Origin of the sequence: Desulfosediminicola ganghwensis (assembly GCF_005116675.2) — a bacterium.
Classification (GTDB): domain Bacteria; phylum Desulfobacterota; class Desulfobulbia; order Desulfobulbales; family Desulfocapsaceae; genus Desulfopila; species Desulfopila ganghwensis.
Window position 1 is genome coordinate 5,027,059 of the sequence record NZ_CP050699.1, and the last position, 56,699, is coordinate 5,083,757.

Annotated in this window: 65 protein-coding genes and 1 tRNA gene (1 of these 66 running past the window's edge); 6 read left to right on the forward strand and 60 right to left on the reverse strand. The window is 47.8% G+C overall.

From position 1 onward, the window contains the following. Positions 1 to 597 precede the first annotated feature (597 nt). The gene (locus tag FCL45_RS21630) at positions 598 to 852 is read right to left on the reverse strand and encodes a helix-turn-helix transcriptional regulator (protein ID WP_136798036.1); all 255 of its coding nucleotides are present in this window, start codon (positions 850 to 852) and stop codon (positions 598 to 600) included. Between the two features lie 148 nt (positions 853 to 1,000). Between FCL45_RS21630 and FCL45_RS21635 the strand changes: the two genes are divergently transcribed. The 3 genes from FCL45_RS21635 to FCL45_RS21645 are packed head-to-tail and all read left to right on the forward strand — an operon-like array spanning position 1,001 to position 3,080. Beyond that, complete coding sequence (locus tag FCL45_RS21635; RefSeq protein ID WP_136798037.1) at positions 1,001 to 1,657, forward strand: hypothetical protein; 657 nt, start codon at positions 1,001 to 1,003, stop codon at positions 1,655 to 1,657. An 11-nt stretch (positions 1,658 to 1,668) separates the two neighbouring features. Further along, positions 1,669 to 2,811: a tyrosine-type recombinase/integrase gene (locus FCL45_RS21640; protein ID WP_136798038.1), complete on the forward strand. Its 1,143-nt coding sequence runs from the start codon at positions 1,669 to 1,671 to the stop codon at positions 2,809 to 2,811. Positions 2,812 to 2,822: 11 nt separating this feature from the next. Then, the gene (locus tag FCL45_RS21645; protein ID WP_136798039.1) at positions 2,823 to 3,080 is read left to right on the forward strand and encodes a hypothetical protein; all 258 of its coding nucleotides are present in this window, start codon (positions 2,823 to 2,825) and stop codon (positions 3,078 to 3,080) included. Positions 3,081 to 3,169: 89 nt separating this feature from the next. Here the strand turns inward: FCL45_RS21645 and FCL45_RS21650 are convergent. From FCL45_RS21650 to FCL45_RS21665, 4 genes are all read right to left on the reverse strand, one after another. Beyond that, positions 3,170 to 3,245 (reverse strand) — tRNA-Arg (locus FCL45_RS21650). 229 nt (positions 3,246 to 3,474) lie between these two features. Next, positions 3,475 to 4,800: a glucose-1-phosphate adenylyltransferase family protein gene (locus tag FCL45_RS21655; RefSeq protein ID WP_228721394.1), complete on the reverse strand. Its 1,326-nt coding sequence runs from the start codon at positions 4,798 to 4,800 to the stop codon at positions 3,475 to 3,477. Beyond that, positions 4,758 to 6,005 (reverse strand): glucose-1-phosphate adenylyltransferase family protein, encoded by a 1,248-nt coding sequence (locus tag FCL45_RS21660; RefSeq protein WP_136798040.1) that lies wholly within the window; start codon positions 6,003 to 6,005, stop codon positions 4,758 to 4,760. The genes FCL45_RS21655 and FCL45_RS21660 overlap by 43 nt, the downstream gene beginning before the upstream one ends. 87 nt (positions 6,006 to 6,092) lie before the next feature. Continuing rightward, positions 6,093 to 7,112, reverse strand: coding sequence for a DHH family phosphoesterase (locus tag FCL45_RS21665; RefSeq protein WP_136798041.1), 1,020 nt, complete (start codon positions 7,110 to 7,112; stop codon positions 6,093 to 6,095). Between the two features lie 560 nt (positions 7,113 to 7,672). Here FCL45_RS21665 and crcB point away from each other — a divergent pair. The 3 genes from crcB to FCL45_RS21680 all read left to right on the forward strand — a co-directional run bounded on the left by crcB (position 7,673) and on the right by FCL45_RS21680 (position 10,365). Beyond that, a complete protein-coding gene (crcB, locus tag FCL45_RS21670; protein WP_136798042.1) occupies positions 7,673 to 8,050 on the forward strand; it encodes a fluoride efflux transporter CrcB in 378 nt (125 codons plus the stop codon). Between the two features lie 342 nt (positions 8,051 to 8,392). Next, entirely contained in the window at positions 8,393 to 9,481 is a 1,089-nt protein-coding gene (locus FCL45_RS21675; protein WP_136798043.1) for an LptF/LptG family permease, read from the forward strand. A gap of 38 nt (positions 9,482 to 9,519) precedes the next feature. Next, on the forward strand, positions 9,520 to 10,365 hold the full coding sequence (locus FCL45_RS21680) for a DUF362 domain-containing protein (protein ID WP_136798044.1): 846 nt from the start codon (positions 9,520 to 9,522) through the stop codon (positions 10,363 to 10,365). 198 nt (positions 10,366 to 10,563) lie between these two features. On the opposite strand, the gene FCL45_RS21685 is transcribed toward FCL45_RS21680, so the two are convergent. From FCL45_RS21685 to rplK, 55 genes are all read right to left on the reverse strand, one after another. Then, entirely contained in the window at positions 10,564 to 11,319 is a 756-nt protein-coding gene (locus tag FCL45_RS21685) for an FKBP-type peptidyl-prolyl cis-trans isomerase (RefSeq protein WP_136798045.1), read from the reverse strand. A 370-nt stretch (positions 11,320 to 11,689) separates the two neighbouring features. Beyond that, a complete protein-coding gene (locus FCL45_RS21690; RefSeq protein WP_167495801.1) occupies positions 11,690 to 11,989 on the reverse strand; it encodes a Smr/MutS family protein in 300 nt (99 codons plus the stop codon). Positions 11,990 to 12,149: 160 nt separating this feature from the next. Further along, complete coding sequence (locus FCL45_RS21695; protein ID WP_136798047.1) at positions 12,150 to 14,333, reverse strand: RelA/SpoT family protein; 2,184 nt, start codon at positions 14,331 to 14,333, stop codon at positions 12,150 to 12,152. A 41-nt stretch (positions 14,334 to 14,374) separates the two neighbouring features. After that, positions 14,375 to 16,087: a proline--tRNA ligase gene (locus FCL45_RS21700; RefSeq protein WP_136798048.1), complete on the reverse strand. Its 1,713-nt coding sequence runs from the start codon at positions 16,085 to 16,087 to the stop codon at positions 14,375 to 14,377. A gap of 107 nt (positions 16,088 to 16,194) precedes the next feature. Continuing rightward, positions 16,195 to 17,277, reverse strand: a complete 1,083-nt coding sequence (ispG, locus tag FCL45_RS21705; RefSeq protein ID WP_136798049.1) for a flavodoxin-dependent (E)-4-hydroxy-3-methylbut-2-enyl-diphosphate synthase — start codon at positions 17,275 to 17,277, stop codon at positions 16,195 to 16,197. A 126-nt stretch (positions 17,278 to 17,403) separates the two neighbouring features. After that, positions 17,404 to 18,141, reverse strand: coding sequence for a tRNA (adenosine(37)-N6)-threonylcarbamoyltransferase complex dimerization subunit type 1 TsaB (gene tsaB, locus FCL45_RS21710; RefSeq protein WP_228721395.1), 738 nt, complete (start codon positions 18,139 to 18,141; stop codon positions 17,404 to 17,406). Then, the gene (rseP, locus tag FCL45_RS21715; RefSeq protein ID WP_136798050.1) at positions 18,138 to 19,214 is read right to left on the reverse strand and encodes an RIP metalloprotease RseP; all 1,077 of its coding nucleotides are present in this window, start codon (positions 19,212 to 19,214) and stop codon (positions 18,138 to 18,140) included. The genes tsaB and rseP overlap by 4 nt, the downstream gene beginning before the upstream one ends. 77 nt (positions 19,215 to 19,291) lie before the next feature. Then, entirely contained in the window at positions 19,292 to 20,452 is a 1,161-nt protein-coding gene (locus FCL45_RS21720; protein ID WP_136798051.1) for a 1-deoxy-D-xylulose-5-phosphate reductoisomerase, read from the reverse strand. Beyond that, positions 20,449 to 21,255 (reverse strand): phosphatidate cytidylyltransferase, encoded by an 807-nt coding sequence (locus FCL45_RS21725; RefSeq protein WP_136798052.1) that lies wholly within the window; start codon positions 21,253 to 21,255, stop codon positions 20,449 to 20,451. Before FCL45_RS21725 ends, FCL45_RS21720 begins: the two co-directional genes overlap by 4 nt. A 2-nt stretch (positions 21,256 to 21,257) precedes the next feature. After that, positions 21,258 to 22,004 carry an isoprenyl transferase gene (locus FCL45_RS21730; protein ID WP_136798140.1) on the reverse strand — a complete coding sequence of 249 codons (747 nt, stop codon included), beginning with the start codon at positions 22,002 to 22,004 and terminating at the stop codon, positions 21,258 to 21,260. A gap of 139 nt (positions 22,005 to 22,143) precedes the next feature. Further along, positions 22,144 to 22,698, reverse strand: a complete 555-nt coding sequence (gene frr, locus FCL45_RS21735; RefSeq protein WP_136798053.1) for a ribosome recycling factor — start codon at positions 22,696 to 22,698, stop codon at positions 22,144 to 22,146. Positions 22,699 to 22,741: 43 nt separating this feature from the next. Continuing rightward, positions 22,742 to 23,458: a UMP kinase gene (gene pyrH, locus FCL45_RS21740; RefSeq protein WP_136798054.1), complete on the reverse strand. Its 717-nt coding sequence runs from the start codon at positions 23,456 to 23,458 to the stop codon at positions 22,742 to 22,744. Between the two features lie 100 nt (positions 23,459 to 23,558). Beyond that, positions 23,559 to 24,155, reverse strand: a complete 597-nt coding sequence (gene tsf, locus FCL45_RS21745; RefSeq protein WP_136798055.1) for a translation elongation factor Ts — start codon at positions 24,153 to 24,155, stop codon at positions 23,559 to 23,561. A 191-nt stretch (positions 24,156 to 24,346) separates the two neighbouring features. Continuing rightward, the gene (gene rpsB, locus FCL45_RS21750) at positions 24,347 to 25,123 is read right to left on the reverse strand and encodes a 30S ribosomal protein S2 (RefSeq protein WP_136798056.1); all 777 of its coding nucleotides are present in this window, start codon (positions 25,121 to 25,123) and stop codon (positions 24,347 to 24,349) included. 215 nt (positions 25,124 to 25,338) lie between these two features. Next, positions 25,339 to 26,103, reverse strand: a complete 765-nt coding sequence (locus FCL45_RS21755) for a YkgJ family cysteine cluster protein (RefSeq protein WP_136798057.1) — start codon at positions 26,101 to 26,103, stop codon at positions 25,339 to 25,341. Between the two features lie 137 nt (positions 26,104 to 26,240). Continuing rightward, entirely contained in the window at positions 26,241 to 26,630 is a 390-nt protein-coding gene (gene rplQ, locus FCL45_RS21760; protein WP_136798058.1) for a 50S ribosomal protein L17, read from the reverse strand. Between the two features lie 81 nt (positions 26,631 to 26,711). Continuing rightward, positions 26,712 to 27,749, reverse strand: coding sequence for a DNA-directed RNA polymerase subunit alpha (locus FCL45_RS21765; protein ID WP_136798059.1), 1,038 nt, complete (start codon positions 27,747 to 27,749; stop codon positions 26,712 to 26,714). 173 nt (positions 27,750 to 27,922) lie between these two features. After that, positions 27,923 to 28,552 carry a 30S ribosomal protein S4 gene (gene rpsD, locus FCL45_RS21770; protein ID WP_136798060.1) on the reverse strand — a complete coding sequence of 210 codons (630 nt, stop codon included), beginning with the start codon at positions 28,550 to 28,552 and terminating at the stop codon, positions 27,923 to 27,925. A 48-nt stretch (positions 28,553 to 28,600) separates the two neighbouring features. Further along, positions 28,601 to 28,999, reverse strand: a complete 399-nt coding sequence (gene rpsK, locus FCL45_RS21775; RefSeq protein ID WP_136798061.1) for a 30S ribosomal protein S11 — start codon at positions 28,997 to 28,999, stop codon at positions 28,601 to 28,603. Between the two features lie 29 nt (positions 29,000 to 29,028). Beyond that, positions 29,029 to 29,397: a 30S ribosomal protein S13 gene (gene rpsM, locus FCL45_RS21780; RefSeq protein ID WP_136798062.1), complete on the reverse strand. Its 369-nt coding sequence runs from the start codon at positions 29,395 to 29,397 to the stop codon at positions 29,029 to 29,031. A gap of 46 nt (positions 29,398 to 29,443) precedes the next feature. Next, entirely contained in the window at positions 29,444 to 29,557 is a 114-nt protein-coding gene (gene rpmJ / locus FCL45_RS21785) for a 50S ribosomal protein L36 (protein ID WP_136798063.1), read from the reverse strand. Positions 29,558 to 29,570: 13 nt separating this feature from the next. Beyond that, positions 29,571 to 29,807, reverse strand: a complete 237-nt coding sequence (gene infA, locus FCL45_RS21790; protein ID WP_136798064.1) for a translation initiation factor IF-1 — start codon at positions 29,805 to 29,807, stop codon at positions 29,571 to 29,573. A gap of 84 nt (positions 29,808 to 29,891) precedes the next feature. Next, positions 29,892 to 30,650: a type I methionyl aminopeptidase gene (gene map, locus FCL45_RS21795; protein WP_420811245.1), complete on the reverse strand. Its 759-nt coding sequence runs from the start codon at positions 30,648 to 30,650 to the stop codon at positions 29,892 to 29,894. Positions 30,651 to 30,686: 36 nt separating this feature from the next. Further along, complete coding sequence (gene secY / locus FCL45_RS21800) at positions 30,687 to 31,991, reverse strand: preprotein translocase subunit SecY (RefSeq protein ID WP_136798065.1); 1,305 nt, start codon at positions 31,989 to 31,991, stop codon at positions 30,687 to 30,689. A gap of 59 nt (positions 31,992 to 32,050) precedes the next feature. After that, on the reverse strand, positions 32,051 to 32,503 hold the full coding sequence (gene rplO, locus FCL45_RS21805) for a 50S ribosomal protein L15 (RefSeq protein WP_136798142.1): 453 nt from the start codon (positions 32,501 to 32,503) through the stop codon (positions 32,051 to 32,053). Positions 32,504 to 32,507: 4 nt separating this feature from the next. Then, on the reverse strand, positions 32,508 to 32,690 hold the full coding sequence (rpmD, locus tag FCL45_RS21810; RefSeq protein ID WP_136798066.1) for a 50S ribosomal protein L30: 183 nt from the start codon (positions 32,688 to 32,690) through the stop codon (positions 32,508 to 32,510). A 76-nt stretch (positions 32,691 to 32,766) separates the two neighbouring features. After that, positions 32,767 to 33,279, reverse strand: coding sequence for a 30S ribosomal protein S5 (rpsE, locus tag FCL45_RS21815; RefSeq protein ID WP_136798067.1), 513 nt, complete (start codon positions 33,277 to 33,279; stop codon positions 32,767 to 32,769). Positions 33,280 to 33,306: 27 nt separating this feature from the next. Continuing rightward, positions 33,307 to 33,672, reverse strand: a complete 366-nt coding sequence (gene rplR, locus FCL45_RS21820) for a 50S ribosomal protein L18 (protein ID WP_136798068.1) — start codon at positions 33,670 to 33,672, stop codon at positions 33,307 to 33,309. A gap of 50 nt (positions 33,673 to 33,722) precedes the next feature. Continuing rightward, a complete protein-coding gene (gene rplF, locus FCL45_RS21825; protein ID WP_136798069.1) occupies positions 33,723 to 34,262 on the reverse strand; it encodes a 50S ribosomal protein L6 in 540 nt (179 codons plus the stop codon). A 22-nt stretch (positions 34,263 to 34,284) separates the two neighbouring features. Then, positions 34,285 to 34,683, reverse strand: a complete 399-nt coding sequence (gene rpsH / locus FCL45_RS21830) for a 30S ribosomal protein S8 (protein WP_136798070.1) — start codon at positions 34,681 to 34,683, stop codon at positions 34,285 to 34,287. Positions 34,684 to 34,744: 61 nt separating this feature from the next. After that, positions 34,745 to 34,930, reverse strand: a complete 186-nt coding sequence (locus tag FCL45_RS21835; RefSeq protein ID WP_136798071.1) for a type Z 30S ribosomal protein S14 — start codon at positions 34,928 to 34,930, stop codon at positions 34,745 to 34,747. A 51-nt stretch (positions 34,931 to 34,981) separates the two neighbouring features. Continuing rightward, complete coding sequence (gene rplE / locus FCL45_RS21840) at positions 34,982 to 35,521, reverse strand: 50S ribosomal protein L5 (protein ID WP_136798072.1); 540 nt, start codon at positions 35,519 to 35,521, stop codon at positions 34,982 to 34,984. Between the two features lie 35 nt (positions 35,522 to 35,556). Beyond that, the gene (gene rplX / locus FCL45_RS21845) at positions 35,557 to 35,889 is read right to left on the reverse strand and encodes a 50S ribosomal protein L24 (RefSeq protein ID WP_136798073.1); all 333 of its coding nucleotides are present in this window, start codon (positions 35,887 to 35,889) and stop codon (positions 35,557 to 35,559) included. Between the two features lie 56 nt (positions 35,890 to 35,945). Further along, positions 35,946 to 36,314 carry a 50S ribosomal protein L14 gene (gene rplN / locus FCL45_RS21850; protein WP_136798074.1) on the reverse strand — a complete coding sequence of 123 codons (369 nt, stop codon included), beginning with the start codon at positions 36,312 to 36,314 and terminating at the stop codon, positions 35,946 to 35,948. A gap of 59 nt (positions 36,315 to 36,373) precedes the next feature. Continuing rightward, the gene (rpsQ, locus tag FCL45_RS21855) at positions 36,374 to 36,634 is read right to left on the reverse strand and encodes a 30S ribosomal protein S17 (RefSeq protein WP_136798075.1); all 261 of its coding nucleotides are present in this window, start codon (positions 36,632 to 36,634) and stop codon (positions 36,374 to 36,376) included. A 72-nt stretch (positions 36,635 to 36,706) separates the two neighbouring features. Next, positions 36,707 to 36,895 carry a 50S ribosomal protein L29 gene (gene rpmC / locus FCL45_RS21860; RefSeq protein WP_136798076.1) on the reverse strand — a complete coding sequence of 63 codons (189 nt, stop codon included), beginning with the start codon at positions 36,893 to 36,895 and terminating at the stop codon, positions 36,707 to 36,709. Next, complete coding sequence (gene rplP, locus FCL45_RS21865) at positions 36,892 to 37,308, reverse strand: 50S ribosomal protein L16 (RefSeq protein ID WP_136798143.1); 417 nt, start codon at positions 37,306 to 37,308, stop codon at positions 36,892 to 36,894. The genes rpmC and rplP overlap by 4 nt, the downstream gene beginning before the upstream one ends. A gap of 51 nt (positions 37,309 to 37,359) precedes the next feature. Next, a complete protein-coding gene (gene rpsC, locus FCL45_RS21870; protein ID WP_136798077.1) occupies positions 37,360 to 38,007 on the reverse strand; it encodes a 30S ribosomal protein S3 in 648 nt (215 codons plus the stop codon). Between the two features lie 31 nt (positions 38,008 to 38,038). Continuing rightward, positions 38,039 to 38,374, reverse strand: coding sequence for a 50S ribosomal protein L22 (gene rplV, locus FCL45_RS21875; RefSeq protein ID WP_136798078.1), 336 nt, complete (start codon positions 38,372 to 38,374; stop codon positions 38,039 to 38,041). A gap of 47 nt (positions 38,375 to 38,421) precedes the next feature. After that, the gene (rpsS, locus tag FCL45_RS21880) at positions 38,422 to 38,697 is read right to left on the reverse strand and encodes a 30S ribosomal protein S19 (RefSeq protein ID WP_136798079.1); all 276 of its coding nucleotides are present in this window, start codon (positions 38,695 to 38,697) and stop codon (positions 38,422 to 38,424) included. A 17-nt stretch (positions 38,698 to 38,714) separates the two neighbouring features. Further along, complete coding sequence (gene rplB / locus FCL45_RS21885) at positions 38,715 to 39,536, reverse strand: 50S ribosomal protein L2 (protein ID WP_136798080.1); 822 nt, start codon at positions 39,534 to 39,536, stop codon at positions 38,715 to 38,717. Positions 39,537 to 39,619: 83 nt separating this feature from the next. Then, positions 39,620 to 39,907, reverse strand: coding sequence for a 50S ribosomal protein L23 (locus FCL45_RS21890; protein WP_136798081.1), 288 nt, complete (start codon positions 39,905 to 39,907; stop codon positions 39,620 to 39,622). Beyond that, the gene (gene rplD / locus FCL45_RS21895) at positions 39,904 to 40,527 is read right to left on the reverse strand and encodes a 50S ribosomal protein L4 (RefSeq protein ID WP_136798082.1); all 624 of its coding nucleotides are present in this window, start codon (positions 40,525 to 40,527) and stop codon (positions 39,904 to 39,906) included. The genes FCL45_RS21890 and rplD overlap by 4 nt, the downstream gene beginning before the upstream one ends. 37 nt (positions 40,528 to 40,564) lie before the next feature. Next, positions 40,565 to 41,194: a 50S ribosomal protein L3 gene (gene rplC / locus FCL45_RS21900; RefSeq protein WP_136798083.1), complete on the reverse strand. Its 630-nt coding sequence runs from the start codon at positions 41,192 to 41,194 to the stop codon at positions 40,565 to 40,567. A 45-nt stretch (positions 41,195 to 41,239) separates the two neighbouring features. Then, on the reverse strand, positions 41,240 to 41,551 hold the full coding sequence (gene rpsJ, locus FCL45_RS21905; RefSeq protein ID WP_176360112.1) for a 30S ribosomal protein S10: 312 nt from the start codon (positions 41,549 to 41,551) through the stop codon (positions 41,240 to 41,242). A gap of 12 nt (positions 41,552 to 41,563) precedes the next feature. Continuing rightward, on the reverse strand, positions 41,564 to 42,754 hold the full coding sequence (gene tuf, locus FCL45_RS21910) for an elongation factor Tu (protein WP_136798084.1): 1,191 nt from the start codon (positions 42,752 to 42,754) through the stop codon (positions 41,564 to 41,566). Between the two features lie 24 nt (positions 42,755 to 42,778). Further along, positions 42,779 to 44,857, reverse strand: coding sequence for an elongation factor G (fusA, locus tag FCL45_RS21915; RefSeq protein ID WP_136798085.1), 2,079 nt, complete (start codon positions 44,855 to 44,857; stop codon positions 42,779 to 42,781). 75 nt (positions 44,858 to 44,932) lie between these two features. Beyond that, the gene (rpsG, locus tag FCL45_RS21920) at positions 44,933 to 45,406 is read right to left on the reverse strand and encodes a 30S ribosomal protein S7 (protein WP_136798086.1); all 474 of its coding nucleotides are present in this window, start codon (positions 45,404 to 45,406) and stop codon (positions 44,933 to 44,935) included. Between the two features lie 32 nt (positions 45,407 to 45,438). Next, positions 45,439 to 45,810 (reverse strand): 30S ribosomal protein S12, encoded by a 372-nt coding sequence (gene rpsL, locus FCL45_RS21925; protein WP_136798087.1) that lies wholly within the window; start codon positions 45,808 to 45,810, stop codon positions 45,439 to 45,441. A 164-nt stretch (positions 45,811 to 45,974) separates the two neighbouring features. Next, entirely contained in the window at positions 45,975 to 50,021 is a 4,047-nt protein-coding gene (rpoC, locus tag FCL45_RS21930; RefSeq protein WP_136798088.1) for a DNA-directed RNA polymerase subunit beta', read from the reverse strand. A gap of 120 nt (positions 50,022 to 50,141) precedes the next feature. Continuing rightward, positions 50,142 to 54,221, reverse strand: a complete 4,080-nt coding sequence (rpoB, locus tag FCL45_RS21935) for a DNA-directed RNA polymerase subunit beta (protein ID WP_136798089.1) — start codon at positions 54,219 to 54,221, stop codon at positions 50,142 to 50,144. A 405-nt stretch (positions 54,222 to 54,626) separates the two neighbouring features. Beyond that, positions 54,627 to 55,007, reverse strand: a complete 381-nt coding sequence (gene rplL, locus FCL45_RS21940; protein ID WP_275942944.1) for a 50S ribosomal protein L7/L12 — start codon at positions 55,005 to 55,007, stop codon at positions 54,627 to 54,629. A 53-nt stretch (positions 55,008 to 55,060) separates the two neighbouring features. Further along, a complete protein-coding gene (gene rplJ / locus FCL45_RS21945; RefSeq protein ID WP_136798090.1) occupies positions 55,061 to 55,588 on the reverse strand; it encodes a 50S ribosomal protein L10 in 528 nt (175 codons plus the stop codon). Positions 55,589 to 55,804: 216 nt separating this feature from the next. Beyond that, on the reverse strand, positions 55,805 to 56,509 hold the full coding sequence (rplA, locus tag FCL45_RS21950) for a 50S ribosomal protein L1 (RefSeq protein WP_136798091.1): 705 nt from the start codon (positions 56,507 to 56,509) through the stop codon (positions 55,805 to 55,807). 73 nt (positions 56,510 to 56,582) lie between these two features. After that, positions 56,583 to 56,699, reverse strand: partial view of a 50S ribosomal protein L11 gene (rplK, locus tag FCL45_RS21955; protein WP_136798092.1) — the 3' portion only. The gene runs 309 nt beyond the window's last position; 117 of the gene's 426 nt are visible here — the last part of the coding sequence; its start codon lies beyond the right edge, outside the window; it ends in the stop codon at positions 56,583 to 56,585.

Here is a 56,699-nt window from a genome sequence, read left to right on the forward strand (position 1 = left end):
TACAGGGGACAACCAGGGTCCGTGCAGGTGCGGATGACACCCCGCCATCCTGGGTCGGGCATTTCATTTTCGGTGCCACCGTGACAGTGGAAGCAGTAAGCGTAGATAGCCGCTTTCCTGCTAGTGGGATTCCGTTTTGCCTTCTGCATGAGATTGAGTTCATACTCCCGCTTACTCCCCTTTCTTGTCTTTGTGTTATTTTTTGTCTCCACTTATCTCCTTTTAGGTCTGAAATCATTCGGAAATCACTTTTTCCGAGGGTTAAATTTTAACGATCCGAAAAATTACGCTACCAGACACACGTTGAAAGGGAATGACGAATCCTACGTACGAATTCACGTTTTTTTCATTCAGTGCTGAATCGAGAGGGCCGGAAAACACAAATTTTATCTCCCAACTTGGTTGTCTGGCTTTTTTAGCAACCCCCCTGTTTCGCAGCCCATAGCCCCAACCCAATGTCAGGCCAGAGCAGCAGACATGATCTGTCAGTTTCTTTTCGTTTGCATTTTCAGAGCAGATGCCCTTCCAGGGGAACAATGAACACCTTGCTACAGACTCTCTAGCCAGTACCTACCAAGATTGGAATTTCATTTGGACTCATGTCTGCTGCTTCAACACTCGCATTTGCGCTGTGCTGCTCGCCTTCTTCGCCTCCCGGATCCAAGCGTCCAGGTCCTTCTTGTAATAGTAAATCCGACCAGGTTTGATATAGCGTGGACCAGTTCCGTAACTCCGCTTCATGGCCAAGGTCTTTTCTTCAAGGCCAAGATAGAGAGCCGCATTTTTAGTGTCCATCCTGCCATCTGGATACATCTTCACAAATGGCGTTTCAATCGTGTGTTCCTCTTGCATTTACATACCTCCATAGTTAAAATCGAAAAAATGTAATAACATACAATACACGCAATAATAGTTTTAACTTTACACCTGTATCCTGTCAACAAGATAGTGTATTGTATTACAATACAGAACTATTCAGAACTTTTCCAAAGAGGGAGAAATGATGGCCAAGAAAAAAGGAGGTGGCAAGCTGTCACGCTCAGAAGTTGTAACCGTCCGGCTGGATCCGAAGTTGAGATTTGCGGCTGAGCTTGCAGCTCGGAAGCAGCGCCGTACTCTGTCCAGTTTTATAGAATGCGCGATCGAACAAGCTGTTGAAAATATGGAATTAAACCAAAGCGATAACGAGAATCACTATCTTGTTGATGCTCTTAAAGACGTTTGGGATGTCGAAGAGGCCGACCGTCTGGTGAAACTTGCGGTACATATCCCTGAACTACTGACATTTGACGAAGAACGGACTTGGAAATTGATCAAAGAGCAATCACTTTTTTGGAATACAGATCGAGATAGCAACTTCGGGGATGCGTTTCACAAGAGGTTGATTGATAATTATTCACGTGAAAACTGGGACACCACCCACAAAATCACCTATGGGGAAGCTGAGATTGAAGATAATACTACTCAGGAAGATGCCCCAGACCAATCACCAACATTTAAAAACATTGATATTTCTTTACTTAATTTCAAATTATTACGTGAAAACTGGGACACCGTCCGTAAAATCACCGACGGGGAAGCTGGAATTGAAGATCTTACAACACAGGAAGATGTCTCTGACCAATCACCAGCAATTAGTGACGACATCTCACTCTAGGAGGTTGCAACATGGCCCTCAAATTTGAAAAACTCACCCGTGCCTGTATCCGCAAAACACAACCCGGCAACAAACTTTATGAGCACGGCATAACATTTGAGCGGCTGTCCAATGGTGATGGCAGGTATACGGTCAATATCATGGTCGATGGTGTACGGATTCATCGCGTAATAGGAAAGGAGTCTGAAGGTGTAACCAGAAAGCAAGCAGAGGATTTTATCGAGCAGGCTAGAACAGAGGCCCGGAAAGGGCGGCTAAAACTACCAAAGGGCAGAAAGGTCGTACTGGGTCTTCGGGAGGCGGCAAAAAAGTACCTTACTAAACTGGCAAGTGAAGGCGGCAAGGATTTGTATATGAAGAAGTTTCGTTTTGAAGGCCATCTGCAACCATTCTTCAAAGACAAGCCCATTGCTAAAATCACCGCATATGATATCGAACGCTATAAGAAGTACCGCCAAGATGAAGGCGCAAAACCAGGAACAATTAATAGAGAACTCTCGGCCCTTTCCCATCTATACACGATGGCAATAGAGTGGAACTGGATTGCTCACAAGCCGTTTGCCATAAAGAAATTCAAGGAAGACAGGGGACGGATTGTCTACCTAACTCTAGAGCAAATCGAAAGACTTCTGGAAGCCGCCAAGCAGGATCAGAACGAACACATTCACCCCTTCATTGTCATCGGCTTAGCAACCTCTATGCGGAAAATGGAAATCCTATCAATCAGGCTGGAACACATCGACGTATCCCGAAGAGTGATTTACATACCTCAGGCCAAAACTGGGGCCAGAGAACAGCCTATGACAAAAAGGCTAGCCAATCTCCTTAAAGGCCTCATTAAAGCTGCCGCAACTGATCAGGAGTGGCTTTTCCCTTCACTAGCTTCCCGTACTGGGCACACGGTATCAATAGAAAAACCTTTTCGCCGGGTAGTAAAAAAAGCCGGATTGAATGAAAGAGAGGTTGTCCGGCATACCCTGCGCCACACAGCCATTACCCACCTTGTCCAAGCCGGGGTTGACCTGCCTACTGTGCAAAGGATATCAGGCCATAAATCGTTTGACATGGTTGTTAAATACAGCCACCAGAACGGCAAACACATCGATTCAGCAATGGACAAGCTGGAAAAACGTTATGAGATATCAAACGCATAAGGGGCCATCCTATGAGCGAAAAAGCTATCTCTGTTTTTTCAGCCAAACAGATTGCTACTGCAAAAGTCAGACGTGATCATGTAGAATTGGAGCTTATCGAAAGTCCAAATATTGAAGGCATTTTGGCATATGCCCTCAATGGGAGAGATCCTGCTGATATTTATTTTTTCCACGTAATATCAAACCGATTTGCATTTGGTGCAAGCCGAATTATCGGTATCTCGAAGTCAGACGGAAAAGTAGTTTTCGATGATTATGTGGGTGAGTAGAAACTTGAACTTCTTGGCACGATTACACAGGAATTACACAGGAACGACAAAAAAGCCTCAGGTGAGAACCTGTAAGCCTTTAATATCTATGGTGACCCCGGCAGGATTCGAACCTGCGACACCAGGATTAGGAATCCTGTGCTCTATCCCCTGAGCTACGGGGCCAACATTTGCAATTTTCGGTGAGCAATATTACCCGAGTTTGTGATTTTCGCAATATCTTTTCAAGGCTCCGTTCAGTTCCTCAAATACTTTCTCGTCCAGTACCACGTGACATCGACATGTCAGCCATCTCAGCTCGTTCTATGCAATAGATATCATATTCTAGTTTCGGATGATTGGCAGGGATACATAAGCTCCCGCAGTTGATGCTGCAAGACCAATAGAAAAGCCTCTACTTCACTGTACCATCCTGCAACAGAGTCTCACCATCGTTCAACCCCGAAGCTGGAAATTTATCACCGGTAGTGAAACCATGTACCGCACAGTTTCTACCGATGGTTATTCCTGATGGTATAGTTACACGTTTGCCGATAACAGTAATCCCGGTATAGAGATGATCGGGCGAGGCACAGTTTACAACATCATGACCATCGCCATAGCCAACCACCGCTCTTTCGCTCACTTCCACATATTTGTCGACAATGGCCAGATCCACAACTCCGTCTTTCCGTACCGTGCAGCCTTCAAAAAGGATGGAGTCCTGTACCATAGCGCCCTTTTCCACCGTCACACCCGGTGCCAGTATCGAGTTAACCACAGTACCTTCTATCCGGCAGCCTGCTGCTATCATGCTATTATGCAGTTCGGCCTTATAGCCGTATCTTGCCGGAGGCCAGTCATATATCCTGTGGCTGGACTCTACATTGGTTATGATCCCCCACTGCTCGGGGAGCAGGCCACTGTCCGGGTTCAGGATATCCATATTGGCCTGCCAATATGCCTGGATAGTCCCCACATCCCGCCAGTAGCCATAGAAGGGATAGGCGAAGACATTATCATTTTCTATGGCCCAGGGCAGCAGGTGCATGCCGAAATCCAACTCATCTTTATTGCGGGCAAGCGCCTCCAGCAGGTAATTGCGATCAAAGACGTAAATGCCCATGGAAGCGAGATTACTGCGAGGCTTCTCAGGCTTTTCCTCCCAGTCAATGATGCGGTTTTTATCGTCGATTATACCGGCACCATAGTGGCGAATCTGACTTTTGGGCACAACCATCATGGACACGGTCACATCCGCCTTTTTGGAGCGGTGATATTCGAGCATTACCTCGAAATCCATATGGTAAATATGATCGCCGGAGAGGATGAGCACCTCTTCTGAGGGGTTGGCTTCGATAAAGTCTATATTTCTGCGCACTGCGTCTGCTGTTCCTTTATACCAGTCAGAATCCTTTGCCCCGGTGCGCGGCGGCAGTATTTTCACCCCACGGGTTCTGCCGGTGAGATCCCACGCTTCACCCGCTCCAAGATGATTCATGAGGGAGAGCGGCTTATACTGGGTGAGTACACCAACCTTCTGCAGCCTTGAGTTGGTGACATTGGAGAGGCTGAAATCAATAATACGGTAGATGCCGCCGAAAGGCACCGCAGGCTTGGCCCGCTGCTCGACCAGAATATTAAGGCGGCTGCCGACTCCGCCCGCCAGCAGCAAAACCAGAGCTTGTCTGGTGTTCCTCATCGAAGCACCTCCCCAGCCTTCACCTTCTTTTTCCAGCATGCATCATTCAGCTCAGGCCAGATGGTGGCTCCGTGACCGATTGTAGTCTGATCGGGTACGTCGTTATTCCATCCAATGACTGTAACCCCGCTGGATTTTCCTCCTGCACCGATCTGTACATGATCACCGTAATAGGTGTTCACATCCGCCACCACCTTGGTCAGGGTGCAGTTATGGCCAACCACATTGTTAAAGAACAATACCGAATCTTCTACCAGGGTATTGCGACCTATCTCCACGCCTGGAAAAAGAACGGAGTTTCGAACCGTGCCTTCTATGCGGCAGCCGTTGTAGATCAGACTGTTAGTTACTGTGCCGTAATCACCGACTATCGTCGGCTGAAAATCACGGATATCCCGATGATCGAGGTTAGTGCGAAATCCCCAGTTCTCGATATCGATCAAGGGCTTTTCTCCCAACAGATCCATGTTTGACTGCCAGTATTCATTAACCGTGCGTGTATACCCCCAATAGCCGCAGAACTTGTAGCCATAGATTTTGTACCCTGCCCGCATCATATATGGAATGATGTCGCGACCAAATTCGAACGACCTCTGCCCCTGATTAAATTGGAGCATCTGATACAATACCTGCGGTTTGAAGCAGAACACCGTCAGTGAAGCCCATTCCGCCTGGGAGCTCTCAGGCTTTTCCCAATACTCCAGCACCCGACCACCCCGGGCCCCATCCTCATCGGAAATTGTCGCAACCCCGAAACGGTGAGCCTCTTCCGGACTGATGTGAATCAATGCCATTGTCAGGTCTGCATCCCGCTCTTGATGGTAGCGGATCATATGATCGTAATCCATATGATAAATATGATCGCCGGAAAGAATGAGGATGTGCTCGGGGTCGTGGAACTGTACGAAGTCGATGTTTTTATGCACCGCGTCGGCGGAACCCCGGTACCAATCCTTATGGGTGGAACCGATGAATGGCGGCAGAATGGAGATACCGCGGTGACGGCCAAGCATATCCCAGGCTGCGCCTGTGCCGATATGATTGATGAGGGAGTAACTGTGATATTGACTGAGGATGGCAACCTGCTCAATTTCTGAGTTCATCAGGTTACTTAACGGGAAGTCTATAACCCTGCCGAACCCACCGAACGGCAGCGCGGATTTCGGCCGACCGTAGGTTAGGACGTCGAGTTCGTCGACCCTGCCTCCTGCAAGGATCATGGCCAGGGTGGTCGTTTTCAGCATCAATGGTCTCCCGATAGAGTGAGGACCGCAGGAAATTGTATAGGTATTGACCGGCAGCATGTCCCTGCCGGTCAATACCTATACAATCTATATATGACGCGTAATATATCTTTTCAAACTCGCAGAGGTAAACTCCTTGTCACCGAGATCGAGGTTCTTCAGCGGCACCTCTGCCCGGGCGGCCTCTTTGTGGCCACCTGCTGAACCAACTTCACCGAAAACCTTGCTGGCAAGTTTTCCCGCGGATTTTCGATAGCCGTCGCAACGGAAGATAACCACCAGCTTCTCGCCATGATAGCCTGAAACAAAAACCCAGTCGATCTCTCCAACGTGGTTGAGGAAATCGGCGATAATCACCAGCACATCAGGGCTGCGAACCTTACCGACATGCGAATAGTAACGTCGCTTGGAGTATTTCAAAGACTGAAGAGCTATATTGAAATATTTCAGTTCTGACTTGCGCAGGTCGGTAAGCTCGAATTTTCGTACCAGGTTACGGTTAGCTATATCAAAAAGATATCGAAATGCATTGCCGTCCGCAAGCAGTGATTTCTTCTCAAAATTCTGGGTATCAACCTTTATTGCGTAAAACAAGGCAGTTGCTAGAGCAACCGATGGTTTCATACCGGCGGCACGGAGATATTCGACCATCATGGTAGCTGTTGCACCATACTCCGGACGAATGTCTATAATTGGCGCATCCCACTCACCACTTACCGGATGATGATCGATGATTACATCAATCTGCATCTTCTCAAAACACGGCAGGTGACTTGGCTGAGAGTCGACCATTACAGTTTTATTGAAGTCTCCAATTTTGACATTGCCAAGGCGCTCAAGCGGAATTTTCAACCGCTCCACCATGGAGACATTATTCATACGCCGGATCTCATTGGGATGGGCGATCACGACGTTTTTCACCCGATACCTAAGCAATCTTTTTATGGCCATGCCACTGGCCAGTGCATCGGGATCTGCATTTATGATAACCAGAACAGAATCATCTTTATCAAAAATGGCCCAGAATGCATCCAGTTTATCTTTTGCTGTGCCCCAACTGGCGAACCTGTCGGTACAGCCATTCCTCTTCTTGTGGTTTTTAGCCATTTACACGGTAACAGTGGTCTTTAAGTTGTTAGTATGGGATCACACGTCAAATACGCGTCTGCAATTTGCTGGTAGCTCAAATTACACTTTCAACTCTTAACAGAGTTGTCCCTGATCTTTTTTCCTGTATGTGCCGTTCAAAAAAACGCAAAAAGGCACCACGCTCACACAGGAATACACAACCCGTATGCCAGCCACCTCCAGTAAAATTCAGCCCTCCAGCCAATCCGAAAGCTTCTCGCTGAGAGCAGTAAAATATTGGCAATTAAATAATAATTTCAGTCACTTTCAGAGAAACCAATATCACGTAAACTCCTCAATATATCACAACAATTGAAAAAAAATCAAGTCTACGGAACCATAACCCGTACTCCGGAGTCTGATTAAAGGAGCTTGTGGAATGTACCAACCGCTCTCCGAATGCTCTCTTAAGTAACCGTAACCTTTCACAACTTGACCTGCAATGGCAATGATGGTAAGGGATTACAAGTTATCATAACTGCCCGCACAGTGTATATGTCCGCTCTCCCTATAACTTTTTCCATGATACGATATTGGCAATGAAAAACATACTCGCAATTGCTCTCGGCGGCTCAATAGGTTCAATTGGGCGGTACTTTATTGCTTTAGCGGCTGCCCGAGTTGGTGGTAACTTCCCCTTAGGAACCTTCGTGGCCAACGTATGCGGTTGCCTGTTCATAGGTTTTTTCTGGAGCTGGTTTGACAGAGTTGAGATCAGTCACGAATTCCGACTGTTTCTCTTTACCGGTTTTCTCGGCGGATTCACTACCTTTTCAACCTATGCTCGTGAGAGTGTTCAATTCTTCCGTGCAGGTGAATCAGCACATGCCATAGCCTATCTTATCGCCAGCAATATCGTCGGACTGGCCTTCGTATTTGCCGGATTCCTGTTGGCTGAAAAATACATCCGACTCTAACTGCTCCGGCATCAAACAGCTCTAGCTACCATTTATCATTCGTCTCCTCAATGAGTAGCAGGTGACCCCGAAAATATTCATTCATTCAGCGACAGTATTAGCTGGCTTGAGTTTTATTTTGGCCAATTACGGTATATAGTTGGGTAATAACAGGCAAGCTATTTGCCAGATTCGATTTTATACTTTACATAATACGCACGAAGCTAATATATGCTCACTTTCGATGAGCTTCGTTACCCAGGCTGTGCTTGAGAATTATTCGTGTGTTACGATGGCTCATCCTCAACCAGACAGCACAAACAGACTCAACCCGGGGCTCTCGGAATGGGCCAGTGAAATTACGTGAAATTACTCGACAAATACCTCCTTAAACAGTTCAGCAAATACTTCCTTACAGTTACCTCCGGCTTTGTTGCGCTCTATCTGCTCGTAGACTTTATTGAAAAGTTCGACCGATTCACCAGTGCAGGCAAATCACTTGGTCTAGCCCTTAAGTTCTTTTTGCTGAATATTCCTTTTATCATCGATCAACTTGGTCCTATTCTGATTCTTCTCTCGGGAATTATCAGCCTTGGAATTCTTAATCACACCAACGAGCTTACAGCTCTGAAAGCCGGCGGCATCCCTCTTCGTAAAATTATTAAGCCACTTATTTTGGGCGGGCTTGGGATTACAGGCCTGCTACTCGCCTCTGCGCAGTGGCTGCTGCCCTATACCATTTCTACCACGAACGAGATCTGGCACGAACAGGTTGGCGGCAAGGTACCTCTTGGTATCTACCGCAACGGCCGCTATTATTATCGAGGTGTGGAAGGTTTCTACTCTTTCGAGTGGCCCAATTCACAGAAACTGGTTTTTCGCCACTTTTCCTATTCCCGTTGGAATTCTGAATATAACGTCGAGGCACTGATTACCGCCAAGTACGCCAAGTGGCATCCCCAAAAAGACAAGTGGATACTCGATGTAGTCCAGGTTCAGGAGATTAATGACAAAGGCAAATATGTGATTCAAAATATGAATCACTGGGAAGTTCACTTACCTGAAGACCCGCATGACTTCCTGGTACCTGAATATGAGTCGGCCGAACAATCATTGACGCAGCTCTATCATGCGACAACCACCCAGGACACAGCCGATCTCACAAACCGCGCCAGGACCGATTTTTTCAGCCGTATCTCCTATATCCTGCTTGGGATGCCATTGTTGCTGCTGGGTATGCCCATGCTGCTCGCCTCCTACCAGAAATGGGGCCGTGATCTCTCAGTGGCGATCCCTGCCAGTTGCGGTATGGCCTTTTTTGTCTGGGGCATCTGGGGCGCGCTGCAGTCCCTGGCCGGTGCAGGCTATATCCCACCAATCTTTGCCGCTTCGACCATCCATCTGATATTTGTCAGTATAGGAATTTTCCTGCTCTACCGGCAAAATCAGTAAGCCGTATGTCAGTCTGAGCATTTTTTCAGGTATTTTTCATGTATTCTGTTCGCAACACCATTTGCAATAGAGTGTACTCAACAGCTATTGCCAGAGACCACGGGAACGTGCAGCGCAGTGTCGACAGGCTGCTTGCCGAAACCGATCTGGCTGACAGGCTAAAGGCTGTTACCACAGTTCTTATTAAACCCAACCTGGTCGAGGCACTCGAGCCACCTATCACTACGCCGGTTGCACTGATTGAAGCTCTGGTGTGTCATCTGAGAGCCATTTCACCTCACCTCGAAATTATGGTTGGTGAAGGTACCGGCTCTACTGATTACGACACGTACCATTGTTTCGAGACCCTCGGCTACACCGGGATGGCCGCCAAGCAAGGGATAGAGCTTGTTGACCTCAACCCTCTCCCTTCAACCAGACTCGCCGATAAGCGCTGCCGTCGGTGGCCTGAAATGTACCTGCCCAAACTGCTTGATGATATCTTTCTGTTATCTGTTCCGGTGCTCAAGGCTCACTCTCTTGCCGGGGTCACCCTGACCATGAAAAACATGATGGGATGCGCTCCACCTGAGCATTATCAGCAAGGCGGACATTGGGGAAAGTCATCATTCCATGAACGCATGCAGGAATCCGTTTTTGACCTTAACTGCTACCGCACACCGGACTTCACCCTCATGGACGCAACTGTCGGCATGAGCCAGGCCCATCTCTGGGGCCCCCATTGCGACCCACCTGTTGGCAGAATTGTCGCATCTGCTGATCCTGTTTCTATTGATATGTATGGTTGTCAACTGCTGGGGAAAGACTGGCGACAAATCGATCATATCGCCATGGCGCATGTATTACGGGACAGCCAGGAAGAGTATGAATTAGTGGAAGTATAAAATACGATTGCACTATAAACAAAAAGGCCTCTGGAACGTTAGTTCCAGAGGCCTTTTTGTTTATAGTAACTACTGCCCTGAATACTCATCAGCCAGGTAGCGTCAGATTCGAAGTTTTTGACAGTTAACTATAGATTGCGATGTGAACTGTCAAAACACTGAAGAACATGGCATTACATGGCTGATGAGTGAAACAAGTTAGCTGGCAGGCAACTGCTCCGGCACCGCCTCAACGGGAACTTCCTCGACCATAGGCTCGATAGAAAGCAACTCAACCTCAAATACCAGCACGGAGTTTGGCTCGATTCTTGGCATCACACCCTGCTCACCATAGGCAAGCTCGGAAGGAATAACAAGGCGCACCTTGGAGCCAACCGGGATCAGCTGCATCGCCTCTTTCCAACCAGGAATTACCTGGTTTACAGCAAACACGATTGGTTCACCGTGGGCAATGGAGCTATCAAACTCGGTACCATCAATGAGACTGCCCACGTAATCTACCTTGACCTGGTCGGCAAGCTTGGGCATAGGTCCATCACCTTTGGTGATAAACTGGTACTGGAGGCCGGAATCAGTTACGACCACACCATCGTTCTTTTTATTCTCCTCGAGATAGGCTTGACCACTCTCCAGGTTTTTCTGTTTCATTGCCTCGAGTTCAGCCATTTGCTTGGCCTGCAGCCTGGCACCGAACTCTTTTTGAACTGTAACAATTTCTTCGGGATTCATGGCAAGTTCGGCATCGGAAAAACCGTCAGTGATACCGCGAACCAGACTTTCAAAGTCGATATCATCCCCGAGATTATTAAAATAGCGACCTACATCACTACCCATGGCATAGCTTAATTTTTGAGAAAAAGTCTCGAGTTTCGGCTTTTCTGCTGCCTCCTGGGCAAACAGCATCACCGGAACTGATACGACACAGGCGGCAAAAAGCGCGATTATTCGTTTCATTCAATGCTCCTTTCAGTTTGTGCTCATCGCACATGGTTGATCACAAACGCTGGCTATAGAGATATCCGCCAGGGTTGTGCGTATTACTTCTCTTCTCCACCTTATGGGGTCAGGTATGCCTCTATACTGCATTCCTGGCTAAAAAGCATCCGCTCTAAATTGGAAATTTACTCCGGCCGGAAAAGCTCGGTCATAAAAAGAGTTATCGAAAATCGTTGATTCCCTCTCCTGCTGAAAAAACTCTGCTGAAAGCATATCAGAATCTCACCTGACAAGACAAGGGTGTTCGGGTAATCCTTTCCCTCCGATTCCCTCATTCAATCACCTTACGCACTTTCAAGAAACTGTAACCGGAACAGAGCGTTTAGCTTTATATTATAATCACGGTTATACCCTGATTCCTGCGGTTAAGGTTCTTGTTCAACCTCAGTTGCGGGTAACGGTTGAGCAGGTCTTTTACCACTCCGTTATTTTTATGAAAATCCTCTCCGGAAACATAACTGCTGAGCTGACCGTGGCTACACATATAATCGAGAGTTTTGCGACATTCCCGGCGAATGGCCCCGCCCTTGCCGGAAGAGCCGTAACCATGGATGACCGTCAGCGCCTGTATTTCACCATTTCTCGCCTCTCGTATGGCCACCTGCAACTGACGTAGAGCACTCTCCACGAAGGGCATTCCCTGCTCTAAATTAATTGTACGATGAAGAAATGTTTTGGCTTTGCTGCGAGGTTCGGAACCTGCCTGCTTTGACCCGCAGAATGGGCAGAAGCTTTTATCATTATCAATCTCGTTTCCGCAAATCAGACAAATATCCATACCACCGTTACTATATACGCCTCGCGGATATTACGTGTTCCATCTGCCTGATATGCTGCATAATAGTCTTAAGATGCTCGAGATCTTTTACTTCCAGAGTGATGTGCAGATCAGCGGTTTCCTCTACGGTAGTGCGACCTGAAATATCTGCGATATTAGCGTTGTCTGCACTGATAACCGCACTGATCTCAGCAAAAATGCCACGGCGGTTCTCCGCCTTGATATGGATGGCGACATTGTAATACTTTTCTTCCATACCGGCCCATGAGACATCAATCCAGCGAAGCGGGTCGGTGGATGTCAGATTGACGCAATCCTGCTTGTGGATCGAGACACCGCGTCCCTGGGTGATAAAACCGACGATAGGGTCGCCCGGCAAGGGGGAGCAGCAGCGACTGATTTTGGCCAGCATGCCATCTACACCTTCAATGCTCACGCCAGACTTGTCCCGATTGGCTGATACAGTGCTCTGCGGCACAGCTGCCTCGGTCAGTTCTTCCTGCGACAATTCTGCGGTTTGAGCCACATGCTCGCCTGCACTCTCGGCAGGCAACAGTGCCCGGATGAGAGACTGCAACGTTATTTGACCATTGCCGACCTTGATCAGCATGTCGTCAAGGGAATTGCAACGCAACGCTTTGAGCAGCTGACGTATATGACCGCCCTTGATCATCCTCTTGAGGGTCATATCGTGCTTTTTCAGCTCACGCTCGCAGATCTCCCGGCCAAGCTTGAGTGCCTTCTCCTTTTCTTCACGACGCAACCATGAACGAATCCTGGCCTTTGCTCTGCTGGTCTTGACCAGATCAAGCCACCCTCTTCGCGGCGTCTGGGTAGGTGAGGTAATAATCTCGATAATATCGCCGTTCTGCAGCTTGTACTTCAGCTGTACCAACCGCCCGTTCACCTTGGCACCTACACAGTGATCGCCCACCTCAGAATGAATTGAGTACGCAAAATCAATAGGACAGCTGCCATTGGGGAACTCTTTTACCTGACCGGCAGGAGTGAGGGCATAAACATCGGGATCATAGAGCTCACCACGTACTGAATCAAGGAATTCCCGTGGATCTTCGACCTCTTGAAGAGACTTGACCAGCTTTTTCAGGTCACGAAAGAGACGTGCATCCTTATCTGTGGCCTTTTGTCCCTCTTTATACGCCCAATGTGCTGCGACACCTTCCTGGGCCACCCTGTCCATATCCTCTGTACGGATCTGGATCTCGATGAAATGGTCTCTTGGGCCAACGACCGTGGTGTGCATGGACTGGTAGTTATTGGACTTGGGGACAGAGATGAAATCCTTGATTCTGCCTGGCACCGGAGACCACTCTGCGTGAACCACACCGAGGGTTTCGTAACAATCTTTGACCGATTCGACAATAACCCTGAAGGCAACCTTGTCGTATACCCGCTCCAGTGGAATATTCTGGGCAATAAGCTTCTTGTAGATAGAATAAATATGCTTGGGTCTGCCGATGATACGAGTTGGCTCAATATCATTTTCGGCAAGCTTCTGGTGGAGTATGGCTATTACCTCGTCAACATACTCCTGTCTCTCTTCAAGAGAACTCTCCAGCTTTTCCGTCAGGTCTTTATAATCTTCGGGATAAAGATATTTGAATGAGTAGTCCTCAAGTTCACGCTTCAGCCAGTCAATACCAAGCCTTGAAGCAAGAGGAGCATAGAGATCCATGGTCTCCCGGGCAATTTCCAACTGGGTTTCCCGGTCAACATGGTCAAGAAGGAACAGGTCCTGCAGGCGGTCGATAAGTTTCAGCAGCAGTACACGAATATCTGCAGCTATGGCGAGCAGCATCCGGCGCACATTCTCTGCGTGGCTCACCAGCTTGCTGTTATATTGGACCTTGTTGATCTTGGTGGCACCAGCCACAATGGCCGCAACATCGGGACCGAAATCCTTTTCCAGTTCCTCGATGGTTACCCCCTCGTGCGGGACACCATGAAGCAGGCCGGCCAGAACGGTATCCAGATCCAGATGCATTGATGCCAGGGTCGAAGAGACCTCCAGCAAATGGATCAGATAGGGTTCGCCGGAGAGATGGAGTTTCCCGCTGTGAACACGGGTGACGACCTCCCACGCCTTATCTATGGGTGAGAGGTCGACACCATGCAGGTAATTTGAAGCTAGAATTTTCAACCCTTTCGGGTTTAACATCGATGAGTAGGGCATAGCACTGCGTAACGCAAACTCTTGGCGGATATCCGCTCAGGTCAGTGTTCCATATCTTTTTTGATTCTCTCCAGCAGAGATTCAACTATCTGCTCTGGAGCAATTTCTTCAGTATATCCATCACTGCGACGGCGCACCTCGAGAACTCCGTTTTTAGTCAGGGACTTGCCAACAGTCACCCGGTACGGAATTCCCAACAGATCAGCATCTTTAAACTTGGAGCCCGGACGTTCATCGCGGTCATCGAAAAGTACTTCGATACCAGCTTGCTGCAGATCGCTATACAATTTCTCGGCCGCCGCATTAATACTCTCATCCTTCAACCCAAGATTCAAGATAATAACTTGATATGGTGCCAGGGGTACCGGAAAAATAATGCCGTTTTCATCATGATTCTGCTCGATAGCAGCGGCAACGACCCGGCTTACACCGATACCGTAGCACCCCATAACGAAAGGCTTCTCCTGGCCGTCTGCATCCTGGAACATAGCCTCCATCGACTCTGAGTAGGAGGTCCCAAGCTTGAAGATATGTCCTACCTCGATACCCTCGGTGAGATCGATCTCTCCACCACAGGCAGGACATGGATCTTCGATAGTCACCTGGCGCAGATCAGCTATGCCGCTCACCTCGAAATCACGACCGAGGTTCACGTTACGCATATGGTAATTCTTCTCGTTGGCTCCAACGACGAAGTTTGCCATAGCGGCAACCTCCTGATCGGCAACCAGCTTGATTTTGCTGTTGACCGGTCCGAGATAGCCTGTCGGGGCCCCTGTGGCATCAAAAGCAGCTTTGTCGTCAGCAAGTTCAACGTCAATGGCCCCAAGGAAATTCTTGAGTTTCACCTCTTCAACTTCACGATCGCCGCGTACCAGTACTGCCACCGGGGTACCATCAGCAATATAGACCATTGTTTTTACGAGCTGATCGGGGGTAATATCCATGAACTCACAGACCGCGTTCACCTTGCGCTTACCTGGAGTCTCAACTTTTTCAAGATCAAGCAGCGGCTCATCGTTTTTCGCTTCGGCCGGCTTAACCTCAGCCTTTTCCATATTTGCCGCATACTCGCACGACTTACAGACCACGATGGTATCCTCGCCAGTATCGGCCAGTACCATAAATTCATGGGAGAAACTGCCGCCAATGGCACCTGAGTCCGCCTGCACTGCACGGAATTCGAGACCGCAACGGGTAAAAATACGTTTATACGCCTCGTACATTTTACCGTACGCGACCTCTGCGCCAGCGTCATCGACATCGAAGGAGTACGCGTCCTTCATGATAAACTCACGACCGCGCATCAGGCCGAAACGGGGACGTATCTCATCGCGGAACTTGGTCTGGATCTGGTAGAGATTAATCGGCAGATCCCGGTAGGAATGAAGGTCCCGGCGAATAATATCTGTGATAACCTCTTCATGGGTAGGTCCGAGGCAGGACTCACGCTCGTGACGGTCATGAAAACGCAGCAATTCCGGTCCATACTTCTCATATCGTCCGGTTTCACGCCAAAGATCCGCAGGCTGTACCATCGGCATCATCAGTTCCTGGGCGCCGGCCCGGTTCATCTCTTCCCTCACAATCGCCTCAACCCTGCGAATTGCCGCCAGACCATAGGGCAGATAGGTATAAACTCCAGAGGTGAGTTTTCGCATAAAACCCGCTCGCAGCATGAGTCTGTGACTAATGACTTCAGCCTCGGCAGGTGTCTCCTTGAGTGTAGGCAAAAGTGATTGAGAGTAACGCATAGATGTTCCGTAAGTAAAATTATCTTAGTTGAACCGCCCCGGCTGGAGCGGCATCCCCCGCTGTCGCGGGTTGGGAATTTGTAATACGAAGAGAATTTAGCAGATTTTCAGGATTTTCGCCCTTCCTCTTCCATTTTTTTCAATTCAGCGAGAAATGTTTCCAACAGAACATCTTCTGAAACCTTTTTGAATATCGCACCTTTTTTAAAGATGATACCGACTCCGTTACCGCCGGTTACACCAATATCAGCCTCTTTGGCCTCACCTGGCCCATTGACCACACAACCCATGACCGCAACTTTAATTTGAGTTTCCATGGTCTGAACATAACGTTCCACTTCTTCAGCCAATTCAAAAAGATTGATCTGGGTTCTTCCACAGGTTGGGCAGGAAATCAACTCAGGGCCGCGCTCCCGGATCTTGAGCGAACGAAGCAGCTCAAAACCTACCCTGATCTCTTCTTCCGGATCTCTGGTAAGTGAAATTCTGAACGTATCGCCAATCCCCTGACTGAGAAGAATGCCGAGGGCCACACTTGATTTCACTGTACCTGCGATCAGGCCACCAGCTTCGGTAACCCCAAGATGCAGAGGATAATCGGTGAGCTTTGAGAGCTGCTGATAACCGCTGACAGTGGTCATCACGTCAGAGGACTTGATGGAAATCTTCATCTCCTCATAGCCGTGTTTTTCCACCAGACGCACATTTCTCATAGCGCTCTCAATCAGAGATGATGGATTCTCAGGGGTGGGATAACCGTGCTTTTCCAAGAGGTCTTTTTCTATGGACCCGCTGTTTACGCCAACTCTTATCGGTACCTTATGCATCCTGGCGGCGGCCACCACCGCGGCGAGCTTCTCCTCACCACCGAGGTTGCCGGGATTGATGCGTATACCCTGGGCACCGTTTTCCATGGCACTGATGGCCAGCCGGTGATCGAAATGAATGTCGGCAATCAGTGGAATCTGGATACCATCTCTGATGGTACGGAGCGCCTCTGCCGCCTCCTGATCGAGTACCGCACAGCGGATAATCTCGCACCCTGCCTGCTCGAGCCTTTTAATCTGCTCGATGGTCGCTTTGGTATCACGAGTGTCCGTATTGGTCATGGACTGTACGGAAATCGGGCTACTGCCGCCAATCTGCAGATCGCCGAGTTGGATGGTTCGTGTCTGACGTCGGATAATCATGGAAAAAACACTGCGGTTAAAAATTGGATTGCCTGAGTACTTCGACTATGAACATACAACCGGACGGTTACCACAAAATCTAAAAATCCCGATCCGGACTAACTCTAATCTCCTGCAGGTAAAAGACTATTTAGTGCCTTTTTTTTTCATCTGCAGATTCAATTCAGCATCGGAGGCACGGACATACATGGGAATGGCGGAACCGATTTCAAGAACTTGCCCCTGTTCTGCCAATTCGCCAGCGATCAGCCCCAGACTTGATGCGGATGGCGACCAGAGTTGGGACGGTGCAATGCTGATAGTTTCGCCCAGTTTCTCCAGCCAAAAATCCCTGTACACTGCCAGACCGTCACCAACCATCAGGGTCGGTTCGTTTATTACTTCTGCAAGCGTTTCAGGTGAATAGGCCGCAATCTCCGTCACAGCCTCTGGCGTTGTATTATCCTTCATTCGGTAAAAGCGAGCGTAGACTTCTTTTTTCCTCGCATCGAGTACAGCGCAAATCTGGCGCGGGTCATGGCAATTCGCAGCAAGAATATCGAGGGTGGATACACCGTAAAGCGGTTTATCCGCTGCGGCGGCCAAACCCTTTACAGTGGCCATGCCGATACGCAGGCCTGTAAAACTGCCCGGCCCCAGACCAACAGCATAACCACTGATATCATTTTTGCTGCAACCGGACTCACTCAGCAACCGGTCAATGGCACCAAGTAATCTCCTTGAATGGGTAACATTACTCGACAGGCTCACACTTCCGAGAACCCTGCCATTTGCCCTTGTGCCCAAAGTGAGCGCCACAGTCGAACATGAAGTGGCGGTATCAACTGCGAGGATACAGCCATCGCTTTCCACTACCTGTTTCATTGGGTCAAAATCCGCACGATGTCGTTATAAAAGACGAAGATCATCAAGGTACCAAGCAGTGCCAACCCGATTTGCTGGGCAATGATCTGCGCCCGCTCTCCAAGTGGCTTTCTGCGGATCGCTTCAATGGTTAGAAACATCAGGTGCCCGCCATCAAGCACTGGAATAGGCAACAGGTTGAGGATACCGAGATTGACACTCAACAACCCCATGAAGTAGAGAAGGTTAACCCAGCCGGCTTCCATCTGCTGGCCAGCTATCTGGGCAATCAGGATCGGCCCCCCCAGCTCCGAGGCAGGCACAACCTGTTGAAAGATCTTAACGATACTGGTTACAGTAAGGTCAACATAGCCCCAGGTTTGTTTGCAGGCATCGGTGAAAGCCCCGATCGGCCCTTTATGAACATAATTAAACTCGGCATAGGGCATAATACCTATGATGAAGCGAGGCTCCAGCTCTTCGCCGAACATGTTTTCAACACTTTCATATTTAGGCTGAATTTCGAGCTTCTTCTGGGCGTCTTCACGCAGCACAATCACATCAATTGGCTCACCGCGACTCCCCTGTACACCATGGAGTATATCGTCCCAACTGTCTGTCGGTTCGCCATTGATTGAAATGATAACATCGTTTTCAACCATTCCAGCCATAGCTGCCGGTGAACCCGGTGCGACATTACCGATTTTGGTAGTATCAATCCGCTCAGGTGTACCTGAGAAGAGAAAGAGCAGGAAAAACATCACTACGGGGAAAACGAAGTTGAACGCTGGTCCGGCAAATATTATACCGAAACGCTGACCGACGCTCTTGTGGGCAAACGATATCTCCCGTTCTTCTTTGGGTACATCCTGTTCATCCGGATTTTCTCCGTACATTTTTACAAAACCGCCAAGGGGGATGGCCGAGACGACATATTCGGTGTCGCCCACGGTCTTGCCGAAGAGTTTCGGCCCAAAGCCAAGGGAGAACTTCAGCACCCTGACCCCGAAGAGCTTGGCGAACAGAAAGTGGCCCAGCTCATGGACAAAAATGAGCAGGCCAAGGACGAGTATAAAGGAAAAGGCAGTTGTCATAACTTCACAATGGTTGGAGTAAACTGTTCCGGTTCAAATGATGTAGACCGCACTCCCGAAGCTGCAGTGCAGACTGGTCAGGCGAGGGCTGAAATTTTTTGTTCTGCTGAAACTCTGGCGGCTGCATCTGCTGCCAGGATATCTTCCAGTGATTCATCGCTCCCCTGATGAACTTCATTCAGAGTAAAAGCTACAGTTTCGGGTATCTGAGTAAAACCAATTCGCTCAGCTAAGAATGCTGCAACTGCGACCTCATTGGCTGCATTGAGCACAGCAGGGGCAACCCCCCCCGTCCGCAATGCCTCAAAAGCCATGCCAAGTGCCGGAAAAGAATCGTAATCCGGATCATGGAACTCAAGATTTGAACACTGGGACAGCTGCAGAGGTTTAAGCTTCAATGGCAACCGCCTGGGGTACGACAGGGCGTAAGCTATCGGAATACGCATATCAGGGATACCGAGATGGGCCATCACAGAGCCATCCTGATACTCTACCAGTGAATGCACAACCGATTGTGGATGAACCACAACCTCTATATCATCTGCACCGATATCAAAAAGCCATCTGGCTTCGATCACCTCAAGACCTTTATTCATGAGTGTGGCAGAATCAATAGTTATTTTCTGCCCCATGTCCCAGTTTGGGTGATTCAGTGCCTGCTCCCGGGTTACCCTCTGTAACTCTTCACGGCTCTTGCCCCTGAATGGGCCGCCGGAAGCGGTGAGGATAATTTTTGCGACATCCTTACGGTGCCCGGCTTCCAGCGCCTGAAAAATAGCGCTGTGCTCAGAGTCCACCGGTAGGAGCGGTACATTATGCTTTCTGGCCTCAGCCATCACAATCCTGCCAGCCATGACCAGAGTTTCCTTGTTGGCTAATCCGACAGGTTTTCCGGCACGGATAGCAGCAAGGGTGGGCAGCAGCCCAGCGGCCCCAACTATGGCAGAGACGGTGATATCGGCATCGCCGTGGGACGCAACCAGGCAGTTGCCTTCGGTGCCGCACACGACCCGCGTACGATACTTTGTCGGCAACATCGCCTGTATTTTCTCAGCATGCTTCTCATCGATTACGGAAACCACCTCAGGGTCGAACTCAAGCACCTGGGCCTTGAGTCGGTCCAGGTTTCGGCCTGCCGCAAGTCCTACAATAGAATAATCTTCGGGAAACTGCCGGACAACCTCAAGAACATTTACACCGATTGAACCGGTAGAACCCAGAAGTGCAATACGTTTCATTGAATCCCCATAAAAAAGTACAACAGGTAATACAAGACAGGCGCAGCAAGCAGGATTGAATCGATTCTATCGAGTATACCACCATGACCAGCCAGTAGTCTGCCTGAATCCTTGGTGCCGGTACCCCTCTTAATGATTGACTCTGCGAGATCCCCTAGAATTCCGACGCCTGTAAGGATTATTGCAGCAAACAGAATAAACGGCAGATTAACTTTATCAAACAAGAGCACAGCGAGGACAAGGCCTGCCAGAATTGCACAGACAAGGCCGCCAACAGCACCCTCTATAGTCTTTTTAGGGCTGATTGCAGGGGAAAGCTTATGCTTTCCGAATTGTCGGCCTGAGTAATACGCTCCTGAATCTGAACCGGCGGTAATCGCTGTCAGCACCACCAGCCATTCACCACCTTCTGGCAGATTACGGATCAGCGGCAGATAGGATACCAATACGCCGACATAGACCACGCCGAGGATAAGCCTGCTCAGGAACCGATACGGCTCATTCAGCCTGGAATAGCAACCTATGGTGTAAAGAAAGATAAAGAACGTGGCGGCAAACAGCCCGAACTGAATTCCAGCAGTATCGGCAAAGTACCAGCCACCCAGATAGGGCAGCAATAACGTGGCGATTGAGAGCACCCTGGTGGAGATAGACGGTGGACTTTCCAACGCCATATCCAGATACTCATTAATGCCGATAGCGGTGACTATCAGCATCACCAGTTGAAAATAGAGAGGCGTTCCGGCAAGTAGTAGAACAACCCAGGCAATTGCCAATAAAATTCCGGGAAAAGTACGACTCATAATCACTCGGCTGAAACTTGGGCACTGGTTTTACCGTAACGGCGCTCTCTCATCTGAAAATCGCTGATCGCCTGCAGAAACTGCTCCCGGCGAAAATCAGGCCACATGATATCCGTAAAAAATATCTCTGAATAGGTAAGCTGCCAAGGCAGAAAATTGGAAAGGCGCGCCTCACCACCGGTTCTGATCATGAGATCGGGGTCTGGTAGTCCGGTGGTGTAGAGGTTATCATTGATTAGCTCAGGGGTGATCGCAGCTGGTTCGAGATCACCTTTTACACAGCGCTCTGCAAGTATCCGTGCTGCCCGGGCCAGTTCATCCCTGCCGCCATAGCTGAGTGCCAGATTCAGCACCAGCTTATCATTTTGCCTGGTAGCCTCAATCACCTTGCTCAGTGCTTTTGCGGCACCTTCCGGCAGACGATCGAGGTCACCGATGCAGCGCAGCTGTATCCCGTTTTTCAATAACCTGGAAAGTTCAGCTGAAAGATATGTTTTCAGAATAGTCATCAGGCCGTTTACTTCCTGCTCAGGCCTGTTCCAATTCTCTGTGGAAAATGCGTATAAAGTAATTGCTTCAATGCCGATTTCACGGGACGTCTCAACAATCGCCCGCACTGAATCCACACCTGCTTTATGACCAAACAGTCTGGGCTTACCCTGTTGCTGCGCCCACCTGCCGTTGCCATCCATAATAAGTGCAATATGGCGCGGCAGACGTTTGGTGTCTATCGCCGGGTCAATGACCATGGTTCTCCCTGAAAAACATGATTTGTAGGTAGAACGAAACCGAAAAAGAGAGTCTACCATTATTTCTCATGGGGGTGGTTCACTAGAGATCTCCGCAATCATTGGAGAGTGCGTACCTAATCCTCATGAGAAATAATGGTTATACCTCCAGAACCTCTTTCTCTTTGGCAGCGCTTATCTCGTCAATCTGCTTAATATAGCTGTCGGTCTCACTCTGAGCATCATCCTGCAGCTTGAACAAATCATCTTCAGAGATTTCCTTATCCTTCTTCTGCTTTTTGAGGATGTCGATGGCATCTCGGCGAGAGTTGCGAACGGCCACACGGAACTCCTCAGCAATTTTCTTGACCTGCTTTACCAGACCTTTACGACGCTCCTCGGTCAACTGAGGAATATTCAAGCGTATAACTTTGCCGTCGCTTATAGGAGTAAGGCCAATATCTGACTTTAAAATGGCCTTTTCAATGGCAGGAACCATTTGGACATCCCAGGGTTGAATGGCAATCATCCGACTCTCAGGGATCGTCAGTGTTCCAACCTGGTTAACTGGCATTGCGCTGCCATAGGCATCAACCATAATTCCATCCAGGAGAGAAATTGAAGCGCGGCCTGTACGAATTTTCGACAGTTCGTTTTTGAACGTCTCAACGCTCTTCTCCATTTTCTCAGCCATATCCAGTATCACATCACTCATGCTTTTACCTCTGCTCTCTGATGAATTATTTTCAATGGTCTTATCAGGACGTTATCAGGGTACCAACGGTTTTTCCGCTTACAGCCTGGCGGATATTACCTGAAACACTCATATCAAGTACCATGATCGGTTTATTGTCTTCTTTGGCCAGAGCAATGCCAGCCGCATCCATAACCCGAAGTCCTTTTTGCAGAACCGTATCGTATGTCAATTCATCATACTTGACAGCATCAGGATAAACAACAGGATCCTTATCATATACGCCATCTACCTTGGTGGCTTTAATCACCAGATCGGCATCAATCTCAAGTGCACGCAACACACCTGCAGAGTCGGTTGTAAAGTATGGATTACCGGTACCAGCGGCAAAGATTACAACCCTTCCTTTCTCAAGATGACGGGTAGCACGTCTTCTAATATATGGCTCACAAACCGACTGCATCGGAATTGCCGACATAACTCTGGTGATAACACCCTTTCTCTCAAGGGCATCCTGCATCGCCAGGCTGTTCATAACAGTGGCAAGCATGCCCATGTTATCGGCCGTCGCACGGTCCATGCCCCTGCTTGCGCCTGCAACACCACGAAAAATATTCCCTGCTCCGATAACGATACCCGGCTCTATACCCAGCCTTACGATTTCTTTTACTTCTTCTGCGACAAATTCCAACACATCCGTGTTAATTCCGTAAGAATCGTCGCCCATCAAGGCTTCGCCGCTCAATTTCAGAAGGATTCGCTTATACTTAATTGACTGCATCCCGCATTCCTCTCTGTTTGTTGTTTTCGTTATACTGACAGGTGCTCAAAACAAATCCGGCCGGCTGTCTTGTGACGGCCGGCCGGTTAACAGGGGAACCTTACTCGGCACCTACCTGGAATCGGGCGAATTTCTTAATCGAAATATTTTCGCCCATGGTCGCAACCACCTCATTCAGTTTGTCCTGAATGGTGAGGTCCGGATCTTTGACGAATTTCTGCTCAAGTAGACAAATCTCGGCTACGAACTTGTCGAGTTTACCGGAAACTATCTTCTCTACGATTGCCTCTGGCTTACCGGAGTCAAGAGCCTGCTGTACGTAGATCTCTTTCTCACGTGCAATAACATCCGCTGGAATGTCCTCACGGGTGATACCAACCGGATTGGCAGCAGCAATATGCATTGCAATGTCTTTTGCAAAATCTATAAAGCCATCGGTCTTGGCTACGAAGTCGGTCTCACAACCAAGCTCAACCATAACACCGAGTTTACCACCTGCATGAATGTAAGTACCGATGGTGCCTTCACTGGTAGCTTTGCCAGCGCGCTTGGCTGCAACGGCAAGTCCTTTCTGGCGAAGCAGGTCGACAGCTTTTTCCATGTCGCCCTCTGTCTCAGACAAGGCCTTTTTACAATCCATCATACCTGCTTGAGTTTTATCTCTCAGGTCTTTTACCATCTGACTGGTAATTTTCATGGCTAGTCTCCTTCCACGTAACGCTCTTCGGCGCAATTTATTACAAGTAGATACATGTTCTTCATTGCATGGACAATAATCTGACATGCACTATTTAAGTGACAAGAGTGAACACAATAAAAGGGGTAGTCCATAGACCAACCCCTTTTTGCAGACACCTGCGAGCGGAGGCTCGCAGGGATACGTCTATTTTACTCTTCGGTTCCGGCAGCTTCGTCAGCCATCTCTGCACCGGCGTCAGCCATAGCAGCAGCGATTGCTTCTTCCGAAGCATCATCACCATCTCGCTCAGCCTGACCTGCGAGGATGGACTCAGCAACCTGCTGACTGATCAGGCGAATGGATCTGATCGCGTCATCGTTACCAGGAATCACGAAGTCGATACCATCAGGGTCACAGTTGGTATCGGTGATTGCTACTACAGGGATACCAAGTTTCTGCGCTTCACTTACTGCGATCGCTTCTTTCTTAGGATCTACAACAAACATAACGGTAGGAATATTACGCATATCCTTAATACCGCCAACGTTTCTCTCAAGCTTAATACGCTCTTTTTCCATCAACAGAATCTCTTTCTTAGGGAACCTGTTGATAGAACCATCAGCCTGCATGGACTCGATGGCCTTGAGACGCTCAATCGATTTCTTGATGGTCTGGAAGTTGGTAAGCATTCCACCCAGCCAGCGATGATCAACATAGTACATGCCACAACGCTTTGCTTCTTCGTTGATGATCATCTGAGCCTGACGCTTGGTTCCTACGAAAAGAACAGTACCGCCTTCCTTCACTTCCTGGGAAATGAAATCACAAGCTTTATCAAAAAGCTTCTTGGTGCGATCAAGATTGATGATGTAAATACCGTTACGGGGACCGTAAATGTATTGTTTCATCTTAGGATTCCAGCGTCTGGTCTGATGACCAAAGTGAAGTCCTGCCTGCAGCATGTCTTTAACAGTTGCTTGAGCCATAATTACCCCTTTTCTGGTTTGGCCTCCATCTTCTCTAATCACACCCCGGTTTTCAATCAATCGGGAGATGTGACACCAGTGAGTTCGAAGATGTGTGTTATGTGTGAATGATGCCCCACTATGGAGCACCTTAAAAAAAGAACAACATCATTATCTACCACGCCATTATATATTTTGCAAGCGCAGTAACTGCCATCAGGCCACAGTTTTGTTGATTATCTACGGATCAGTGAGGATTTGCCACCAAAAAGCATCTTCAGCCAATCAAAACCGAATTTAAGCAGCTCCTCATCGCTACTATTAATACTTCGCCTTCTGGACTTGGGAAGTTTAAACTGATCGAACAGATTTCGTTCCTCAGCCATTCTCCTGAAACCATCGATATTATAACAAATCAAAAAAGCCAGCTGTTGCCCTGGACCACCGGCGCCCTCTCCCTTCCATGGATTTTGCATAAAGAGGGTATCGATCTCAGCCCACAATCCGTTCATAGTATTATGTCGATCTAATTTCTGGCTTCGGATGTATTCCCTTGCTGTGAGTAATTGCTGCTCATCATGTCCTGCACAATAATCATGCTTTGCGAGAAAGTAATACTCTGCAACACCACCTTTTTCAGGATTGCGGTCAACCGCCCTTTCCAACGGGTAGGTTCTGCAATCCGTAGGCCTGTACTCATATACTGCGCAACCATCGTCAGTTAAAAAAGGACACTCTCCTCTGCCTTCCTCGGTCAATGCCAGCATTACGGTAGGGAAAAACGGATTGGATCCTTTTACCAGCGCAGTATATCTTTGTAAAAATTCCTCGGAATCAATTTGCAGTCTGTTCTTAAGGCATATGATGTCATAAGGGTACAAAACAAGATCTACTTTTTTACAACAGGTGGTAAAACAGGGTACGCCTGGGTGACAACTGAAATTGAACGGAGTTGTACCGAGCGGTTCCATACCTTCAGGGAAAACTTTTTGATAACTCATTGCTGACTATACGAATCGTTAATTAAAGTTCCGTTTAAGAACCAGAAAACACACTATTTCGATTTAAACAAAAAAAGGCTGGTGAGAGCAATTGCTCCTACCAGCCTTTTTATCAAACAACATCTGAGATAGAAGAATTAATTCTCGTCAGAGACTTCTTCGATCTTCTCTTCATAACCAACCAGTTCAATGATAGCCATGGAAGCGCAATCACCGCGACGGGTACCGGTCTGAAGGATACGGGTGTAACCACCGTTACGATCAGCAAACTGATCTTTGATATCGCTGAAAAGCTTATGAACTACATCCTCACTTCGGATGTAAGACAAAGCCTGACGACGAGCATGGAGATCACCGCGCTTAGCGAGGGTGATCATCTTCTCTGCGATAGGACGAAGCTCTTTCGCCTTCTCTTTGGTGGTAACAATACGCTCATGCTCAAAAAGTGAGGTAACCATGTTTCTGAACATAGCCTCACGATGTGAGCTTGTGCGGCCAAGTTTTCTGCCAGATTTAAGATGTCTCATGTGCCTATCCTCAACACACCCGGACGTGCCGCCGGGTTTGACTCATATTCTAAAATTTCAGTAAAGGCGCCAGCCCTACCCCTAATCTTCTTCTTTTTCGCGATCGCAAGGGCGAACCCAATTCTCGAACTTCATACCGAGAGTAAGATCCATCTCTGCGAGCAGGGCCTTGATCTCATTAAGGGACTTACGTCCAAAGTTCTTGGTCTTCAGCATTTCCTGATCAGTCTTCTGCGCAAGATCACCAATGTAGTGAATTTCCGCATTCTTCAGACAGTTAGCAGAGCGTACTGAGAGTTCAAGATCCTCAACCGGTTTATCGAGGTATGGATTCAGCGGTTCGCTGTCAGATACATCTCCCTCATCCTTGGCAGGTTCAGCTTGCTCTTCATCGAAGTTGATGAAGATAGACATCTGATCCTTCAAGATTTTGGCAGCATATGCCAGACCATTTTCAGGTCTCACACTTCCATCTGTCTCAATTTCGATGGTCAGCTTATCGTAATCTGTCTGCTGACCAACACGAGCCTGTGCGATAAAATACTGGATCTTTTTGATCGGGGTGAAGATTGCGTCAATCGGAATCTGCCCAATGCTCAGATCGTCTTTGTTCTGTCTTTCTGCAGGTTGATATCCTTTACCCCATTCAACAGTGAATTCGGCTCGGAAATTTGTTTCTCCTGTCAGGGTACAGATTACCTGCTCCGGATTCATTACCTCTACGAACGCATTTCCAGCGATGTCTGCAGCGGTAACCTGCCCGGGGCCGGTTTTATCAATAACCACGACCTGCGCATCTTCTGAATTCAATTTCAAACGTACCTGCTTGACGTTAAGGATGATTTCACTTACATCCTCCATCACGTCTTTCAGGGTGGTGAATTCGTGCAGAGCGCCTTCAATTTTAACAGTAGTGATCGCAGCGCCCTGGATGGATGACAGAAGTATTCTGCGCAATGAATTTCCGATCGTGGACGCGAATCCCCGCTCAAGCGGTTGACAAACAAACTTACCATAAGACTCGGTATGCTTAGCCCTGTCTACCTCAATTTTCTCGGGTTTGATCAGCTCGCGCCAGTTACGGTAAAACGGTATTTTTTCTTCGGCAGCTTGCGTCATATGTTCCTTCTTTGCGTTTCTGTTAGCTGTTTTATTAAACTACCGTGAAGTCAAATAATTTCCACAGGCTAAACAGCCTGAATCTCCACGGCAATGCCTCCCTGAACGCTGACAATAATAAACAGATAACTCCCTCGTGCTGAAGGAGTAATCTGTTAGACACGGCACTTCTATTACTTGGAGTAAAGCTCGACGATGAGCTGCTCCTGAATCGGCATTGTGAGCTCTTCACGGTTCGGCAGAGCTTTCACAGTAGCCTTGAAGTTATCTTTATCCAGCTCCATCCAGGATGGCACACCGCGACGTACAACAGCTTCAAGATTTTCAGTGATCTGTCCATTCGCACGGCTCTTTTCTTTGAGAGTAATTACATCACTCTCAGAAACGAGGAACGAAGGAATGGTCACTTTACGGCCGTTAACCAGAATGTGCTTGTGAAGTACGAGCTGACGAGCCTGATTACGGGAAGAAGCAAATCCGGCGCGGAAAATTACATTATCAAGACGTCTTTCGAGCAGGATAAGCAGGTTCTCACCAGTTACACCTTTCTGTCTCTCAGCTTTCTCAAAAGTCAGGCGAAACTGACCTTCGAGCATTCCGTACATAGCCTTTACTTTCTGCTTCTCGCGAAGCTGAACTGCGTAGTCAGAGAGCTTTTTGAAACGAGCCTGTCCATGCTGACCAGGTCCGAACGCACGGCGCTCAAAAGAACACTTATCAGAGTAACATCTGTCACCCTTGAGATACAGTTTAAGATTTTCTCGTCTGCAACGACGACATGCAGCACCTATATTTCTAGCCAACTTAGGCCTCCATTTATATAATAAATTTTCGTATATCGCTCAACGTGGTTATACACGGCGGCGTTTCGGAGGTTTGCAGCCGTTATGAGGAATCGGTGTTACATCATAAATTCTGCTTACCTCAAAGCCGGTATTGACAAGTGCCCGCAGTGCAGCTTCACGACCAGGTCCTGGTCCTTTAACTTTCACTTCTACTTTGCGCATACCAAAATCCGCCGCCTTCTTGGCAGCATCTGCTAATGCGTTCTGGGCAGCAAAAGGAGTGGACTTACGGGATCCTTTGAACCCGAGAACACCAGCGCTACACCAGGAAACCACGTTACCCTGCTTATCAGAGATAGTTACAACAGTGTTATTGAACGTGGAGTAGATAAAAACAATGCCTTCAGGCACATTCTTTTTAACTCTCTTTTTGGATCGTGCCTCAGCACGCTTCGCTCCAGCCATATCTTTTACCTGTTCGTTTAATCGATCGTTTATTTACGGCGTGCCGCTGCTCCACGACGCGGGCCCTTACGGGTTCGCGCGTTGGTCTTAGTTCTCTGCCCACGTAATGGAAGACCCATACGGTGACGACGACCACGGTAACAGCCAAGATCCGTAAGACGTTTGATGTCCATGGACACCTCGCGCCTGCGATCACCCTCTACTACATAATCAGCTTCAATAACCTGACGAAGTCTATTGACATCCTCAGCGTTAACGTCATCGCTGTTCATGGTGTATGGAAGATCTACAGCATCGAGAATCTTCCTGGCCGAGGTGAGCCCGATACCGTGAATATAAGTTAATGCTATGTCTAAATGCTTGTTTTTTGGGAGGTCAACTCCAGCTAATCGTGCCAAAACCTATCTCCTTAGAGGAAGTGAATATTTAGCGTAAAAAGTTTGATTATCCCTGGCGCTGCTTATGCTTTTTCACCTTACAGGAGACACGCACAACACCGTTACGCTTAAACACTTTACAGTCACTGCATATTTTTTTTACCGATGCACGCACTTTCATAATAATCAAACTCTCATTTTCTCTTTTTGGCGTTTTTTGCCCTAAATGTAACTCTGCCCCTTGTCAAGTCGTATGGGGAGAGTTCTACTGTTACTCTATCACCAGGCAAAATTTTGATAAAATGCATTCGCATTTTTCCTGATATATGGGCTAGAACTTTATGTCCGTTATCGAGCTCCACGCGGAACATAGCGTTCGGCAGTGGCTCGATAATAGTACCTTCAACTTCAATAGCTTCTTCTTTTGCCATGGAGGCTCCTGAAAAAAGTAGATTTCAACTCAAAAGCGAGGAATATAATACATCTCGGGAAAAATGAGAAGTATTATTTGTTCTTCAAACGAAATTTTCACGAGAACTCAATATTAAAGGACCATTGTCGGTCACAGCAACTGAGTGCTCAAAATGTGCTGAAGGCTTCTTGTCAGCTGTAATTACTGTCCAACCGTCACGCAACACCTTTACTTTGTAAGTCCCAAGGTTCACCATCGGCTCGATGGCAAGTACCATACCAGAGATGAGTTTAGGTGAGCGCTCGCCTTGGAAAAAGTTAGGTATTTCCGGCCCTTCATGTAATGCAGTGCCAATTCCATGCCCAACAAACTGACGAACTATGGAAAAGCCCTCTTTTTCAACATAACCTTGAACAGCTTTTGAAATATCGCTAATGCGATTTCCAGGAACAACCTGTTCTATGGCTCTGTCGAGAGACTCCTTCGTCACATCCAAAAGCCGCTGCTTTGCAGAATCTATTTTTCCAATAGGGATGGTAACTGCGGAATCACCATAGTACCCTTTAAACTTTACTCCGAAATCGACAGAAAGAATGTCGCCCTTTCTGAGCTTGCGTTTTCTGGACGGAATGCCGTGAACAACCTCCTCGTTTACAGAAACACACAAACTTCCGGGAAAACCACGGTAGCCCTTGAAAGCCGGGACTGCATTTCTCTTGTGACAGAGAGCCTCAGCCATCTGATCAAGCTCCAGGGTGGTCATTCCCGGTTCAGCTGTTTTTAAAAGCATGCAGAGAGTCTCAGCGACAATCTGATTTGCTTCCTGCATAATTTTTATTTCATCGGGGCTCTTAACCACGATTGATTTTCCGCAACTCGGATCAGCGCAACTCACGTATTACTTCCTACCCCGAATTTTACCCTGCTTCATGAAACCTTCGTAGTTTCGCATGTGCAGATGAGATTCAACCTGCGAAATGGTATCAATACAGACACCAACTACGATAAGCAGAGCTGTTCCCCCAAAGTAGAACGGAATGTTAAATTTGGAGATCATAATCGTAGGCAGTACACATACGGCACTGAGATATATTGCTCCCACCACGGTAAGCCTTGTTAGAACCTTGTCAATAAACTCGGCTGTTTTCTTGCCTGGGCGAATACCCGGGATAAAGCCGCCATTCTTTTTGAGGTTCTCTGCTACATCATCCGGTTTGAAAGTGACTGCTGTATAAAAGAAACAGAAGAACACAATCATGAATGTATAAATAATGTAGTAGTAAACGGTACCTGGATTCAAGGCTGCAGAGGCCTGTTGAACCCAATCAACCTGTATAAAGCTTCCTATGGTGGCAGGAAACATCATGATTGAAGATGCAAAAATCGGTGGAATAACACCAGATACATTTATCTTCAAAGGAAGATGTGAACTTTGTCCACCGTACACCCTGCGTCCGACAACACGCTTCGCGTATTGGATCGGGATTCTTCTCTGTGAAGTCTCGCAAAAAACGATGAGTCCGACAACACAAAACATGAATGCAAGCAGCAACGGAACGAAGAACATTCCTATTTCTCCGGCCTTCACCAACTGAAAAGAGTTGACGATTGCTGAAGGAATACCGGCCACAATACCAGCGAAGATTACCAGGGAGATACCGTTACCAATACCTCTTTCAGTAATTTGCTCGCCAAGCCACATTATAAACGCTGTACCTGAGGTAAGAGTTATAATGGTCATGAGGAGGAAAGGTAGACCCGGATTGAGAACAATGGGCTCTCCTCCAGGACCTGTCATTCCCTCAAGTCCCATGGCGATAAAAGTACCCTGGATAATTGAGAGTACTACTGTGCCGTAACGCGTATATTGCGTGATTTTCCTCTGCCCAGCCTGACCCTCTTTCTTGAGTTGCTCTAGCTGCGGAATAACCACGGTCAGAAGCTGGATGATAATCGATGCACTAATATAAGGCATAATGCCAAGTGCAAAGATGGAGAAATTCTCAAGCGCTCCGCCGGAGAACATATTGAACATTCCAAATAAAGTTCCGGCGTTCTGATTAAAGAAACTTGCCAGTGCTTCGCTGTTAATCCCGGGTGTTGGGATCTGTACACCCATCCGGTAAACAGCCAGCATGATAATTACGAAGAATATTCTCTTACGCAACTCTGGAATGTTAGCAGCATTCTGCAATCCACTCATTGTAAATCCCTATGATCGATCCAAACTTGAAGAAACGCATCACCGGCCAAAGCCGTATCTTATTTAGATACGGCTTCTGCCTGAATTACCTCGCCGCCAGCAGCTTCAATAAGCTCCTTAGCTTTACCACTGATCTTCTCGACCTGGACTTTAACCGGCTTGGTTATAGCACCATTGGCGAGAATCTTAACGAGTTTGCCTGGTTTAACCATTCCAGCCTCAGCGAGAGCAGCACTGGTGATTACATCAGCACCCTCGAAAGCTTCCAGCTGGTCCAGAGAAACAAGTGCGTATTCTTTTTTGAAGATGTTGGTAAAACCACGCTTCGGCAGACGACGCTGCAGAGGCATCTGACCACCTTCGAAACCTGGTTTGATACCGGAACCTGATCTGGACTTGAATCCTTTGTGACCACGACCAGCTGTCTTGCCGTGTCCGGATCCTGGGCCTCTTCCAAGGCGCTTCCTCTGTTTGGTTGCACCTTTCTGAGGAGACAGATTGCTTAAATCCAACATGTTATACCTCCTCGATCTTTACCAGGTGATGCACCTTGGCGAGCATTCCTCGCAGCTCAGGTGTATCTTTTCTGGTAATAGTCTTATTCATTTTGGTAAGCCCAAGCCCGGTCAAAGTAGCGCGCACCTTTTGGGTGCTGCCGATTCCACTTTTGACCAGAGTGAATGTAATTGTCTCGGCCATTTGACTACCTTCTATTTGGAAATTTGAAAAAGCTCCAGGCGCATAAAATAGAATCTGTGCACCTTAAGCTTAAAAATTACGCTGTGATTTCTTCCACAGTTTTACCGCGCAGTTCAGCAATCTTCTGAGCACTACGCAAGCTGCGGAGTCCATCGAGAGTTGCTTTAACCATGTTGTGCGGATTGTGAGAACCAAGGCACTTAGTCAGGATGTTTGAAACACCTGCAGCCTCAAGTACCGCACGAACAGGACCACCGGCAATAAGTCCGGTACCTGCAGATGCCGGCTTGAGCAGAACACTGCCCGCACCGTACTGGCCGATAATCTCATGTGGAATGGAAACATCGGTCAGAGGAACTTGCTGCATATCGCGACGGGCTTTCTCTACACCTTTACGGATCGCCTCAGGAACCTGGTTTGCTTTGCCAAGACCGTAGCCGACTTTTCCTTTACCATCTCCTACAACTACAATGGCACTGAAAGAGAAGCGTCTACCGCCTTTAACGACCTTAGCAACCCTGTTGATAAATACTATCTTTTCGATCAGTTCCTCAGTATTCTCAGCTTTGGAACGTTTGAAATCAGACAAGGGACACCCCCATTATTTTGTATGACATTAAAATTTCAGACCGCCTTCACGGGCCCCTTCTGAAAGCGACTTAACCCGCCCGTGGTAGATGTAACCACCGCGATCGAAGATAACATCTTCAATGCCGGCTGCCTTTGCCCGCTCAGCGATTTTCATTCCAACAGCTTTTGCAGCTCCAGTTTTACTGGCATCCTCACCAACAGCGAATTCTTTATCGATGGTGGACATTGCTGCAAGAGTACGACCTGCTACGTCATCAATAATCTGAGCGTAAATGTGCTTGTTGCTTTTAAATACTCTAAGACGTGGCCGCTCGCTTGTACCTGTGATCTTTTTTCGAATTCTACGGACACGCTTCGCTCTCGCGACTGTCCTGGGATTCGTCTTAGCCATAGTTCTATTCCGTTATAAATTTTACCTGCAACGTAAAACGTTACGAGAAATTATTTAGCACCAGCTTTACCGACTTTACGTACGATATGTTCATCTTCGTAGCGAATACCTTTGCCCTTGTATGGCTCAGGTTTTCTGATCTGACGAATCTTGGCGGCGGTAAGGCCGAGGAGATTTTTATCAATAGATTCAAGTGTAATCTTGTTGGCGCCTTCAACGGTTGCCTGCACTTCTTTGGGAAGTGTAAAGTCAACTGGGTTGGAGAATCCTACATTCAAGGTGAGATTGGAACCGGCAACATTTGCCTTGTAACCAACACCTTCGATAATCAAAGTTTTTTTGAAACCTTCGACAACACCAATGATCATGTTGTTTACGAGGCTACGGAACAGACCGCGGAACGCATTTGTTTTTCTGCTTTCGTCACGACCATTTACAATAATTTGATTGTCCTCGAGCTTAATTTCAACTTCAGGACGCGCTTCAAGTTCCAGACTTCCTTTATTCCCGGTAACTGTGATTTGCTGACCCATGATGTCAACTTTCACTCCAGCGGGCACAGGAATTGGTTGCTTACCAATACGAGACATAATTACCTCCTTATTTGCGAAATTACCAAATCTCGCAAATGATCTCCCCGCCAGTGTTCAGGGCCCTTGCTTGTTTATCAGTGATGATGCCTTTCGAAGTAGAAACAATTGCCACACCAAGTCCGGAAAGGACTGTGGGAATTGCGCTTGCTTTGGCATACTTTCGGAGACCAGGCTTACTTACACGTTTAATGCCCCTGATCACAGCTTCACCATCCGGGCCATATTTCAAGGTAAGAGTAAGCGTTCCTTGAACTCCTTTGTCGGAAACTTGATAGTCGTTGATAAAGCCTTCATCTTTCAGAACCTTGGCGATATTCACCTTTACGTTCGATTTAGGCATGTCAACGGTATCAAATTTTACCATTACTGCGTTTCGGATCCTGGTCAGCATATCTGCCAGGGGATCGCTCATTGACATAGCGAACACTCCTTATTCTGTTTAAGTAATCTACTAATCAAACAAAGTTGGTTTTGCTGGTTTACCAACTCGATTTGGTAACACCAGTGATTTCACCACTGGACGCCAGCTTACGGAAACAAATTCTGCAGATACCGAACTTTCTGATGAAAGCTCTAGGACGTCCGCAGATTGGACATCTGTTGTACTTCCGCACACCAAACTTTGGTTTACTTTGTGCCTTAGCAATTATGGATTTCTTAGCCAAAACGACCTCCAGATTTTCTCTTTAGTTATCCTCAGTACAAAAATACCGATTCTATTTTTTGAAGGGCATTCCCATCTTCTTCAGAAGGAAACAAGCTTCTTCGTCAGTATTTGCAGAGGTTACGATTGTGATGTTCAAGCCTTTGATCTTGTCGATCTTATCGTAATCAATCTCTGGGAAGATGATCTGCTCCTTAACACCCATGGAGAAGTTTCCTCTACCATCGAACGTCTTTGGAGAAAGTCCACGGAAGTCACGTACACGTGGCAAGGCGATGTTGACCAGCTTGGAGAAGAAATCTAACATCTTCTCACCACGAAGGGTAACCCTACAACCAATCGGCATTCCCTCACGAAGCTTGAATGTCGCAATGGACTTCTTAGCCTTGGTTACAACTGCACGCTGACCAGCAATTTTGGTCAACTCATCAGCCGCACCCTCAACGATTTTCGGGTTCTGTACAGCTTCACCCAATCCCATATTGAGAATGATCTTCTCAATCTTGGGAACCTGCATGGCATTTTTATAGCCAAATTCCTCTTTGAGAGCCGGAATGGCCTCATTTATATATAATTCTTTCAGCGCACCCATGTATATACTCCTAGCGTGTAAGCCTTATCGTTATATTATTTGGACTCGATGGACTCGCCGCAGCTTTTGCAGTAACGAACCTTGGTGCCATCATCCAGTTCTTTCTTACCGATACGACCAGTCTTGGTGCACTCGGGACAGATAAGCTGGAGATTCGAAACATGGATCGGGGCCTCTTTCTCGACGATCTGGCCCTGCTGGCCCATCTCAGTCGGTTTGGTGTGGCGCTTGATCATGTTAATGCGTTCAACAACCGCCTTATTCTCAGCCGGCAGCACACGTAGGACTTTACCAACGCGGCCCTTATCTTTACCGGCGATCACTTCAACCTGATCATCTTTTTTCAGGTATGTTCTACCCTGTCTCATTTTCAATACCTTTATTCAGTCAATGTATCTCAATGTCGAGAACGATTTGCAATCGGTTAAAGTACTTCCGGGGCCAATGAAATAATTTTCATAAAACCCTGGTTTCTCAGCTCACGGGCAACCGGGCCGAAAATACGAGTACCGACCGGCTCACCGGACCCTGAAAGAATGACTGCTGCGTTCTCGTCGAATTTAACCCAGGTTCCGTCCATGCGTTCCATCTCTTTGGCGGTACGAACGATAACGGCCTTCATGACCTCACCCTTCTTAACCTTGGCGTGCGGAATAGCTTCCTTAACAGCAACCGTGATAACGTCACCAATTCCAGCATAGCGCCTTTTGGAGCCGCCAAGAACTTTGATACACATTACCTTCTTGGCACCGGAGTTATCGGCAACATTGAGTATTGTTTCTGTTTGAATCATAATTTCACCTGATATCTTATCTGTAGCAGTTCAGGCGTTTTCCCCTGGGGAGAAAACGCTTATACAGCCTGCTGCAGTATGGTTTTAACACGCCACCGTTTTTTCTTACTCAGTGGACGACATTCCTCGATAAGAACAGTGTCACCAATGTTGCAACAGTTCTCAGGATCATCAGCCAGGTACTTGACGCTGGTTTTCACATATTTGCCATACAGTTTGTGACGAACCCTGCGCTCGACCCGGACGACAACACTCTTCTCCATTCTGTTGCTAACAACAGAACCGGTTCTTGTCTTTCTGGACTTTGTATTTTCACTCATAATTTAATCAATTCGTGATGTAGTAGTGCGAGGATGTTACCATTTTTAAATTTATTTTGAGGAGCCACCTTACTAAGCGGCTACCTCATTACGAACGGTCTGTATCCTAGCAATATCTTTTCTAATTTTTTTCAAACGCGAGGTATCTTCAAGAGGTCTGATTCTGTGCTGAAATGAAAGATTTCCAAGTTCTTCACACAATTCTTTCTCTTTCTTGATCAATTCTTCGTCGGACATTTTACGAATGTCTACTGCTTTCATAAAGTGGTCCTCCTGGTGATCACTTTTGTTGGGAACGGCAATTTGTTGCCGGCCAGCGTAAGTGCCTTCACGGCAAGTGTCTCATCTACACCAGCAACCTCGTAGAGGATCTTGCCAGGTTTAATTGGTGCTACCCAGTACTCTGGACTACCTTTACCTTTACCCATGCGAGTTTCCGCTGGCTTCTTGGTGATCGGCTTGTCCGGGAATACACGGATCCAAACTTTACCACCACGCTTCATAGTTCTGTTGATGGTAATACGTGCAGCTTCAATCTGCTGGGCGGTCATTTTGCCACAGCCTAAAGCTTTCAAGGCGAATTCACCGAAAGAGATGGAAGATCCGCGGTATGCGGTACCTCTCATTCTTCCTTTGAAGACCTTTCTATGCTTAACCTTTCTTGGACTTAACATCATTTACTCCAGATAAAAATTTGGATGTGTGCTCTGATTGCTGATCCTGGCTTATGCAGCCGGTGCTTCTTTATCGCTCAGAACTTCGCCTTTAAATATCCAGACTTTTACACCGATAATACCATAAGTGGTATTTGCTTCGGCAAGAGCGTAGTCAACATCCGCACGCAGTGTGTGCAGAGGTACACGGCCCTCACGAACCCATTCGCATCTGGACATCTCAGCACCACCGAGACGACCGGAACAAGAGATCTTGATTCCCTGTACGCCAAAACGAAGTGCGGAGTTAACAGCTTTTTTCATGGCGCGTCTGAAAGCAACACGTCGCTCAAGCTGTGAAGCTATGGATTCTGCAACAAGCTGAGCATCAGCTTCAGGACGACGAACTTCCTGAATATCCAGAGTCACTTTGCGACTTACGAGTTTTTCGAGATCTTTTTTCAGGATCTCAATCTCGGAGCCTTTCTTTCCAATTACGATACCCGGTCTTGCGGTAAAGAGCTTGGCGCGAACTTTCTCGCCGGTACGCTCGATAACGACTTTAGCAAGACCTGCATGCTTAAGACGTTTTTTCAGGAACTTTTTAATTTTCTGGTCTTCGAGCAGATAAGACGAATACTCTTTATCTGCGTACCAGATTGAGTCCCAGGTCCGGGTAATGTTCAGTCTGAGTCCTAGTGGATTTACCTTCTGGCCCAAAACAACCTCCAAAGAGTGCTTAGTCTAAAATTTATTCATTCTCATCAAGAATGACAGTGATATGACTGGTTCTCTTGATGATACCGGTTGCCCGTCCCATTGCCCGCGGACGAATCCTTTTCAGTGATGGGCCACCGTCGATCATTATCGTCTTAACATACAGATTATCAACGTCGGCCTGATCGTCCTGAGTTGCGTTCGCTACTGCAGACTCGATTACCTTACGCAGAATACCCGCTCCCTTCTTAGGCATGAAGCGAAGGGTGGTTATGGCTTGATCTACGTTCATGCCTCTAACCACATCTGCTACCAATCGTGCCTTCTGTGGGGATATTCTAATATATTTCCCTACGGCTCGTGCTTCCATAGTATGTACTCCCAATGAGTCGTACCAGAAACTGTGATGTTTCTATATTATTTTTTACCTTTCTTGTCTGAAGCGTGTCCATAATAGGTTCTGGTCGGTGAAAACTCACCGAGTTTGTGACCTACCATGTTCTCAGAGACAAAAACTGGTATGAATTTTTTTCCATTGTGTACTGCAAAGGTCAGTCCAACCATCTCAGGACTAATGTCCGAGCGACGAGACCAGGTTTTGATAACTTTGCGAGAACCAGACTCTAAAGTCTGCTGGACTTTCCTCATCAGGTGATCGTCAATGAATGGACCCTTCTTAATTGAACGGGACATACGTTACTCCTTGATTATTATGATCTCTTCTTGACAATATACTTGTCTGAAGCCTTCTTCTTCCGGGTCTTGTATCCTTTTGTCGGATAACCCCAAGGAGTACAAGGATGACGTCCACCGGAACTCTTACCTTCACCACCACCCATTGGATGATCAACAGGGTTCATGGCAACACCACGAACGTGTGGTCTATTGCCCTTCCATCTGTTACGACCGGCTTTACCGAGCTTGGCGCTGCCGTGCTCGCTGTTGCCTACAGAACCGATACAGGCGCGACAATTCTTGTGGAATTTTCGAACCTCACCGGAAGGCAGACGTACCAGTACGTATTCACCTTCTTTAGCCATGAGCTGAGCTGAAGCACCAGCTGAACGCACGAGCTGTGCGCCTTTACCGATCTTCATCTCAAGGTTGTGAATAACAGTACCAAGCGGGATATTATTCATCGGCAGGCAGTTGCCGGGCTGGATATCAACGTTATCCCCTGCAACTATTACATCGCCTACAGCAACTCCGTTTGGAGATAAAATGTAACGCTTTTCACCATCCACGTAGCTGAGCAGTGCGATATTAGCAGATCTGTTCGGATCATATTCAATCGCTACCACTTTAGCGTCGATTTCAGTTTTGTCACGCTTGAAATCAATTATACGATATTTACGTTTGTGTCCACCGCCAATGTGGCGTGAGGTAATACGTCCGTAATTGTTTCTTCCGCCGGTCTTTGACAGGCTTGTCACCAGACTCTTTTCCGGGCGTTTGCTGGACAGGTCAGGATTCTTAATTGATACCTGGTGTCGCTTACCGGCTGATGTTGGTTTATATGTCTTAATAGCCATGGTTTCCCAATCGCTCCATCATGATAAAATTAGATAGAATCATTCAATATGAGAGAGTTTACAGCACGTTGATCATTTGCTGATTACAGTTCGTCAGCAAAGTTAATCTCACCTTCAGCGAGGGTAACGTACGCTTTTTTCCAGTCATTGGTCATTCCAATTTTCTGGCCAACCCTCTTCTGCTTTCCGTGCATGTTAGCAGTTCTCACGTCCTTAACTTTAACGTTGAACATGGTCTCAACTGCTTTTTTGATTTCTATCTTGTTCGCCTTGGGATGTACCTTAAAGACGACCTTGCCGCCTTCTTCCTGTAACAAGGCGGCCTTCTCTGTGAGGCAGGGCCCCTTTAAAACGCCGTAGATATTTTTCATGCCATCAACCTCTTCTCAAGGCTTTCTATTACAGGTTTTACAAGGACCAGTTTTTTGTGCAGCAGCACATCGTATACATTGAGTCCTTCCGAAGGCATAACCTTAAAGCCATTTACATTTCTGGATGAAAGCTTCAGGTTATCGTTGTCTCCGTCGATTACGATCAGACCGTTCTCGATCTCAAGCGCCTTCATCACGCCCATGAAATCTTTGGTCTTGATATCTTCCATAGCGAAGTCTTCGAGCACAACCACGTTGTTTTCCTGAAGACGAGCGCTCATGGCCATCGCCAGTGCCTGCTTTTTAACTTTCTTGTTCAGCTTGAAACTGTAATCACGTGGCTTGGGACCGAAAGTTACACCACCACCTCTCCAAATAGGAGAAGTACGGCTACCGGCGCGTGCGCGTCCAGTGCCTTTCTGACGCCATGGCTTGGCTCCACCACCGCTTACTTCAACGCGGGTTTTGGTACAGGCATTACCTGCACGACGGGCAGCGCGCTGCATCCGAACTACATCGTGGAGGATATACTCCTTCACCTCAAGATTGAAAACGTCATCGTTCAGTTCTACCTGACCGACGTTCTCATTCTTGGTGTTAACTACGTTTATAGTTGACATTATTATCTCCTCGAACCTGATCTCGTTCCGACATCAATTATTTGGAAAAAATTTTCAAAAGGCCATTTTTGGCCCCAGGAACAGGTCCCTTAAGCAGAACAACATTCTCATCTGCACGAACATCCATAACAATAACGTTCTTTTTCAGAACGGTATCATTACCCATTCTACCGGGCATCTTCTTTCCCTTCATAACGCGACTCGGCCAGGCTGAGCAACCGATTGAACCTGGTGCTCTATGGAACATGGAGCCATGTGTTGAGCAACCACCTTTAAAGCCGTAGCGCTTGACAACACCCTGGAAACCGCGACCTTTGCTGGTTCCCTGAACGTCAACAACATCACCAACCTTGAAAAGCTCCTCAATGCTGACCTCCTGACCCACCTCGTAAGAAGCGTCCGCAGCTACTCTGAACTCGCGGATGTGGTAGAAGCCATCTGAGTCAGATTTTTTCAAGTGGCCTGCAGTTGGTTTGTTAACCCTTTGCGCTTTCTGCTGGTCGAAACCAACCTGAATTGCGCTGTACCCGTCATTCTCTACAGTTTTAATCTGGAGAATCTTGCAAGGTCCTGCTTCTACAACTGTAACTGGTACTGCCTGCCCCAGTTCGGTGTAGATGCGGGTCATTCCAACCTTTTTTCCTAAAATACCCATTGTCTTTGGCATAATTGCACCCGATGCTTCAATTTACTTTGCAATATCGCCTGCCGGTTAAGGCAGCTTAATTTCAACATCGACGCCAGCGGAGAGCTCGAGTTTCATCAGCAGATCAATAGTCTGCTGGGTAGGCTCAAGGATATCCAGTAAACGACGATGGGTTCTCATTTCAAACTGTTCTCTGGACTTTTTGTCTACATGCGGTGAACGGAGAACGCAGAACTTGTTCACAGTAGTCGGCAGAGGAATCGGACCCGCCACAGCAGAGCCGGTCCTTCTTGCTGTCTCTACAATCTCAGAAGTAGACTGGTCGAGCAGTTTATGATCGTAAGCTTTCAAACGAATACGAATTTTTTCTGTAGGTATCATCGTACACCTTTATTTAATAATTTTGCTTACTACGCCGGCACCAACAGTTCTACCACCCTCACGGATAGCAAAACGAAGTCCCTCATCCATAGCGATAGGAGTGATCAGCTCGGCAGTAATAGAAACATTGTCTCCGGGCATGACCATCTCGGTTCCCTCCGGAAGAGTTACTACTCCTGTAACGTCAGTTGTTCTGAAATAGAACTGCGGACGATACCCGTTAAAGAATGGAGTATGACGGCCTCCCTCGTCTTTTCCGAGGATGTAGCTTTCTGCTTCAAACTGGGTGTGCGGAGTAATTGAACCTGGCTTGGCAAGAACCTGACCACGCTCGATATCTTCGCGCTTAACACCGCGCAGCAGAGCACCGATGTTATCACCAGCCTGACCTTCGTCGAGAAGTTTTCTGAACATCTCAACACCGGTACAGGTTGTTTTCTGGGTTTCTTTGATACCGACGATCTCGATTTCTTCACCAACCCTGATGATACCACGCTCAACACGACCGGTTGCAACGGTACCACGACCGGAGATGGAGAAAACGTCCTCAATCGGCATCAGGAATGCCTGATCAACGTCTCGTACAGGCTCTGGGATATACGCATCTACCTGCTCCATGAGCTCCCAGATACATGCTGCTTTCTCAGGATCTTCAGGATTCTCGAGTGCAAGCAGAGCTGAACCCTGTACAAACGGAATATCATCGCCCGGGAACTCGTATTTATCAAGCAGTTCACGAAGTTCCATCTCAACCAGCTCAATCAGTTCCTCATCATCGACCATGTCGCATTTATTAAGGAACACAACGATTGCGGGTACACCAACCTGACGTGCAAGCAGGATATGCTCGCGGGTCTGAGGCATAGCACCATCGGTTGCAGCAACAACCAGAATTGCACCGTCCATCTGTGCTGCACCAGTGATCATGTTCTTGATGTAGTCGGCATGGCCTGGACAATCCACGTGAGCATAGTGACGATTCTCAGTTTCGTACTCTACGTGGGCAGTGGCAATAGTGATTCCACGCTCTTTTTCTTCAGGCGCTTTATCAATATCACTGAAATCAGTGAACTTAGCCTGGCCTTTGGTTGCCAGTACACGAGTAATCGCGGCTGTCAATGTGGTCTTACCGTGATCAATGTGGCCAACAGTGCCGACATTGACATGCGGTTTAGTCCTTTCGAATTTTTCCTTAGCCATAGTAATACCCCAATTTACTTGGACTTAGATCCCTCTGATTTTTTTAATAATTGCCTCTGCCTTGGCAGCGGGTACTATATTATATTCCAGGAATTGCATTGTGAAATTTGCCCTTCCCTGTGTTGCCGACCTCAGTGATGTCGAATATCCGAACATTTCGGCCAACGGTACATGGGCCTTAACGTTCTGCAGATCACCTTCAGCCTCTACACCGACAATCTTGCCGCGCTTACTGTTTAAATCAGCAATCACGTCACCGATGTAATCTTCCGGGGTCAAAACAATCAAATCCATAACCGGCTCTAACAGTGCCGGCTCAGCCTCCGCGGTTGCCCTGCGAATCGCCATGGAAGATGCTACCCCAAATGCCATATCCGAAGATTCGTCTTCATGATATGACCCGCCGCATAATCGTACTTTTATATCTGTAAGCGGGTAACCAATCAGTGGGCCGGAGTCAAGACTATCGCCAACTCCCTTTTCAATAGCTCCCAAAAATTCGGTCGGGATCTGTTCTTCGTCAACGGCGGACTCAAACACAAACCCTTCACCCTGGGCCAGCGGTTCAACTTCGAGAACCACATGACCATACATACCTTTAGCACCAGTCTGTTGGTCAAACTTGCCTTCGGCCTGGCACGCCTTGGTAATGGTCTCCTTATAGGCAACCTGTGGTGTACCGACCTTTGCACCGACTTTGAACTCATGAAGCAGTCGGTGAACAATTATTTCCAGGTGAAGTTCCCCCATACCGGAAATAATTGTCTGACCCGTGTCACTATCTGTTGAGATAGTAAATGACGGATCTTCAAGGGCGATTCTTCGGAGAGACTCAGCCAGTTTTTTCTCTTCCGCCTTAGTGCTTGGTTCAATGGCAACCCCAATCACCGGATCCGGGAAATCCATGCTCTCAAGCATGATGTAATCCCCCTTCTCACAAAGCGTATCACCGGTGGTTGTGAACTTCAAACCAACAATGGCGCAGATATCACCAGCTACGACCTCTCGTACCTCTTCGCGTTTGTTTGCGTGCATCTTGAGAATCTTGCTGACCTTCTCCTGCTTTTTCTTAGCCGGATTGAAGACCTTATCCCCCACAGCCAGTTTACCGGAGTAAATTCTGACAAAGGCGAGATTCTCAACAAACGCATCGCTCATCAGCTTGAATACCAACCCGGCGAAAGCTTCATTGGGGTCGGTTTTCCTGGTGACCTCTTCCCCGTCCTTATCTATTCCGTCAATAGCCGGAACATCAAGAGGTGAAGGAAGATAGTCGACCACTGCATCGAGCAGAGGCTGGACACCTTTATTCTTAAACGCACTCCCACACAACACTGGTACGAGATCCAAACCCAATGTTGCCTTTCTGAGAGCGTTATAGATCTCAGTCGCAGATACTTTCGTATCACTCAAGTATTTTTCCATGACATCCTCATCGAAGTCGGCCAACTTCTCGAGGAGTGCCATACGTGCGGCCGTGAAATCATTAGTGTATTCGGCAGGAATATCTTTCTCTACAACTTCCTGACCAAGAGTGTGCTCTGTAAAGGAGAGCATCTTCTCTTTAACGAGGTCTATCACCCCTTCAAACTCGGCTTCAGCGCCGACGGGGATCTGGATTGGAACCGCGTTGGCTCCAAGCCTGCCCTCTATCATCGAAACACAACGTTCGAAATTAGCCCCGACGCGGTCCATCTTGTTAACGAACGCTATTCTCGGGATATGGTACTTGTTGGCCTGCCGCCATACAGTCTCTGACTGCGGTTCGACACCGCCTACGGCACAAAATACTGCGATCGCACCGTCAAGCACCCGCAGGGAACGTTCGACCTCAACTGTGAAGTCTACGTGACCCGGCGTATCGATGATGTTAATTTTTTTATCATGCCAGTAACAGGTCGTTGCTGCCGAGGTAATGGTAATACCTCTTTCCTGTTCCTGCTCCATCCAGTCCATAACGGCTGTGCCTTCATGAACTTCGCCTAACTTATGCGAACGACCTGTGTAATAGAGTATGCGCTCTGTGGTCGTTGTCTTACCAGCATCGATGTGCGCCATGATGCCGATATTACGGACGTCTGTCAGCTCAACCTGGGTTGCCATCGCCCTCCCTCAAATAAAGAAATTAAGTAAGTGCTGATGCCAACCCATAGCATCGCTCGATGTCGTCTATCTGCCCTACCAGCGGTAGTGGGCAAAAGCCTTGTTGGCTTCAGCCATACGATGCGTATCGTCACGCTTTTTAACAGCCGCGCCACGATTATTGTATGCATCGATGAACTCTGCAGCAAGCTTCTCAGACATAGACTTGCCTGAGCGAGACTTTGCGAAGCCGATAATCCAGCGGATTGCCAATGCGTTTCTACGGGTCTGGCGAACTTCCATCGGCACCTGGTAGGTAGCACCACCAACACGGCGGGACTTAACTTCTACCTTAGGCCGAACGTTCTCCATTGCTCCTTCGAAGACGTTGATAGCATCATCATCCTGCACTCTACTGTCAACGAGATCCATCGCATCGTAAAAGATACGCATTGCGAGGCTCTTCTTACCACGCTCCATCAGACCGTTGGTAAACTTACTCACCAGCACGCTGTTGAAACGAGGATCAGTGTCGATCGGACGCCGACTAATTACTTTTCTACGAGACATATTAATTTTTCTCCATCAGGCCCCGCCCCCCACTAGGAAGGACGCTTGGCTCCATACTTTGAACGACCCTGACGCCTATCGGAAACACCAAGGGAGTCGAGGGTACCACGTACGATGTGATAGCGAACACCAGGAAGATCTTTTACTCTACCGCCACGGATCAACACAACCGAGTGCTCCTGCAGATTGTGTCCGATACCCGGAATGTAGGATGTTACTTCAATACCGTTTGTAAGTCTTACCCTGGCAACTTTACGAAGCGCTGAGTTTGGCTTTTTCGGTGTAGTAGTGTAAACCCTTACACATACACCCCTTTTCTGCGGAGAACCTTTCAAGGCGGGAGTGTTTGTCTTCTTGACAATCTTCTTTCTGCCACGCCTAACGAGTTGGTTAATAGTTGGCATTGCGTCTACTGCTCCTGTTTGAATAACAGTTAATATATAATTTCTGACAAACCAGTTACGGATCTCGCCACTAAAAATTTTGCACGAAAGAGATGATATTTACCCTAACGCCATTGGAGTGTCAAGACCAAATAGTACTTCAACCTAAATTTAACATGCTTTAGCTACCGACCGTCAAGACCAGTACCGGCAGAAATTAACCGGCCCATGATGACATTCTCCTTAAGTCCGGCAAGTTCGTCAACTTTTCCGGCCATAGCCGCATTGGTCAGAACTTTCGTGGTCTCCTGGAAGGATGCCGCCGAGATAAAACTCTCGGTTGACAGTGAAGCCTTTGTTACACCGAGGAGCAGAGGTTCCGCTACCGCAGGCATCAGTCCTTCGCTCATCAGCTTATCACGCTCTTCTTCAAACTTCCACCACTCGACCTGCTCACCTATCATGAACTTAGAGTCTCCTGCGGAAGTAATCATTACGCGCTTCAGCATCTGGCGTACAATGACCTCGATGTGCTTATCATTGATTTTAACACCCTGCAGACGATATACTTCCTGAATCTCATTCACCAGGAATTTCGCCAGCTCTTTGACACCCAGTACGCTGAGGATGTCGTTGGGAACTACGGTACCCTCCATCAGGGGTTCACCAGCCTGCACATAATCACCTTCGTGCACGATGATATGCTTGGATTTCGGTACCAGGTACTCTTCGGACTCACCATATTCAGGGGTAACTACAACCCTGCGCTTGCCTTTCAGTTCCTTACCGAAACTTACCCTGCCGTCAATCTTGGAGATAACCGCAGGCTCCTTTGGCTTACGAACCTCAAACAGCTCTGCAACCCTTGGCAGACCACCTGTAATATCCTTGGTTTTAGAAGATTCCCGTGGAATCTTACCAACAATAGTACCTGGCTGGATCTCGTCACCTTCGTTAACTGAGATAATAGAACCAACCGGCAGGCTGTAACGGGCATGCACTTCTGAATTCGGAAGCTTCAGGGTTTTGCCGCGTTCGTTCTTTACAGAAACACGCGGGTTGAGTTGCGCGCTGCTGCTGGAGTGAGTGATAACCTTGGAGGACTTACCTGTTACAGGATCAACTTTCTCCTGCATGGAAATACCTTCAAGTACATCACCGTAGCGGATAATACCACCGACCTCTGAAACGATCGGAATGGTATAGGCATCCCAGTCGGCCAGGATGGTACCCGGCTCAACCTCTGCTCCTTCAGCAACGAGAAGCTGCGCACCGTAATTCACTTTGAAACGCTCGCGGTCACGCTCAAGTTCGTCCACAACAACAATTTCTGCGTTACGGTTCATTACGATCTTGATGCCCTCGGCATTCACAACGGAGTGCAGATTCCTGAATTCTACCTTACCACCACGTTGAGTCTGAATCTCGGCCTGTTCAACAGAACGAGATGCAGTACCACCGATATGGAAGGTACGCATTGTCAGCTGTGTACCAGGTTCACCGATGGATTGTGCAGCGATAACACCAATCGCTTCGCCTCTGTTCACCATATGTCCACGGCCGAGGTCTCGACCATAGCACAGTGCACAGACACCGCGTTTGGAACGGCAGGTAAGCACCGAGCGAATCATGACACGGTCGATACCCGCTTCATTGATTTCCTCGATTTTACTCTCGGTGATCTCTTCACCAGCTTCGACTATAGTGTCGTTGGTGTAAGGATCAACCACGTCCTCCAAGGCAACACGTCCGAGAATTCTGTCACCAAGTGGTACGATAACTTCACCGCCATCCAATAGCGGCTCGGCTTCGATACCATCCAGGGTGAGGCAATCGCTTTCGACGATGGTCACTTCCTGGGCCACATCAACCAGGCGACGGGTCAAATAACCAGAGTTCGCAGTTTTAAGCGCGGTATCCGCAAGACCTTTACGGGCACCGTGAGTAGATGTGAAATACTCGAGTACGCCAAGCCCCTCACGGAAGTTCGCTTTAATCGGGGTCTCAATGATCGCACCGGAAGGTTTGGCCATCAGACCACGCATACCAGCCAGCTGCCTGATCTGGTCGCGGGACCCCCTTGCGCCGGAGTCGGCCATGATGAATACAGAGTTAAAGCTTGGTCCTTCCTCGATCTCGCCGTCTTTGTTGGTGAAAGATTCGACTTTAATCTCATCCATCATCTCGTTGGCGACATCTTCGGATGCCTTGGACCAGATATCAACAACCTTGTTATACTTCTCACCAGCAGTAATCAGACCGTCATTGTATTGCTGTTCTACATCGAGTACATCACCTTCTGCCTGCTCAACGAGTTCCACTTTCTTTTCGGGAATTCTCATATCGTCGATGCAGATAGAGATACCGGCACGGGTTGCATACTCATAGCCAGTATCTTTTAGGCGATCGGCAAGGATAACTGTATCCTTGGTTCCGGCTTTACGATAGGTGTAATCAATAAGGGCGGCAAGAGCCTTCTTACTCATCACTTTGTTCATCTCTACAAAGGGCACAGACTTCGGTACAAACTCCGCGAGCACGATCCTACCCATGGTAGTATCAATGATCTCGCCGTTCTTTCTGATCTTTACTCGCGCCTGCAGATCAATTTCGCCATAATCATAGGCGATACGAGCCTCGTCCTCATTAGAGAAGACCTTGCCCTCACCCTTGGCGTTGATACGTTCACGGGTCATATAATAAAGACCGAGAACAATATCCTGAGACGGAATAATGATCGGCTCGCCATTGGCTGGAGAGAGGATGTTGTTGGTGGACATCATCAGAACACGAGCTTCCACCTGGGCCTCAACAGACAGTGGTACGTGGACCGCCATCTGATCGCCATCAAAGTCAGCATTGAAGGCGGCACAGACCAGTGGATGAAGCTGAATAGCCTTACCCTCGATCAATACTGCCTCAAAGGCCTGCATACCAAGTCTATGCAGAGTAGGCGCGCGGTTGAGGATTACCGGGTATTCGGTAACAACCTCCTCCAGTACGTCCCATACCTCCTTAACCTCTTTCTCCACCATCTTTCTTGCACTTTTGATGGTGGTAACGAAGCCTTTTCTCTCAAGCTTATTGTAAATAAACGGCTTGAACAGCTCCAATGCCATCTTCTTCGGAATACCGCACTGATGCAGACGCAGGTGAGGTCCAACAACAATTACTGAACGACCTGAATAATCTACACGTTTACCAAGAAGGTTCTGGCGGAAACGTCCCTGCTTACCCTTAAGCATATCGGCCAGGGATTTAAGCGGACGCTTGTTGGCACCTGTGATGACACGGCCTCTTCTACCATTATCGAAAAGGACATCCACAGCCTCCTGCAGCATACGCTTCTCGTTACGGATAATGATATCAGGCGCATCGAGTTCAAGCAGTCGCTTAAGGCGGTTGTTACGGTTAATTACACGGCGGTACAGATCATTGAGATCTGAAGTCGCGAAACGACCACCCTCCAGAGGTACCAGCGGACGAAGATCCGGTGGAAGAACCGGGATAATTTCGAGAATCATCCACTCAGGCTGATTACCGGAATCGCGGAATGCCTCAACCACGAAAAGGCGCTTACCCAACTTCTGACGCTTGGTCTGAGAGTTGGTGTTGGCCATCTCCTCGCGTAGCTGTGCGGCAAGCTCAACGAGACGTGTAGCCGAAAGCAGTTCACGAATAGCTTCTGCGCCTATACCTACCCGAAACTGTGCTGGATACTCTTCACGGGCCTGACGGAATTTTTCTTCGGTAAGAAGAGAACCAACCGGAATAGCCTCGGTTTCGGACTCGACGACAGCATACTGCTCGAAGTAGAGAATCTTCTCGAGCTGCTTTAATGTCATGTCAAGAACCGCACCGATCTTACTCGGCAGACTCTTTAAAAACCAGATATGTGCAACAGGTGCAGCGAGTTTGATATGGCCAAGACGTTCACGACGAACCTTGGACTGAATCACCTCAACGCCACATTTTTCACAAACGACACCGCGGTGCTTCATGCGCTTGTACTTACCGCAGTTACACTCGAAATCTTTGACCGGGCCAAAAATCTTGGCGCAAAAAAGACCGTCTCTTTCTGGCTTGAACGTTCTATAGTTAATGGTCTCCGGCTTCTTAACTTCACCGTGTGACCAATCCATTATTTTCTCTGGTGAGGCCAGCGAAATTCTAACGCTTTTAAATTTAGTAGGGGCTTTCGGTTTTTGAAAAAAATTGAATAATTCTTCCACGAAATCACCTCTCCCTCATATTTTAGGATATGCCCGGCGACCAAGTCGCCGGACCTTGAAGAGATTTTCCTTCAAAACTGCTATGCAGTGTAGTCTTATGCCTGGGATCAATCAGTCAGTTCATTCTTCGATCAATTCCATATTCAGACACAACCCCTGCAATTCCTTCACCAGAACATGGAACGATTCAGGCAGACCTGTGGTGAGGAAGTTGTCACCTTTGACAATTCTCTCGTACATGGTGGTTCGCCCTTCCACGTCATCAGATTTTGCTGTGAGAAATTCTTTAAGTGTATAGGCAGCTCCATATGCTTCCATTGCCCATACCTCCATCTCACCAAGTCTCTGTCCACCAAACTGCGCCTTACCACCAAGCGGCTGCTGAGTGACCAGGGAGTAGGGCCCGGTGGAACGAGCGTGAATTTTATTATCTACAAGGTGGTGCAATTTGATCATGTACATCGCACCAACAGTCACCTTATTGGCAAACGGTTCACCCGTGAGGCCATCATAAAGCTGTGCCTGTCCCACCTCGTCAACACCTGCCTCTACAAGTAGTTTTCTGATATGCTCTTCCCGGGCGCCATCAAATACCGGGGTAGCCATATGTAACCCCTCTCTGTGTGCCCAGGCCCAGGTGATAAGTTCCTGATCAGTACGGCCTTCGGTGATTGCCTTGTATTCTTTCTCGGAATAGACAGCTTTCAGTTTTTCCCGAATCAGTTCTACAGCCTGTTCCTTGACCATTTTCTCAAGCTGCGCCCCAAGCCTTTTAGCAGCAAAACCGAGGTGAACTTCAAGCACCTGGCCAACGTTCATACGAGAAGGTACACCAAGCGGATTCAGGACTATATCCACGGTGGAACCGTCCTGGAAAAACGGCATATCCTCTTCGGGGAGAAGGCGCGAAACAACACCTTTATTTCCGTGGCGGCCAGCCATCTTATCACCAACAGAAAGCTTACGTTTAGTCGCAACGTAGACTTTAACCATCTTGACCACGCCAGGAGGAAGATCGTCACCTTTCTTCATCCTGTCGATAATGCCTTCATACCTGTCTGAAATAAGACGAGCCTGTTTTTCGTAACGTTCGTAGGCCTGCTCAACCAGATCTTCGTATTTCGCTCTCTCAGAGAACTCGATGTGGCGAAGCTGCTGAAAGCCGATGGCGACAGCCATATCCGCCTCAATCTTCTTGCCCAGTGCGACAACCAGCTCACCATCTGCGTCGAAAATATCCTTCTTGGCGGTTCGGCCTTCGATAAGTAGCCCGATCTCACCACATACACCGCGTCTGAGACTGCTCAGTTCGTCGAGTTTATCCTGGTTGAGTTTTTCAATCTCAAGATCCTCGATCATCAGGGACCGCTCATCCTTATCGACACCTTTACGTGAGAAAACCTTGGCGTCGATGACGACTCCGGTCACTCCTGGTGGCACACGCAGAGAGGAATCCTTCACATCCTGAGCTTTTTCCCCGAAGATTGCTCTCAGCAGCTTCTCTTCCGGTGAAAGTACGGTTTCACCTTTCGGGGTGACTTTACCCACCAGAGTGTCGCCGGCTTTCACTTCAGCTCCGATACGGACGATACCGGACTCATCGAGGTTTCTCAGAGTCTCTTCACTGACATTCGGGATATCGCGGGTGATTTCCTCTTTGCCAAGCTTGGTGTCCCGGGCCATGGTCTCAAAAACCTCGATATGTACCGAGGTAAAGGTATCCTCCCGCAACAACCGTTCGTTGACAAGGATTGAATCCTCAAAGTTGAAACCGCGCCATGGCATGAAAGCGATGGTAACGTTTTTACCAAGCGCCAGTTCACCAAGTTCACATGATGGACCATCCGCAAGCACTGTACCTTCGGTAACACGTTGTCCCGGCAGGGCCAGAGGTCTCTGGTTAAAGCAGGTATTCTGATTGGATTTCTTATATTTCTCGAGACGGTACACGGCAACACCGGTATCATAACCGTCCACACCAGGCTTATCGTAGCGTATCACGATACGGTTAGCATCCGACTCTTCTACCACACCTTCACCGGCTGCAAGCAGACATGCCCCGGAATCGCGGGCTACATAGCTCTCCATACCAGTACCGACCAGCGGTGAACGGGTTATGAGCAGAGGTACAGCCTGTCGCTGCATGTTCGAGCCCATCAAGGCACGGTTAGCATCATCGTTTTCCAGAAAGGGGATAAGCGATGTGGCGACGGAAACGAGCTGGTTTGGCGCGATATCCATGTAGGTGACGCTGTCGGCATTTGCGGTGACAACCTCACCTTCCTCCCGAACAACCAGATTTCCTTCGGCAATTTCCTTATCACCACCTTCCTTCATCAAGGCCGGGGCGATAATCTGATTCTGCTCCTGCAGTGCACTCAGATATTTGATCTGGTCAGAAACGATTCTGTCATCAACCTTGCGATACGGAGTCTCAATGAAGCCGTATGGGTTAATGCGCGCATATGTTGCAAGCGAGACGATCAGTCCGATATTCGGCCCCTCAGGAGTCTCAACGGGACATATACGTCCGTAGTGTGTCGGATGTACGTCACGAACTTCAAATCCTGCACGTTCGCGGGAAAGACCACCCGGTCCGAGCGCTGACAGACGGCGCTTATGGGTCACCTCGGACAATGGGTTGGTCTGATCCATAAACTGGGACAGCTGGGAGGTTCCGAAGAACTCCTTGATGGCAGCAGAGATCGGCTTGGGATTGACCAGGTCATGTGGCATCAACGTCTCGACATCCTGAAGAGTCATTCTCTCCTTGATGGCGCGCTCCATTCTGACCAGGCCCATGCGGTACTGGTTTTCAACCAGCTCACCTACCGTACGAACTCTTCTGTTACCGAGATGATCGATATCATCTACAGCACCCTGGCTGTCTTTAAGACGAACAAGATATTTAATCGATTGGACAATATCTTCTTTGGTAAGAGCACGGTTTTCGATATCGATATCGAGACCAAGTCTGGCGTTGATCTTGTATCGACCTACTTCCGAGAGATCGTAGAGATCTGCGTTAAAGAAAAGATTGTCAAAAAATCCCTGAGCAACCTCAATGGTTGGAGGACTTGATGGACGAAGTCTTCTATAGATTTCGAGAAGTGCTTCCTCGCTTGAAGCGACCTTATCAACCGAGAGGGTCTTGGAGAACGATTCGGAGTACTTAACACCATCAATGAACAATGTCTTGAACGAGGTGATACCGGCTGCCACGAGAGTCTGGAGAACTGTTTCCGTGATCTCGGTGTTACAAAGTGCAAGCGGTTCCCCATCCTCAGGGTTGAGGATAGTCTCAGCCAACACCTTACCGGTAACCGATTCGACGGAAATACGCAGTTTGCTGATTTCATCCGTAGCAATCCGCTTCGCCATGGCCTTACTGATCTTACGGCCCGTCTTGGCTATAATCTCGCCATCAGCAGGAGACACCAGATCGTACTCAAGCCGTTGGCCGAGCATGATCTCCGGATCAAAATCAATAAAGAATTCCTCTCCCTCGATGCTTACGTTGCTGATAGGGTAGAACTCACTCAGCAGGGATTCTGCATCGTAGCCGATCGCTTTCAAGAGAGTAGTAACCGGAAATTTACGACGCCTGTCGATACGAACGTGAAGAACGTCCTTAATATCGAATTCGAGATCAATCCAGGAACCACGTACAGGGATAATACGGGCAGAGTAGAGCAGCTTACCACTGGCGTGAGTTTTACCGTTATCGTGGGTATAAAACAGACCTGGTGAACGCTGCAACTGCGAGACGATAACTCGCTCTGTACCATTAACTACAAAAACACCATCGGCGGTCATCATAGGCAGTGAGCCGAGAAAGACCTCCTGCTCTTTGATATCGCGAATGGTTTGAACACCGGTCTCCTCGTCTACATCAAAAGTGATGAGACGAACGACAATTTTCAGCGGGATCTCATACGTCATGCCCCGTTGCTGACATTCTTCAACGGTATATTTTGGCTCACCAAATTTATATCTGACGTATTCGAGGGAACAGAGTCCGTTAAAGTCGTTAATAGGGAAGACACTCTTGAAAATCGCCTCTAACCCGATGTCCTCTCGATCCTCCGGCTCAGTGTTAATCTGCAGGAATTCCTCATACGATATTCTCTGCATTGAAATGAGATGAGGTGGCTCGATGATGTTGTCGGCCGTGGCAAAGTTCTTTCTAACTCGTTCCATAAATTATCCTCGAGGTTGCCTGTAATTTGTTACAAACTACTTAGCCCAGTCTGATTTCTAAAAATGATGGTTCAGCGTTTAGCTGAACAAAAAGGAAGTGATTAAAGTTTAGGATTTGAGTATGAATTATGCGAAATGATAACTTTCGGGTAGTTCGTGTTAAGAATAAGCAGACTTTCGGTAAAAAAAAGCGATATTGCGGGACTGAACATACCTTTTCTCCTCTTTTATTTGTTTACTCAAATATAGAAACGGCAAAGATACATGTTTAATCGCTTGTAATTACTGAACATTTTTTTCGAATTTTTCGTACAGTCTAAAGCACGACACGCTACGTGGCAAAGCCCGTAGCGTGTCGTGTGTACCGATTGCAACCGCCGAAGCGTTTGCTTGCAAGTAAGTGGACTACTTGATCTCTACAGTACCACCTACAGCTTCGATCTTGGTCTTGATCTCTTCGCACTCATCCTTGGAAGCAGCCTCTTTCAACGGAGCAGGTGCACCCTCAACCAGAGCCTTAGCCTCTTTCAGACCGAGACCGGTGATAGCGCGAACTTCTTTAATAACCTTGATCTTCTGATCTCCAGCAGCCGCCAGAATAGCGTCAAACTCAGTTTTCTCTTCTGCAGCAGCACCAGCATCTGCAGCACCACCGGCAACTGCAACAGCTACAGGAGCAGCAGCGGAAACACCGAATTTCTCTTCGAACTCTTTGATCAGTTCGGAGAGCTCGAGTACAGACATGTTGGAAATAAACTCAATTACATCTTCTTTAGTAATGGACATTATAGAATACCTCGTTCAGAATTTTTTAACAATTCGTCTCAATTAATGATAATTTAGGCGCCAGCCTGCTCTTTCTGCTCTTTGAGAGCGTTCAGTGCATAGCCAAAGGTACGTGGAACTCCGGTGAGTACCTGGACAAGTCCGGTAGGTACACCGTTGAGTACGGACAGGAACTGTCCAAGAAGTACTTCTTTGGATGGCAGCTTGGACAGAGCAATAATTCCGTCCAGTTCAAGTTTCTCTCCTTCGAGAGCACCACTTCTGATCTTGAACTTCGCATGGTCTTCGGCAAATTTGGCAAGCACCTTTGCAGGTGCAACCGGATCCGAGTAGGCCATGATAACTGCGGTGGTTCCGACGAAATCGTCACTCAACGCGGCATTATCAGTATCAGCGGCAGCTCTTTTCAGGAGAGTGTTTTTGGCAATGCGAATCTCAGAATCACTCTTGCGTAATTCCACACGCAATTCTTGTAACTCAGAGACCTTCAAACCACAATAGTCGGCGACAACAGCAAAGCTAGCCCGGCTGAACGAGTCGTTCAATTCCGAAACTACCGTCGCTTTTTCATCACGATTCAAAGTGCTCCTCCCTATATAGAAGTTTTAATAGTTTTCGAAACAGCAGCTACAACGCTGATACGAACAAAAATGGTTACCCAATTTTGTCCATGTAGTAAGGCTTACGCCTTGCGTCTCGGCAGGTCACACCCTGATCGGCATGATTAAACACTTGTGTACCCGCTGTCTTCGACCAAAAAGAGCATCAACCTGATGATTGATGCTCCGTCCAAAAATTTACTTAATCATTGCCCTGATTTGCACAGGGTCGAGTTTAACGCCAGGTCCCATTGTTGTGGAAACAGTGATAGACCGGAGATAAACTCCTTTACTCGCTGAAGGTTTCAGCTGAATAATTTTCTCAATAAATGCGGTAACATTCTCGATTACTTTCTGTTCCCCAAAGGAGGTTTTACCAACGCCTGCGTGAATGATACCAGACTTGTCTACTTTGAAGTCAACCTTTCCGCCTTTAATATCTTTGACAACATTGGCGACATCGAAGGTTACAGTACCGAGTTTTGCATTCGGCATAAGGTTACGTGGTCCGAGAATACGACCGATTTTACCAACAGTTCCCATCATGTCTGGAGTAGCAACTGTCTTATCGAACTCGAGCCAACCACCCTGGATTTTCTCAACAAGGTCGTCTGCACCAACAAAATCAGCACCCGCTTCTTTCGCCTCGGCCTCTTTAGGACCTTTAGCGAAAACCAGTACTCTGGTAACCTTACCGGTACCATGTGGCAGAACAACAGAAGAACGGATCATCTGATCAGCGTGACGCGGATCTACTCCGAGCTTCATTGCGATGTCGAAGGTTTCGTCAAATTTAGCATAGCTCATAGAAAGAGCTTTTTTGATACCTTCTTCCAGAGAGTAAAGAACACTTTTATCTAATGTCTCAACTTTATTTTTATAATTTTTTCCGCGTTTCGGCATGATGCCTCCTACTTTGACAAAGCTAACAAGCTCAGTCAGCAGTGATTTTATGCAAATCTTTTGATTAACTTAATTAATCTACTACAGTTATTCCGCAGCTACGGGCAGTACCTTCAACGATTTTCATCGCTGCATCGATATCGTATGCGTTCAGGTCAGGCATTTTGATTTCCGCAATTTCGCGAACCTT

What these genes read in the sequence shown, in the direction of transcription:
- rpsB (WP_136798056.1), bottom strand. Translation starts at nt 25,123, where the DNA reads ATGGCTCAAGCAACTGTTAAAGACATGCTGCAGGCAGGACTTCACTTT.
- rplD (WP_136798082.1), bottom strand. Translation starts at nt 40,527, where the DNA reads ATGTCAACTATAAACGTAGTTAACACCAAGAATGAGAACGTCGGTCAG.
- crcB (WP_136798042.1), top strand. Translation starts at nt 7,673, where the DNA reads ATGAAAAACATACTCGCAATTGCTCTCGGCGGCTCAATAGGTTCAATT.
- pyrH (WP_136798054.1), bottom strand. Translation starts at nt 23,458, where the DNA reads ATGCAGTCAATTAAGTATAAGCGAATCCTTCTGAAATTGAGCGGCGAA.
- rplR (WP_136798068.1), bottom strand. Translation starts at nt 33,672, where the DNA reads ATGGCTAAGACGAATCCCAGGACAGTCGCGAGAGCGAAGCGTGTCCGT.
- rpsS (WP_136798079.1), bottom strand. Translation starts at nt 38,697, where the DNA reads ATGTCCCGTTCAATTAAGAAGGGTCCATTCATTGACGATCACCTGATG.
- FCL45_RS21730 (WP_136798140.1), bottom strand. Translation starts at nt 22,004, where the DNA reads ATGGTCATTGACCCGGCGATAGACACCAAACGTCTGCCGCGCCATATT.
- rplE (WP_136798072.1), bottom strand. Translation starts at nt 35,521, where the DNA reads ATGGGTGCGCTGAAAGAATTATATATAAATGAGGCCATTCCGGCTCTC.
- rplL (WP_275942944.1), bottom strand. Translation starts at nt 55,007, where the DNA reads ATGTCCATTACTAAAGAAGATGTAATTGAGTTTATTTCCAACATGTCT.
- rpsH (WP_136798070.1), bottom strand. Translation starts at nt 34,683, where the DNA reads ATGTCAATGAGCGATCCCCTGGCAGATATGCTGACCAGGATCCGAAAC.
- rpsL (WP_136798087.1), bottom strand. Translation starts at nt 45,810, where the DNA reads ATGCCAACTATTAACCAACTCGTTAGGCGTGGCAGAAAGAAGATTGTC.
- FCL45_RS21630 (WP_136798036.1), bottom strand. Translation starts at nt 852, where the DNA reads ATGCAAGAGGAACACACGATTGAAACGCCATTTGTGAAGATGTATCCA.
- infA (WP_136798064.1), bottom strand. Translation starts at nt 29,807, where the DNA reads ATGGCAAAAGAAGAAGCTATTGAAGTTGAAGGTACTATTATCGAGCCA.
- rplF (WP_136798069.1), bottom strand. Translation starts at nt 34,262, where the DNA reads ATGTCTCGTATTGGTAAGCAACCAATTCCTGTGCCCGCTGGAGTGAAA.
- rplQ (WP_136798058.1), bottom strand. Translation starts at nt 26,630, where the DNA reads ATGAGACATCTTAAATCTGGCAGAAAACTTGGCCGCACAAGCTCACAT.
- rpmD (WP_136798066.1), bottom strand. Translation starts at nt 32,690, where the DNA reads ATGGCCGAGACAATTACATTCACTCTGGTCAAAAGTGGAATCGGCAGC.
- rplX (WP_136798073.1), bottom strand. Translation starts at nt 35,889, where the DNA reads ATGAGACAGGGTAGAACATACCTGAAAAAAGATGATCAGGTTGAAGTG.
- tsaB (WP_228721395.1), bottom strand. Translation starts at nt 18,141, where the DNA reads ATGAAACAGGTAGTGGAAAGCGATGGCTGTATCCTCGCAGTTGATACC.
- FCL45_RS21700 (WP_136798048.1), bottom strand. Translation starts at nt 16,087, where the DNA reads ATGCGTTACTCTCAATCACTTTTGCCTACACTCAAGGAGACACCTGCC.
- rpoB (WP_136798089.1), bottom strand. Translation starts at nt 54,221, where the DNA reads ATGGAACGAGTTAGAAAGAACTTTGCCACGGCCGACAACATCATCGAG.
- ispG (WP_136798049.1), bottom strand. Translation starts at nt 17,277, where the DNA reads ATGATTATCCGACGTCAGACACGAACCATCCAACTCGGCGATCTGCAG.
- rpsQ (WP_136798075.1), bottom strand. Translation starts at nt 36,634, where the DNA reads ATGAGTGAAAATACAAAGTCCAGAAAGACAAGAACCGGTTCTGTTGTT.
- rplP (WP_136798143.1), bottom strand. Translation starts at nt 37,308, where the DNA reads ATGTTAAGTCCAAGAAAGGTTAAGCATAGAAAGGTCTTCAAAGGAAGA.
- FCL45_RS21660 (WP_136798040.1), bottom strand. Translation starts at nt 6,005, where the DNA reads ATGCTGAAAACGACCACCCTGGCCATGATCCTTGCAGGAGGCAGGGTC.
- fusA (WP_136798085.1), bottom strand. Translation starts at nt 44,857, where the DNA reads ATGGCAACCCAGGTTGAGCTGACAGACGTCCGTAATATCGGCATCATG.
- FCL45_RS21765 (WP_136798059.1), bottom strand. Translation starts at nt 27,749, where the DNA reads ATGACGCAAGCTGCCGAAGAAAAAATACCGTTTTACCGTAACTGGCGC.
- rseP (WP_136798050.1), bottom strand. Translation starts at nt 19,214, where the DNA reads ATGACAACTGCCTTTTCCTTTATACTCGTCCTTGGCCTGCTCATTTTT.
- FCL45_RS21645 (WP_136798039.1), top strand. Translation starts at nt 2,823, where the DNA reads ATGAGCGAAAAAGCTATCTCTGTTTTTTCAGCCAAACAGATTGCTACT.
- FCL45_RS21640 (WP_136798038.1), top strand. Translation starts at nt 1,669, where the DNA reads ATGGCCCTCAAATTTGAAAAACTCACCCGTGCCTGTATCCGCAAAACA.
- FCL45_RS21680 (WP_136798044.1), top strand. Translation starts at nt 9,520, where the DNA reads ATGTATTCTGTTCGCAACACCATTTGCAATAGAGTGTACTCAACAGCT.
- FCL45_RS21635 (WP_136798037.1), top strand. Translation starts at nt 1,001, where the DNA reads ATGATGGCCAAGAAAAAAGGAGGTGGCAAGCTGTCACGCTCAGAAGTT.
- rpsK (WP_136798061.1), bottom strand. Translation starts at nt 28,999, where the DNA reads ATGGCTGGAGCGAAGCGTGCTGAGGCACGATCCAAAAAGAGAGTTAAA.
- rplB (WP_136798080.1), bottom strand. Translation starts at nt 39,536, where the DNA reads ATGGCTATTAAGACATATAAACCAACATCAGCCGGTAAGCGACACCAG.
- tuf (WP_136798084.1), bottom strand. Translation starts at nt 42,754, where the DNA reads ATGGCTAAGGAAAAATTCGAAAGGACTAAACCGCATGTCAATGTCGGC.
- FCL45_RS21725 (WP_136798052.1), bottom strand. Translation starts at nt 21,255, where the DNA reads ATGAGTCGTACTTTTCCCGGAATTTTATTGGCAATTGCCTGGGTTGTT.
- rplC (WP_136798083.1), bottom strand. Translation starts at nt 41,194, where the DNA reads ATGCCAAAGACAATGGGTATTTTAGGAAAAAAGGTTGGAATGACCCGC.
- rpmC (WP_136798076.1), bottom strand. Translation starts at nt 36,895, where the DNA reads ATGAAAGCAGTAGACATTCGTAAAATGTCCGACGAAGAATTGATCAAG.
- FCL45_RS21755 (WP_136798057.1), bottom strand. Translation starts at nt 26,103, where the DNA reads ATGAGTTATCAAAAAGTTTTCCCTGAAGGTATGGAACCGCTCGGTACA.
- tsf (WP_136798055.1), bottom strand. Translation starts at nt 24,155, where the DNA reads ATGAAAATTACCAGTCAGATGGTAAAAGACCTGAGAGATAAAACTCAA.
- rpsG (WP_136798086.1), bottom strand. Translation starts at nt 45,406, where the DNA reads ATGTCTCGTAGAAAAGTAATTAGTCGGCGTCCGATCGACACTGATCCT.
- FCL45_RS21685 (WP_136798045.1), bottom strand. Translation starts at nt 11,319, where the DNA reads ATGAAACGAATAATCGCGCTTTTTGCCGCCTGTGTCGTATCAGTTCCG.
- rpmJ (WP_136798063.1), bottom strand. Translation starts at nt 29,557, where the DNA reads ATGAAAGTGCGTGCATCGGTAAAAAAAATATGCAGTGACTGTAAAGTG.
- secY (WP_136798065.1), bottom strand. Translation starts at nt 31,991, where the DNA reads ATGAGTGGATTGCAGAATGCTGCTAACATTCCAGAGTTGCGTAAGAGA.
- FCL45_RS21665 (WP_136798041.1), bottom strand. Translation starts at nt 7,112, where the DNA reads ATGGCTAAAAACCACAAGAAGAGGAATGGCTGTACCGACAGGTTCGCC.
- FCL45_RS21890 (WP_136798081.1), bottom strand. Translation starts at nt 39,907, where the DNA reads ATGAAAAATATCTACGGCGTTTTAAAGGGGCCCTGCCTCACAGAGAAG.
- FCL45_RS21695 (WP_136798047.1), bottom strand. Translation starts at nt 14,333, where the DNA reads ATGCCCTACTCATCGATGTTAAACCCGAAAGGGTTGAAAATTCTAGCT.
- rplA (WP_136798091.1), bottom strand. Translation starts at nt 56,509, where the DNA reads ATGCCGAAACGCGGAAAAAATTATAAAAATAAAGTTGAGACATTAGAT.
- rplV (WP_136798078.1), bottom strand. Translation starts at nt 38,374, where the DNA reads ATGGAAGCACGAGCCGTAGGGAAATATATTAGAATATCCCCACAGAAG.
- frr (WP_136798053.1), bottom strand. Translation starts at nt 22,698, where the DNA reads ATGAGTGATGTGATACTGGATATGGCTGAGAAAATGGAGAAGAGCGTT.
- FCL45_RS21720 (WP_136798051.1), bottom strand. Translation starts at nt 20,452, where the DNA reads ATGAAACGTATTGCACTTCTGGGTTCTACCGGTTCAATCGGTGTAAAT.
- rplN (WP_136798074.1), bottom strand. Translation starts at nt 36,314, where the DNA reads ATGATTCAAACAGAAACAATACTCAATGTTGCCGATAACTCCGGTGCC.
- FCL45_RS21655 (WP_228721394.1), bottom strand. Translation starts at nt 4,800, where the DNA reads ATGCTGGAAAAAGAAGGTGAAGGCTGGGGAGGTGCTTCGATGAGGAAC.